General features: G+C 69.6%; 55 protein-coding genes and 1 tRNA gene. 22 read left to right on the forward strand and 34 right to left on the reverse strand.

The genetic code is table 11. The features are described 5' to 3' along the window. Positions 1-40: 40 nt before the first annotated feature. Positions 41-397, reverse strand: coding sequence for a hypothetical protein (locus ACFLIM_RS44880; RefSeq protein ID WP_393175995.1), 357 nt, complete (start codon positions 395-397; stop codon positions 41-43). Positions 398-574: 177 nt separating this feature from the next. Here ACFLIM_RS44880 and pdxR point away from each other — a divergent pair, with 177 nt between their 5' ends. Then, positions 575-2014 carry a MocR-like pyridoxine biosynthesis transcription factor PdxR gene (gene pdxR, locus ACFLIM_RS44885; protein ID WP_393175997.1) on the forward strand — a complete coding sequence of 480 codons (1440 nt, stop codon included), beginning with the start codon at positions 575-577 and terminating at the stop codon, positions 2012-2014. Positions 2015-2063: 49 nt separating this feature from the next. Here pdxR and ACFLIM_RS44890 read toward each other — a convergent pair whose 3' ends face one another. Beyond that, complete coding sequence (locus tag ACFLIM_RS44890; protein WP_393175999.1) at positions 2064-3419, reverse strand: FAD-binding oxidoreductase; 1356 nt, start codon at positions 3417-3419, stop codon at positions 2064-2066. A gap of 225 nt (positions 3420-3644) precedes the next feature. Here ACFLIM_RS44890 and ACFLIM_RS44895 point away from each other — a divergent pair, with 225 nt between their 5' ends. The 3 genes from ACFLIM_RS44895 to ACFLIM_RS44905 all read left to right on the forward strand — a co-directional run bounded on the left by ACFLIM_RS44895 (position 3645) and on the right by ACFLIM_RS44905 (position 5495). After that, positions 3645-4829: a DUF2786 domain-containing protein gene (locus ACFLIM_RS44895; RefSeq protein WP_393176001.1), complete on the forward strand. Its 1185-nt coding sequence runs from the start codon at positions 3645-3647 to the stop codon at positions 4827-4829. A gap of 142 nt (positions 4830-4971) precedes the next feature. Continuing rightward, positions 4972-5313, forward strand: a complete 342-nt coding sequence (locus ACFLIM_RS44900; protein WP_393176003.1) for a hypothetical protein — start codon at positions 4972-4974, stop codon at positions 5311-5313. 23 nt (positions 5314-5336) lie between these two features. Further along, positions 5337-5495, forward strand: coding sequence for a hypothetical protein (locus ACFLIM_RS44905; protein ID WP_393176005.1), 159 nt, complete (start codon positions 5337-5339; stop codon positions 5493-5495). Positions 5496-5721: 226 nt separating this feature from the next. Here the strand turns inward: ACFLIM_RS44905 and ACFLIM_RS44910 are convergent, their stop codons facing one another. The 4 genes from ACFLIM_RS44910 to ACFLIM_RS44925 form a co-directional block, all read right to left on the reverse strand. Then, positions 5722-11781 carry an RHS repeat domain-containing protein gene (locus ACFLIM_RS44910; protein ID WP_393176007.1) on the reverse strand — a complete coding sequence of 2020 codons (6060 nt, stop codon included), beginning with the start codon at positions 11779-11781 and terminating at the stop codon, positions 5722-5724. 178 nt (positions 11782-11959) lie between these two features. Then, positions 11960-15220 (reverse strand): LamG-like jellyroll fold domain-containing protein, encoded by a 3261-nt coding sequence (locus tag ACFLIM_RS44915; protein ID WP_393176009.1) that lies wholly within the window; start codon positions 15218-15220, stop codon positions 11960-11962. A 274-nt stretch (positions 15221-15494) separates the two neighbouring features. Beyond that, on the reverse strand, positions 15495-15794 hold the full coding sequence (locus ACFLIM_RS44920) for a LamG-like jellyroll fold domain-containing protein (protein WP_393176011.1): 300 nt from the start codon (positions 15792-15794) through the stop codon (positions 15495-15497). Further along, a complete protein-coding gene (locus ACFLIM_RS44925; protein ID WP_393176013.1) occupies positions 15781-16599 on the reverse strand; it encodes an exo-alpha-sialidase in 819 nt (272 codons plus the stop codon). The genes ACFLIM_RS44920 and ACFLIM_RS44925 overlap by 14 nt, the downstream gene beginning before the upstream one ends. A 538-nt stretch (positions 16600-17137) precedes the next feature. Here ACFLIM_RS44925 and ACFLIM_RS44930 point away from each other — a divergent pair. From ACFLIM_RS44930 to ACFLIM_RS44965, 8 genes are all read left to right on the forward strand, one after another. Beyond that, positions 17138-17326 carry a hypothetical protein gene (locus tag ACFLIM_RS44930; protein ID WP_393176101.1) on the forward strand — a complete coding sequence of 63 codons (189 nt, stop codon included), beginning with the start codon at positions 17138-17140 and terminating at the stop codon, positions 17324-17326. A gap of 56 nt (positions 17327-17382) precedes the next feature. Beyond that, entirely contained in the window at positions 17383-17673 is a 291-nt protein-coding gene (locus ACFLIM_RS44935; protein ID WP_393176095.1) for a hypothetical protein, read from the forward strand. A 158-nt stretch (positions 17674-17831) separates the two neighbouring features. Beyond that, positions 17832-18518 carry a hypothetical protein gene (locus tag ACFLIM_RS44940; RefSeq protein ID WP_393176015.1) on the forward strand — a complete coding sequence of 229 codons (687 nt, stop codon included), beginning with the start codon at positions 17832-17834 and terminating at the stop codon, positions 18516-18518. A gap of 3 nt (positions 18519-18521) precedes the next feature. Continuing rightward, positions 18522-19013, forward strand: a complete 492-nt coding sequence (locus tag ACFLIM_RS44945; protein WP_393176017.1) for a TlpA family protein disulfide reductase — start codon at positions 18522-18524, stop codon at positions 19011-19013. Further along, positions 19010-19501 carry a hypothetical protein gene (locus tag ACFLIM_RS44950; protein ID WP_393176019.1) on the forward strand — a complete coding sequence of 164 codons (492 nt, stop codon included), beginning with the start codon at positions 19010-19012 and terminating at the stop codon, positions 19499-19501. Before ACFLIM_RS44945 ends, ACFLIM_RS44950 begins: the two co-directional genes overlap by 4 nt. 3 nt (positions 19502-19504) lie before the next feature. Continuing rightward, positions 19505-19648, forward strand: coding sequence for a hypothetical protein (locus ACFLIM_RS44955; protein ID WP_393176021.1), 144 nt, complete (start codon positions 19505-19507; stop codon positions 19646-19648). An 18-nt stretch (positions 19649-19666) separates the two neighbouring features. Then, a complete protein-coding gene (locus tag ACFLIM_RS44960; protein ID WP_393176023.1) occupies positions 19667-20212 on the forward strand; it encodes a hypothetical protein in 546 nt (181 codons plus the stop codon). Continuing rightward, positions 20209-20574 carry a MauE/DoxX family redox-associated membrane protein gene (locus ACFLIM_RS44965; protein ID WP_393176025.1) on the forward strand — a complete coding sequence of 122 codons (366 nt, stop codon included), beginning with the start codon at positions 20209-20211 and terminating at the stop codon, positions 20572-20574. Before ACFLIM_RS44960 ends, ACFLIM_RS44965 begins: the two co-directional genes overlap by 4 nt. Positions 20575-20630: 56 nt before the next feature. On the opposite strand, the gene ACFLIM_RS44970 is transcribed toward ACFLIM_RS44965, so the two are convergent. The 6 genes from ACFLIM_RS44970 to ACFLIM_RS44995 form a co-directional block, all read right to left on the reverse strand. Further along, the gene (locus ACFLIM_RS44970) at positions 20631-21734 is read right to left on the reverse strand and encodes a hypothetical protein (protein WP_393176027.1); all 1104 of its coding nucleotides are present in this window, start codon (positions 21732-21734) and stop codon (positions 20631-20633) included. Positions 21735-21761: 27 nt separating this feature from the next. Beyond that, positions 21762-22271, reverse strand: coding sequence for a SigE family RNA polymerase sigma factor (locus ACFLIM_RS44975; RefSeq protein ID WP_393176029.1), 510 nt, complete (start codon positions 22269-22271; stop codon positions 21762-21764). Positions 22272-22607: 336 nt separating this feature from the next. Beyond that, positions 22608-23114, reverse strand: a complete 507-nt coding sequence (locus tag ACFLIM_RS44980) for a rhodanese-like domain-containing protein (RefSeq protein WP_393176031.1) — start codon at positions 23112-23114, stop codon at positions 22608-22610. After that, complete coding sequence (gene selB, locus ACFLIM_RS44985; protein WP_393176033.1) at positions 23053-24786, reverse strand: selenocysteine-specific translation elongation factor; 1734 nt, start codon at positions 24784-24786, stop codon at positions 23053-23055. The genes ACFLIM_RS44980 and selB overlap by 62 nt, the downstream gene beginning before the upstream one ends. Next, positions 24777-26057 (reverse strand): L-seryl-tRNA(Sec) selenium transferase, encoded by a 1281-nt coding sequence (selA, locus tag ACFLIM_RS44990; protein ID WP_393176035.1) that lies wholly within the window; start codon positions 26055-26057, stop codon positions 24777-24779. Before selA ends, selB begins: the two co-directional genes overlap by 10 nt. Positions 26058-26086: 29 nt before the next feature. Then, positions 26087-26180, reverse strand: a tRNA-Sec gene (locus ACFLIM_RS44995). Between the two features lie 18 nt (positions 26181-26198). On the opposite strand from ACFLIM_RS44995, the gene selD reads away from it, so the two are divergent. Further along, the gene (gene selD / locus ACFLIM_RS45000; protein WP_393176037.1) at positions 26199-27194 is read left to right on the forward strand and encodes a selenide, water dikinase SelD; all 996 of its coding nucleotides are present in this window, start codon (positions 26199-26201) and stop codon (positions 27192-27194) included. 92 nt (positions 27195-27286) lie between these two features. Here the strand turns inward: selD and ACFLIM_RS45005 are convergent, their stop codons facing one another. Genes ACFLIM_RS45005 through ACFLIM_RS45030 form a run of 6 tightly spaced genes read right to left on the reverse strand, consistent with a single transcriptional unit; the run spans position 27287 to position 32778 of the window. Then, positions 27287-28240 carry a nucleoside hydrolase gene (locus tag ACFLIM_RS45005; RefSeq protein ID WP_393176039.1) on the reverse strand — a complete coding sequence of 318 codons (954 nt, stop codon included), beginning with the start codon at positions 28238-28240 and terminating at the stop codon, positions 27287-27289. A 1-nt stretch (position 28241) separates the two neighbouring features. Then, complete coding sequence (locus ACFLIM_RS45010) at positions 28242-28991, reverse strand: glutamine amidotransferase (protein ID WP_393176041.1); 750 nt, start codon at positions 28989-28991, stop codon at positions 28242-28244. Between the two features lie 43 nt (positions 28992-29034). After that, positions 29035-30057: a phosphotriesterase family protein gene (locus ACFLIM_RS45015; RefSeq protein WP_393176043.1), complete on the reverse strand. Its 1023-nt coding sequence runs from the start codon at positions 30055-30057 to the stop codon at positions 29035-29037. Between the two features lie 5 nt (positions 30058-30062). Continuing rightward, positions 30063-31064, reverse strand: coding sequence for an ABC transporter permease (locus tag ACFLIM_RS45020; RefSeq protein WP_393176045.1), 1002 nt, complete (start codon positions 31062-31064; stop codon positions 30063-30065). Beyond that, positions 31061-31831, reverse strand: a complete 771-nt coding sequence (locus tag ACFLIM_RS45025; protein ID WP_393176047.1) for an ATP-binding cassette domain-containing protein — start codon at positions 31829-31831, stop codon at positions 31061-31063. The genes ACFLIM_RS45020 and ACFLIM_RS45025 overlap by 4 nt, the downstream gene beginning before the upstream one ends. Further along, entirely contained in the window at positions 31828-32778 is a 951-nt protein-coding gene (locus ACFLIM_RS45030) for a substrate-binding domain-containing protein (protein WP_393176049.1), read from the reverse strand. Before ACFLIM_RS45030 ends, ACFLIM_RS45025 begins: the two co-directional genes overlap by 4 nt. Before the next feature lie 235 nt (positions 32779-33013). Here ACFLIM_RS45030 and ACFLIM_RS45035 point away from each other — a divergent pair, with 235 nt between their 5' ends. The 3 genes from ACFLIM_RS45035 to ACFLIM_RS45045 all read left to right on the forward strand — a co-directional run bounded on the left by ACFLIM_RS45035 (position 33014) and on the right by ACFLIM_RS45045 (position 35787). Next, complete coding sequence (locus ACFLIM_RS45035; protein WP_393176051.1) at positions 33014-34018, forward strand: LacI family DNA-binding transcriptional regulator; 1005 nt, start codon at positions 33014-33016, stop codon at positions 34016-34018. 5 nt (positions 34019-34023) lie between these two features. Beyond that, positions 34024-35109, forward strand: coding sequence for a M20 family metallopeptidase (locus ACFLIM_RS45040; RefSeq protein ID WP_393176053.1), 1086 nt, complete (start codon positions 34024-34026; stop codon positions 35107-35109). Positions 35110-35298: 189 nt separating this feature from the next. After that, complete coding sequence (locus tag ACFLIM_RS45045; RefSeq protein WP_393176097.1) at positions 35299-35787, forward strand: tyrosine-type recombinase/integrase; 489 nt, start codon at positions 35299-35301, stop codon at positions 35785-35787. 204 nt (positions 35788-35991) lie between these two features. Here ACFLIM_RS45045 and ACFLIM_RS45050 read toward each other — a convergent pair whose 3' ends face one another. Continuing rightward, complete coding sequence (locus tag ACFLIM_RS45050) at positions 35992-36441, reverse strand: MarR family winged helix-turn-helix transcriptional regulator (protein WP_336205108.1); 450 nt, start codon at positions 36439-36441, stop codon at positions 35992-35994. A 100-nt stretch (positions 36442-36541) separates the two neighbouring features. Between ACFLIM_RS45050 and ACFLIM_RS45055 the strand changes: the two genes are divergently transcribed. Next, positions 36542-36979: a hypothetical protein gene (locus tag ACFLIM_RS45055; RefSeq protein WP_393176055.1), complete on the forward strand. Its 438-nt coding sequence runs from the start codon at positions 36542-36544 to the stop codon at positions 36977-36979. 702 nt (positions 36980-37681) lie between these two features. Here the strand turns inward: ACFLIM_RS45055 and ACFLIM_RS45060 are convergent. The 11 genes from ACFLIM_RS45060 to ACFLIM_RS45110 all read right to left on the reverse strand — a co-directional run bounded on the left by ACFLIM_RS45060 (position 37682) and on the right by ACFLIM_RS45110 (position 47796). Then, positions 37682-37861, reverse strand: a complete 180-nt coding sequence (locus tag ACFLIM_RS45060) for a hypothetical protein (protein ID WP_393176057.1) — start codon at positions 37859-37861, stop codon at positions 37682-37684. Between the two features lie 232 nt (positions 37862-38093). Continuing rightward, on the reverse strand, positions 38094-38735 hold the full coding sequence (locus ACFLIM_RS45065) for a hypothetical protein (protein WP_393176059.1): 642 nt from the start codon (positions 38733-38735) through the stop codon (positions 38094-38096). A gap of 221 nt (positions 38736-38956) precedes the next feature. After that, entirely contained in the window at positions 38957-39958 is a 1002-nt protein-coding gene (locus ACFLIM_RS45070; protein WP_393176061.1) for an ornithine cyclodeaminase family protein, read from the reverse strand. Then, complete coding sequence (locus ACFLIM_RS45075; RefSeq protein ID WP_393176063.1) at positions 39955-41163, reverse strand: M24 family metallopeptidase; 1209 nt, start codon at positions 41161-41163, stop codon at positions 39955-39957. Before ACFLIM_RS45075 ends, ACFLIM_RS45070 begins: the two co-directional genes overlap by 4 nt. Positions 41164-41193: 30 nt before the next feature. After that, entirely contained in the window at positions 41194-41883 is a 690-nt protein-coding gene (locus ACFLIM_RS45080; RefSeq protein WP_393176065.1) for an RraA family protein, read from the reverse strand. A gap of 16 nt (positions 41884-41899) precedes the next feature. Further along, positions 41900-42685 (reverse strand): SDR family oxidoreductase, encoded by a 786-nt coding sequence (locus ACFLIM_RS45085; protein WP_393176067.1) that lies wholly within the window; start codon positions 42683-42685, stop codon positions 41900-41902. Further along, entirely contained in the window at positions 42686-44287 is a 1602-nt protein-coding gene (locus tag ACFLIM_RS45090; protein ID WP_393176069.1) for a gamma-glutamyltransferase family protein, read from the reverse strand. It abuts the gene before it with no gap. Further along, a complete protein-coding gene (locus tag ACFLIM_RS45095) occupies positions 44284-45285 on the reverse strand; it encodes an ABC transporter substrate-binding protein (protein ID WP_393176071.1) in 1002 nt (333 codons plus the stop codon). Before ACFLIM_RS45095 ends, ACFLIM_RS45090 begins: the two co-directional genes overlap by 4 nt. A 13-nt stretch (positions 45286-45298) precedes the next feature. Then, positions 45299-46117 (reverse strand): ABC transporter permease, encoded by an 819-nt coding sequence (locus tag ACFLIM_RS45100; RefSeq protein WP_393176073.1) that lies wholly within the window; start codon positions 46115-46117, stop codon positions 45299-45301. Continuing rightward, entirely contained in the window at positions 46118-46990 is an 873-nt protein-coding gene (locus ACFLIM_RS45105) for an ABC transporter ATP-binding protein (protein WP_393176075.1), read from the reverse strand. Then, complete coding sequence (locus tag ACFLIM_RS45110) at positions 46987-47796, reverse strand: IclR family transcriptional regulator (protein WP_393176077.1); 810 nt, start codon at positions 47794-47796, stop codon at positions 46987-46989. The genes ACFLIM_RS45105 and ACFLIM_RS45110 overlap by 4 nt, the downstream gene beginning before the upstream one ends. A gap of 281 nt (positions 47797-48077) precedes the next feature. Here ACFLIM_RS45110 and ACFLIM_RS45115 point away from each other — a divergent pair, with 281 nt between their 5' ends. The 3 genes from ACFLIM_RS45115 to ACFLIM_RS45125 all read left to right on the forward strand — a co-directional run bounded on the left by ACFLIM_RS45115 (position 48078) and on the right by ACFLIM_RS45125 (position 48922). Further along, a complete protein-coding gene (locus ACFLIM_RS45115; protein ID WP_393176079.1) occupies positions 48078-48395 on the forward strand; it encodes a hypothetical protein in 318 nt (105 codons plus the stop codon). Between the two features lie 61 nt (positions 48396-48456). Then, a complete protein-coding gene (locus tag ACFLIM_RS45120; protein WP_393176081.1) occupies positions 48457-48687 on the forward strand; it encodes a hypothetical protein in 231 nt (76 codons plus the stop codon). A 76-nt stretch (positions 48688-48763) separates the two neighbouring features. Continuing rightward, positions 48764-48922 (forward strand): hypothetical protein, encoded by a 159-nt coding sequence (locus ACFLIM_RS45125; RefSeq protein WP_393176083.1) that lies wholly within the window; start codon positions 48764-48766, stop codon positions 48920-48922. Between the two features lie 15 nt (positions 48923-48937). Here ACFLIM_RS45125 and ACFLIM_RS45130 read toward each other — a convergent pair whose 3' ends face one another. Continuing rightward, positions 48938-49927, reverse strand: coding sequence for a TetR/AcrR family transcriptional regulator (locus ACFLIM_RS45130; RefSeq protein ID WP_393176085.1), 990 nt, complete (start codon positions 49925-49927; stop codon positions 48938-48940). A 192-nt stretch (positions 49928-50119) separates the two neighbouring features. Here ACFLIM_RS45130 and ACFLIM_RS45135 point away from each other — a divergent pair, with 192 nt between their 5' ends. Both ACFLIM_RS45135 and ACFLIM_RS45140 read left to right on the forward strand, forming a co-directional pair. Further along, the gene (locus tag ACFLIM_RS45135; RefSeq protein ID WP_393176087.1) at positions 50120-51481 is read left to right on the forward strand and encodes a carotenoid oxygenase family protein; all 1362 of its coding nucleotides are present in this window, start codon (positions 50120-50122) and stop codon (positions 51479-51481) included. A gap of 193 nt (positions 51482-51674) precedes the next feature. Then, a complete protein-coding gene (locus ACFLIM_RS45140) occupies positions 51675-52175 on the forward strand; it encodes an integrase core domain-containing protein (RefSeq protein WP_393176099.1) in 501 nt (166 codons plus the stop codon). Between the two features lie 430 nt (positions 52176-52605). Here the strand turns inward: ACFLIM_RS45140 and ACFLIM_RS45145 are convergent, their stop codons facing one another. From ACFLIM_RS45145 to ACFLIM_RS45155, 3 genes are all read right to left on the reverse strand, one after another. Beyond that, a complete protein-coding gene (locus ACFLIM_RS45145) occupies positions 52606-54039 on the reverse strand; it encodes a sensor histidine kinase (RefSeq protein ID WP_393176089.1) in 1434 nt (477 codons plus the stop codon). Next, positions 54036-54776 carry a response regulator transcription factor gene (locus ACFLIM_RS45150; protein ID WP_393176091.1) on the reverse strand — a complete coding sequence of 247 codons (741 nt, stop codon included), beginning with the start codon at positions 54774-54776 and terminating at the stop codon, positions 54036-54038. Before ACFLIM_RS45150 ends, ACFLIM_RS45145 begins: the two co-directional genes overlap by 4 nt. 145 nt (positions 54777-54921) lie before the next feature. Continuing rightward, a partial coding sequence (locus ACFLIM_RS45155) for a trypsin-like serine peptidase (protein ID WP_393176093.1) occupies positions 54922-56083 on the reverse strand: 1162 nt, incomplete at its 5' end.

A 56083-nucleotide genomic window follows, 5' to 3' on the forward strand; every position in this document is an offset into this window, starting at 1 on the left:
AACTCGCTCTCGTGGACCAGCACACCCTCCGCGACCTGCCTCAGCACGAGCTCGCCTCCTTTGCATCCCGGATGGCGTAGCGATGCATCGTGACGCCCTGCTCGAACGATCGCTGCTCGAGCAGGTCAAGCTCGATCGGCACGTCGTAGTCGTCGAACAGCGGCCTGCCGAAGCCGAGGATTGCCGGGTGGGTGCAGTCATTGTCGACGTCCCAGCCGTCTCGACCTCCCAGCACGGCGCCGGTGGTCTTGATGTACTCGTCTTCCAGGCCCGGACGGGCTGACATCCCGGTCATCCAGTCCATGGTGTGGTTCGGCCCGGCCACGAAGCCGTCCAGGGACATCGTGAAGTGCCAGTGCACCTTCCCGCCTGTGGTCTGCGGCTCGGTGTCGTTCATGCGTCGCCTCCTGAGATCTGCTTGCGGTTTGTGACTTGTCGAAGAGAGATGGCTCCACCTAATCCCCGTGCCTCCGGCCAGGACCTCATCTGGATGGTTCGCCACCGAGGAACCCGGCAGGTCACTCAGCCTGGCAGGAATTGGTACACGCCGGTAAGGTCCGATCCTGTGGGGCGATTGAGGACCAATTCAGGGCCGGCCGAGGATCTGCTCATCGAGCTGAATCGCGACGCCGGGGTGCCGCTGCACCGGCAGATCGAGGCGTCCATCCGCGCAAGCATCCGGGCCGGTCGGCTGCGATCAGGCGCGTCGCTGCCGCCCACCCGCACCCTCGCGGCCGGTCTCGGGGTTTCCCGCGGGGTGGTGGTGGAGGCCTACCAGCAGCTCGTGGCCGAGGGCTACCTCGTCAGCCGGTCGGGCGGTTACACCCAGGTCGCCGCGCCGATGCCGCCAGCCGCCACCGCTGCCGACGGCGCGGGCTCGGCGGCCTCGATGGCGCAGCCGGCCGCGCGCAGAGCCGACTTCCGGGTCGACTTCGGGTACGGGCGCACCGACGTGTCGCAGTTCCCGCGGGCCGCCTGGCTGCGCTCGGTTCGTACCGTGCTCACCACCACGCCCAACGACCGGTTCGCCTACCTCGACGGGCGCGGCGTGCCGGAGTTGCACCGGGCCCTGTGCGACTACCTCAACCGGGTGCGCGGCACGTCGTCCGTCCCCGGCAACGTGGTGATCTGCAACGGCTATGGGCAGGGCATCTCGCTGCTGATCCAGGTGCTCGCCCGGCACGGCGCCAGGCGGATCGCCCTGGAAGACCCGTCGCCCGACGACGACGCCCGGGTGCTGGCCGGCGGCGCCGGTCTGGACGTGGTCGGCATCCCGGTGGGTCCGGACGGCGTTCAGGTCGATGCCCTCGACCGGGCCGACGCCGATGCGGTCGTGCTCACGCCGTCGCACCAGTGGCCCACCGGCGCAGTGCTGCCGGCCGCGGCGAGGGCCGAGGTGATCCGCTGGGCCAAGCGCCGCGGCGCGATCGTGGTCGAGGACGACTACGACGCGGAGTACCGCTACGACCGGTCGCCGGTGGGGGCCATGCAGGGTCTGGCGCCCGATCACGTCGTCTACTGCGGCACGGCCAGCAAGACGCTCGCGCCGGGGTTGCGGCTCGGCTGGCTCATAGTGCCGCCCCACCTGGTCGCCGACGTCGCCGCGGCGAAGGTGCTCGCCGACCGCGGCTCGCCGGTCATCGACCAGTTGACGTTCGCCGACTTCCTCGCCCGCGGCGAGTTCGACCGCCACCTGCGCCGGATGCGGCCGGTGTACCGCCGCCGCCGCGACGCGCTGCTGGACGGCCTGCGCACCCACCTGCCCGATCTGGAACCGGCCGGGGTCGCCGCCGGGCAGCACGTGGTCGCCTGGCTCCCGCCCGACCTCGACGAGGCGGCGGTGGTGGCAGCCGCCGCCCGGCACGGGCTCGGCATCCACGGCGTCGGCCCGTACCGGATCGCCGGCCCCGGGCCGGGTGGCCTGATCTTCGGCTACGCCATCCTCGGCGAGAGCGCCATCGCCGAGGGGGTCGCGCTGCTGGCGACAGCCATCCGAGAGGTACGGGGGCCCTGATCTCCACACACGCGGGTCCATGTCCCGGTGCGGCAGCAGGACATGCCCATCAGCGTGCCGGGCGGATGTTCTGGTTCAGGTGGAACACGTTGGCCGGGTCGTACACGGTCTTCACCGCGGTCAGCCGGGCCAGCTTCGCGGCCGAATACGCACGCCGCACGCCGCGCTGCCCATCGGCCAGCTCGTCGGCCGTCAACGAGTTGACGTACACCCCGCTCGCGTACGGTTCGAGCGACGCACCGGCGGCACGGGCGGCACCCATCCTGGCGTCGTCCTCGGCTGGGTCGGTCCAGCGGGAGCCGGCCCCGAACTCGAACATCGTGCCGCGGTGGCTGAACGCCGCGTCGGCGTCCGGCACATCGGCGATCGCGCCGCCGTGCGCCTGCAGGCCGACGCCCGGCAAGTACCGGCTCCCACTCAGGTCGGTGCCGCCGCGCAGCAGGAACGCCTCGATCGCCGCAGTGGGAAACCGCCGCAAGTAGAGCCCCTTGGAGTAGCGGCGGTAGGCGTGGCCGCCGGTGGAGTCGTCGCGTTGCTGAAGTTCGAGGTACGACGGCGCGGTGACGCGCGACGCGAGCGGACGCCCGAGCGCCCGCATCGCGGGGAGCAGCCGGCGGCCCTCGGCCGGGTCGCCGACCCACACGAACCCCAGCGTGGCGATCGGGCCGGCGGGGCCGCTGCCGACGCTGGCGGTGAACGTCGCCTGCCGGGGCGCGACGGCGTTCAGGTCGCGCCAGCCCTCGATGACCGGCACGGCGTCCTCGGCGCGGAAGTCGAACTCGGCGACCAGCGTCCGCGTGCCGGTGCGATGCAACTGGAACTCGAACTCGGTGACGATGCCGAAGTTGCCGCCACCGCCGCGCAGGCCCCAGAACAGGTCGGGGTTCTCGGTGCGGCTCGCGGTCACCACGTCCCCCTCGGCGGTGACCATCGTGTAGGAGACGACGTTGTCGCAGGCCAGGCCGTACTGGCGGGCCAGCCAGCCCATGCCGCCGCCGAGCGTGAGCCCGCCAACGCCGGTGTGCGAGACGTTGCCGGCGGTAGTGGCCAGGCCGTACGCCTGGGACGCCCGGTCCAGCGCGCCGAGCAGCGCGCCGCCCTGCACCCGGGCCCGGCGCCGGGCCGGGTCGATCCGCACGCCGCCCATGGGCGTCAGGTCGATCATGAGACCACCGTCCGGCACGGCGAAGCCGGCGACGTTGTGGCCGCCGCAGCGCACGCCGATCTCCAGGCCCAGTCCGCGGGCCATCCGCACGGCGGCGACCACGTCGGCGACGCCCGCCGCGCGGACGATCATGCGTGGACGCCGGTCGACCATGGCGTTCCAGACAGTACGGGCGCTCTCGTAGCCATCGTCGCCGGGCGTGAGGAGCCGGCCCTCGAAGCGGGTCGCTTGCGTCGTCATGCCACTCAGCCTGGCAGGATTGGTACAGAGTATAAGGGCCGATTTTGTAGGCGAATCGAGGACCAATTCAGGGTCCCGAGGATCTGCTCATCGATTTAGTACCCAGTACCCAGGGTCAGCCGGGGTCGGTCAGGACCTCGCCGCCTTCCGCCGCGCCGGTGAGCAGGGGACGAGGCTCCGTCACGGTAGAGTTCGGGCGGACTTTCTTTAAGGTGGACGGCACGTGTGTGTAAGGCTAATGAGCTGATCGGCGCGGCGATGGAGGCGCTTGCCCGCGAGGATCAGGCGGCCTTCGACTCCGCCGCCGCCTTCCTGGCCGACCGGGACGACGCCGATCGCGTGCTGGTGGAGGTTGTGACCCGTGCGATCTCGGGGTTGTGGCGGAACGGCTGGCAGCCCGCCGACGTGGTCAGGATCGCGGCCAGGCGGCTGACCGACTGGCACGGGCGGGCGGCGGCTGACCTCATCGCCTGGGAGATGCGGGCCTACGCGCCGGCCACGGTGGATGAGCGCTGGCGCGACCAACTCGCCGGCCTGGAGGCCGCGGTGTGGTGGAAGGGCGGCTACCTGGCGGCGCGGCAGGCACGCGACCGGGCCAGCCGGCTGGTGACCGTCTCCGGTGTGCTGGAACTGCTGGGGTTGCTGACCGGGCTGCCGCGGCTGGAGTCGTTGAGCCCGCGGCCCGGGGCCGCTCGCTGTACGGTCCAGGCACGCTCGCACGCGGTCAGCGAGAAGACGCTCGCGCGGGTGCGGGCGCTGCTTGCCAAGGCGGAGTCAACGCCGTACGAGGCGGAGGCGGAGACGTTCACGTCGGCGGCGCAGAGCTTGATGGCGAAGTACAGCATCGACGCGGCGATGCTGGACGCGCAGCCAGGCGGAGGCGCGGCCCCGGCGGGCATCCGGGTCGGCATCGACGCGCCGTACGAGCAGCCCAAGGCCGTGCTGCTCGACCTCATCGCCGAGGCCAACAGGTGCCGGGTGATCTGGTCGAAGGAGCTGGGGTTCGCCACCGTGCTGGGGTTCTGGCCGGACCTGTCCTGGGTGGAGATGCTGTTCACCTCGCTGCTGGTGCAGGCGCAGACCGCGCTGGTGAACACGGGCACCAAGAAGCACGGCACCGGCCGATCGAGGAACAAGACGTTCCGCCAGTCGTTCCTATCGGCGTTCGCCTCCAGGATCGGGGAGCGGCTCACCGAGGCCACGGCGGGTGCGGTCTCGCAGGAGAGCGCCAGTCGGCGCACCGACCTGGTGCCGGTGCTGGCGGCCCGCGAACAGGAGGTGGAGCAGGCGGTCGAGCGCATGTTCCCGAACCTGGTCTCGCACGCGGTCCGCACGTCCTGGGACCGGGAGGGCTGGGCGGCCGGCCGTACCGCCGCCGATCAGGCCAGCCTCGGGGCGCGAGACCGATAGCGCCTGTATCCCTAATGCTGGGGATATCTTTTTCCTAGCGGTAGCCATCCAAGGACGCGACGACACGGATCCGACAAGACAAGGCTGAATGCTGAGCTTGAGAAGCTCTCGCGCCTGCTCCTGCCGTCGTTGACGGTGGGATGTGGAGGTGGCGCAGATGGCAATGGCTCATGTGCAGGTCAGCAGGAGATGCGGTTGTGTCGATCCCGAAACCGGACGTCAGCGAGGGACGCAGTGTTCGCGCCTGTCGGTGGATGACGAGCACGGCAGCTGGTATTTCGCGGTGCAGCTACGCAGCCTGGACGGGCAGCGGCAGCGCATCCGCCAGGGCGGTTACGCCGACCGCGAGGAAGCCGAGACCGCCGGCAAGGCGCTGGTCAGCGCTGACCGCGACGGCGAAGGGGCCGGATGCACCCTCGAGCTGGCCGGCCGGTGGCCTGGCGCGACACGCCGGGAGCACGCTGGCGCGGCTTTCGCACGGTAGCCATCGACGGCACCAGCCTGCACGTGCCCGACACCGCCGCGATGGCCCGGCGCTACCCCAAACGCAATGGCGAGCATCTGGAGTTCGGCTACCCGCTGCTGCGCCTGGTCGTGGGCGTCCTTGGCTCGGTAGGTGAACCTAGGGTGTTTCCTCCGGGAATCCACGTGATGGACGGCGGATAACGACCGTTTTGGGACGGCGCGGCAAGACCGCCCTGAACTTCTACCTCCTGGGCCAGACTTGACCAGCAGCGTGACCGCTCGGTGGACACCCGCCGTAGCGGGTGTCCACCGAGCTCAGTCAACCGGTGGACGCCCGGCATCTCCCGCGTTCCGCTGGACCGACTGAACGATCAGGGGGCCGCGATGCTCGCCCCAGGGGCGCCTGGCGATCGCGGCCCGGGCCGCATCACTCCGGTGGCCGCTTGAAGAAGCCTCGGATGAAACCGGCGACGAACGCCGCGCCCCGCCCCACGTCGTTGTAGTCGCCGACCTTCGGCAGCTGCCCTACACCGGTGCCGATGTGTGAGGAGTACTTGTCCTGATATTGAAGTCCAACTTCGAATCCCTTGTTCACACGGGGGTATCGGATCGCGGCCCGCTGGACAAAGCCCTGCCTGGCGACTCTCGCGGGCTGCGACCGCTGCTGGCTCGCCGGTGAGCGCTGCGCCCTGGGCGGCGATTGCCGTTGGGCTGCTCTGTGACTGGTCGGACGGTTGGCGGGCCGTTGCCTGACGTTGGTACGGGGCCTGCCGGCGCGCCTGGTCACCGCCCTTGCCGCAGCCTGGGCTCGTCGCCTGGCCGCCGCGGCTCGGCGCGCCGCCTCTGCCGCTCTTCGCCTGGCCGCCGCGGCGGCGGCCTTCTTCGCCTCCTCTGCGGCCTTCTTCTTGGCCAGTTCGGCGGCCTTCTTCTTCGCGAGTTCCGCGGCCTTCTTCTTGGCCAGTTCCGCGGCCTTCTTCTTCGCGAGCTCGGCGGCCTTCCGCTTGGCCAGTTCCGCGGCCCTCCGCTTGGCCGCCGCGATGGCCGCACGCCTGGCCGCGGCGAGCGCCGCCCGTCTGGCGGCGGCTATGGCCAGTCTTCTGGCGATGATCTGCGCGGCGATCCTGGCCGCGATGATGGCCGCGAACCAGATGAACTGCCCGTCGGGGTCGCTCATGGTGACGGGGCTGTTGTTGGCGTAGGCGTAGGCGTTGAGCTGCTGCGGGTCCTCCTCGTCGATGATCGGGTCGACCGAGACGAAGCGGCCGTTCTTGGCGTCGTACTCGCGGGCGCCGAGGTGGACGAGCCCGGTGGTCTCGTCCTTGGTTCCTCCGACGAACCCGCGTTGCCCCGGCCACCATGACGGTGGCGCCCCACGGTCCTCGCCGAACGGCGTCATCCTCCTGACCGCCAGGTCTCCCGAGGAGGCGTTCACCGCGGCCTGCGCCGTGCCCTGGTGGTCGTTGGCCAGGAAATACACCTGGTTGTCCGGAGTGCGTACCGCGATCGGCTCGCCACCGATGGTGTAGTAGCGGGTCTGCTCGACGACATCCTTGGCATAGTCGAAGCGCAGCTCCATATCGTCGATGTAGAGCGTGGCGTCGGCCGGGGTCTTGCGGATGAGCCGGTCGCCGTCGCCGTCGTAGACGAACGACGTGGTCTTGCCCGCCTCGGTGACCGACTCCAGGTTGCCTTCGGCGTCCCAGATCAGGGCCTGGTCGGAGGTGCCGACCTTGCGCCTGGTGGTGTTGCCCGCCTCGTCGTAGGCGAACAGGTCCGGCCCGACGGTCTGCAGCGCGTGCGGCTGCTTGCCGCCCGCCGCCGGGTAGGTGGAGGTGCGTACGGTCTCCGCCGCGCCGCCCCAGGCGTGCTTGGTCTCCTTGGTCCGGTTGCCGGTGACATCGTAGTCGTAGCTGACCGCGTACGGGGCCACGCCGCCGATCACGCCGGCCTGCGGCGAGCCGCTCGCGCAGTCGTCCGTGGCCGTCCACGCCGAGGTCAGGCGGCGCAGATGGTCATGGGTGAAGCACTGGGTGTCCTGGCCGCCGGCCTTCTCGGCGATCTTGGTGATGTTGCCGGACGCGTCGTAGGTGTAGTTGAGGTCGAGGTCGCTGGCCGCGGCGCCCGCCCGGTCCAGCCGCATGCTGGTCAGCCTGCGAGTGGCCTCGTCGTGGGTGTAGGTGAGCCAGGTCTTCTTGGTCCCCTCGCCCAGCTCGTGCTGGAGGGTCTCGCCCATCTTGGAGTAGCGGGTCGCGGTCACGTACGCCGACAGCCCGGCGACCTTGGTCGGCTGGCCGAGCGCGTCGTAGCTGTAGACGACCGACTCGTCCGCCAGCCCGCCGGCGGCCGGGAAGCTGACCGACTGGACCTGGTCATCGAGCGTGTAGCGGGTGTTGAGCACGTACGAGCCTGCCAGCTTGCCCTCTCGCTCGGGAACGGTGACGGTCTGGCGCAGGGCGCGATAGTCGGAGTCGATCGCGTTGATCTCCGCCTTGTACGCCTGCCCGCCCACGTAGCGGATGCTGGCGTTCAGCTCTCCCTTGGCCAGCGCGTCGTACTTCCACTCGGCCAGCAGCGTGCCGGTCGCAGAACCCTCGCGCATCTGCGTCTTGCGGCCCAGGGCGTCGTAGCCGTACCACAGCGTCTTGCCACGCGCGTCGGTGGTGGTGACGATCTCGTCGGCGTCGTTGTACGTCGTCGTGGTGACGCCCTTGTCGGGGTCCTCGGTCTTGATCTCCCGGCCGCGCAGGTCGTAGTGGTGGCGCCACACGTTGCCCGCCGGGTCGGTCACCGTGGATAACCGGTCGGCTTGATCGTAGGTGTATTTCGTGGAGTCGTACTCGCCTGTCGGGGTGGTCCCCTTGTACTGGCGCAGCTCGATGAGCCGGTCCTCGGCGTCGCCGATGCGGGTGGTCGTCGTGCCGCCCGGCGGCGGCGTCACGTGGGTCCGGTCGCCGTCCTGCGTGGCGGACACCCGGTACTTCTCCACGCCCTTCGCCTTGAGGATCTCGGCGTTGACCTCACCTGTGCCGTCGAAGAGCGACACGACCTGGTTGGGCACGTCGGTGTCGGCCACCGCGAGCAGGCTGGTGGCCGGCGTGCCGGTGGCGAAGTAGCCGGTGTTGGACTTGAACTGCTCGCCTTGCGAGTTGTAGAAGGTGTCGGTGATCGTCCGGCCGTCACGCAGCGCGGGATCGGTCGCCTGATCGTCCGGGGGCGCCGGCTCCTGGGTCTGGCGCTCGCGCATCAGGCCGTCGTGCAGCTCGTGGCTGGCGGTGTAGCCGCCGTCGGCGCGCAGCGTCTTGGTGGTCACGATGCTGGGACCGTCGGTGCGCACCGTGTAGGCGTACTCGGTGCTGGGCGACTGTGCGGCCGCCTTGCTGCGGTCGGGCTGCCAGACCTTGATCAGGCGGCCGAGCGGGTCGTACTCGAGGTCGACACGGCGGTTGTTCGCGTCGATCTCGGCGACGGGCTCGCCCCAGGCCGGTTCGAGCAGGGTGCGCTCGACGTGGCCGAGCTGGTTGGTCTCCGTGGTCTCCGTCGCCGGGGCGCCCGCGGCCGGGCTGTAGGTGGTGACGGACTTGGTGCCGACCGGGTCCGTCTCGCTGAGCTCACGGCCGTAGGCGTCGTAGGTGCGGATGCTGCCGATGATCGTCGAGCCGTCCGCCGCGACGAGCTCCTGGACGGTGGTCACGTCGCCCTTGGTCGGCGCCAAGCCATATGCCTGGCCGTCGTACTGGGCCTTCTCGTCGGAGATCACTTCACCGGTGGCCAGCGTGGAGACGGCGGTGCCGCAACCGGCGGCGACCTTCTGGATCCTGCTGGGGTAGTCGAGCATCCACGCCGTGTCGTTACGGGCGTAGGACAAGCGGGTGCACCGGTCATCGCCGGCGCTGGCCAGATCGCCCTTCTCGTCGACCTGCAGGAGCAGGCCCTTGGCGTCGTACGAGCGGTCCTCGCCGGTACGCCGCCACGTGCCGCCGGCCAGGGCGGTGCGGGTGACCATGGACTTGGGCTGGACCACGTGCGCGGCCTTGGTGACGCCGCCCTGCGTGGACTCGGCGGTCTTGACCGACCACGGCTCCTCGGCGGTCGCGGTCAGGATCGCCCCGCCGTCGCCGTTGAAGAGGATCTCCTCCCGCTCGAACCCGGCCAGCTGGTCCAGGTCGTCCAGCTTGACGCCCTCGGTGTCGGTGACCTGCGCGACGCGCTTGGAGCCGTCGGCCTGCTTGTCGCCGTGCATGCCGCTGAAGTACCGGAACTCCGTGAGCGTGCGCTTGGTGTCCTGGCCGTCGCCCTCGCGGACGCGTACCCGGCCGTAGCCGCGGTAGTCCGACCACGTGCGGTGCTCGGGCTTGACCAGGATGTTCTCGGCATAGCGCCAGCCGGCGCCGTCGAGATACTCGTAGTCGGTGACCACGTTCGGCGAGCCCGCGACCCGGTCGACCTCGATCATCTGAGTGACCAGGTACTTGTGGAACCAGTCGGTGACCTCGGCCTCGTTCGGCGGGGCCCAGCGCTGCGGGAAGCAACGCCTGGTGTTCTTGTCGGGCGCCGGCACGTCGCCTGGCTTGCAGTCGGCCGGCGAGTAATTGACCCGCAGCTCGCCGCCGGACTCGTTGTTGACCGCCTGGACGCGCCACTTGACCAGCGGCGCGCGGCCCTCCAGGGCGTCGACCCGGTTGGCCAGCTGGATGCCGGTGAACGTGATCGGGGGCAGTGAGAGCGTGCCGCCCACGTGACCGGTCTGCTGGATCGAGGCCAGCCACAGCGCCGGGCTCATGCCGTCGCCCGAGGCGGGGAACTGGTGCGTCAGCGCCCAGGAGTCCACCGCGCAGTACTGCGCCGCGGCGCACTTGGCGGTGTCGGTGTTGAGGATCTGGGTGGTGACCTTGGTCAGGCGCTTGCGGGTGAAGAACGTCGGGGACAGGCGATCGACGCACTTCACGCCGGAGTCACAGATCTGGTCGAAGGGGACGTCGGGCCAGGAGGCGGCGGTCTCCTTCTTGAGCTGGTCGGCGGCGCAGGTGATGGTCCCGCCTGGCAGGCAGCGCTCGGCCACGTCGAACACGACCCGGGAGGCCGGCGACTTGGTGAACAGCTCGTTCTTCAGATAGCCGTAGTCGATGCGAGTGAGGTAGCCGCCGCGCACGTACGGGGTGCCCAGCTCGGGCTTCATGTTGCGGCCGTAGTAGTTCGTCTCGCGCTCGTACCAGTACGTGGTGGCGTTGCCGTGGGTGTCCACCTCGTAGTCGAGGTTCCACCGGTAGGCCTGCTGGCACCAGGCGTTGGCCGGGGTGGTGGAGTAGCAGGGCTCGCCGCTGTTGTTGCCGAACACCGGCACGGTCTGCACCGACTTGGTCTCCGGCTTGCCGCTGACCCAGCCGGGCAGGCGGTTCAGGCCGAAGGTGAACTGCGTGCCGTCGGCGGTGGTGACGCGCCAGTACTCGCCGTTGTTGTCGCCGTTCGAGGCGCCGGTGAGGTATTCGATGCGGGTGCCGTCGTCACGCTTGGGCCGCCACTGCTTGCTCGTGGCGTCCTTGATCAGCTCGACGGCCGAGTCACCCAGGGAAAGAGTGGCGTTGTCCTGGTCCCAGCACAGGTCGCCGGTCTTCTTGCCGTCGATCATGCAGGACTTGTAGCGGCGCTCGACGTAGCCGCTGGGGTTCAGCTCGAAGCCCTCACCGGCCCAGGACGGCTGGTTGTTGGTGGAGGCGGTGCGCCCGTCCACGCTCTGCGAGGAGTAGCCCAGCGACACGCCAGGCTCCTCACCGCCCAGCGCGGGAGGCGTGCGGAGCTCGTAGCCCCAGGTGAAGTCACCGGACTGAGGGCCCACACTCCACTTGGCCGAAGCCGCCAGAGACGTGGCGGCGTGATCGCCCGACGGGCCGGACGCGGCCGCGGTGAGCGCGTACAGGCCGTCCGTCTCGACCTCGGCGGTCACCGTGCCGTTCTTCGCGTTGTTCTCGCTCTTGACCGGCTGCGGCGCGGGGCAGCCGGCCGCGCCGGTGAGCGCACACTCCTCCAGCTTGACCACGCGCAGGCGGGTTCCGTAGTCGCCGCCGTAGGCGTACCGGAAGCCGGAGTAGTCGATCTCCAGACGGGACTTGGAGGTCTTGGCCGCCGCGGTCGCCACCCCCTGGCCCGGCTTGACCCGCATGGCCAGGCCGAGCAGGTCGGTGCTGAGCAGCTCGACGCTGACCGGGTCCGAGGTCTGCGCCGCCTTCGCCGTCCCCGCCGCCAGCTTCACGGGGAAGCCAGCCGCCAGGGTGGTGGCGGAGCCGCCCAGCTCCGCCTTCTGGGGTTTGGGCCAGGTGACGCCGGGCGGTGCCTTCCACGCCTGTTTGGCGGCCGGATTCTCCAGCGGCGGCTGGACGGGAACCTTCCCGCCCTTGACCGGCGCCTCCTTCTGCACGGACGGAGCCGAGCGAGGAGCCGCGTAGGCGGGCAGGGCGTACGTGAGGGGGATCGCCATGATGATCGCGATCATCGGCGCGAGCCTGCGTGGCCAGTGCGATTCGGGCTTGGTTCCCTCGAACCGATTCCAGGAGGAATCTGGGCGATCCGGCGCTCGGGGTGTTGGTTGAAGGCCGTTCCATCGGGATTCGGGCAGCTCTAACTCACTCGGCAGGTCCATGAACCTTCTCCAGGGGGTGCTGGACGGGGACTTACTGTGCGGCTAGTTGAGCGATCTGTTCGGCGCTGAGCACGCCGTCGTACGTGCGGACGTCGTCCACGGTTCCCGGCCAGTAGCCGGTGAGGACTCCCGCGGTCTTGGTGCGGCCCACTTGCAGCGGGCCGGTGGCGTTCCAGGTGCTCAGGTGGCCGGTGACGGTGGTGGTGGACAGGCGGCCGTTGACGTAGACGCGGAGCTCTCCGGCCAGTGGGTCGTACACGCCTGCCAGGTGCGTCCATTCCAGCGGAACCGGAACGGCGTCGGAGCGGGTGCGTACGAGGGCGGCGGTGTCGGTGTCGGCGGCGGCCATGCCCAGGGCCCACCGTCCCTGTTCCTTGTCGTAGCCGAGCTGGAACCCGGCGGCGCGGGTCCCCGGCTGGGCCACGGCGGCGGTGTCGCGGGTGGGCAGGTAGTCGAGCTGGGTCCAGGCGGCGACGGTGAACCCCGTCCTGGTGTTCACGGCGGACGTGGCCGTCTGGGCGGCGCCGGTGACCCCGTCGAGCGCGAGCGCGCCGTCCAGCCAGCCGTCCGTCCACGAGGCGGCGCCGGTCAGCGTCGCGGCCGTCGCCCGGCCCGAGGAGTCGGCGGCCGACAGGCCGGACTCCTCATCCAGCCTCCAGTGCCCGACCAGCGTGGCGGCGCTGTTGACCAGGTCGGCGACCTCGTCGGCGAACATGGCCCGGCCGTAGGCGCGGACCTCGTCGATGTCGCCGGGCCAGGCCTCCGCCGGGACGCCGTTGACCTTTCCGCGGCCGATCGTCAGGGGTCCGGTGGCGTTCCACGGCTGGGTGCAGGCGACCGACGACTCGAGGCGGCCGTTGACGTACAGCGACAGCTGGCCCGCCGCCGAGTCGTAGACGCCGGTCAGGTGGGTCCACTCGTTCAGCCGCGGTGCCGCCACGGACAGGGCGCCCACGGAGGTCGCGGCGTCCGCGTCGGTGCCGGTGCGCATCAGCGCCCAGCGGTCGTGTGTCTTGGAGTATTGCAGGGAGAAGGCCCCGGTCCTGGCGCCTTCCTGGGTGACGACCGTGGCGGTGGCGTTCGTGCTGGTCAGGCGGGCCCAGGCGGTGACGGTGAAGTTCTTCGACGTGTCCACCACCGGGCCGGAGGTCTGCGCGTAGGCGTTGGCCAGGCGCAGCGCCGTACCGGTCCTGCCGCTCGTCCACGTGGCACCGTACAACGTCGCCGGGTGGGCACCGGCCGCGTCGGCGGCCACCGTGCCCTGGCCGTCGTCCATCGCCCAGTGGCCCTTCGCGACGCTTCCCGCGTTGACGTTGAAGACGTACGTGCGGATCGGGCCCATCTGCCCCGCGCGGTCCCTGCTGCGCACCGATAGCACGTTAGGGCCGTCGTGGCGCGGGCTGAGCCGGATCACGGCCGTGCCGTCAGTGCCGGAGGCGGCCTCCGCCTTGGGCGCGGTGTCCAGCCCGTAGAGGTAGGTGACGACGTCGGTGACCCCGTTGGGGGCGAACGCGAACGAACCCGCCAGGCCCACGCCGTCGCTCCAGGCGTTCTCCGCGTACTCGGGTGAGGACACCTCCGGCTCCCTGCCGGGGGCGGTCGCGTCCACGGTCGCCTCGCACCAGGGGCTCCACGCGCTGTTGGCCTGGCCGTCCTCCGCGCGCACCCGCCAGCGGATCAGCGAGCCGTCGGCGAACACGCTCAGCGGGATGGTCGCGGAGTAGGCGATGCCCGTCGATCCCACCGCGGTGAGGTACTCGCCCGACTTCACCCCGTCGGCCCGGTACCACTCGAACCGGCCCCTGACCGAGTTGTCGACGTCCTTGAGCTTGGCCCACAGCTTGGGCGTGGCGGTGCTGATGACCGGCCGCCCGTCGCCGGAGACGCAGGGGCCGCCCGGGTCCGACCACGCGTCGGCGGCCACCGGGTCGGCGGGCAGGGAGTTGTACTCGATGACCAGGCTCGGGTTGTTCTTGAACTTCTTCCAGGCGTACACGTCGCTCTCGCTGGTGGCGCGGATGCCGACGGTGATGTTGGCCCACTTCTTGGCCGCGGCGTCCACGACCTGCGAGGTGACGTCGAACTCGACGCCGCCGGGCAGGCAGGCCGAGCCCCAGCCCTTGGCCACGTTCACCGTGGACAGCTTCCTGACCCACGTGGGCTGGTTGTTCCAGGTGGTGCTCTTGCTGATCGTGTTGGTCGCCCAGGCTTCAACCCCACGGGCGCCGCACGAGTACGACCACGTCTCGTACGTGCGCAGCGTCCCCTTGATGATCTGCTTGCCGTGGATGGCCGAACCGGTGTTCATCTGGAAGAACGAGCGGTTGGTCTGCGAACTACTGATCTTCCCGACCCTGGCGACGTCGCTGGCGTTGAGGTAGTTGGAGCTGGGCCAGTTGCGCCAGACCGACGTCCACGCACCGCGCGCGGCGGAGAAGTACGGGTCCAGATAGACGGGGTAGCGGGTCTTCGGGTCCGCCATCATCTTCTTGTCCGGCCGGAGCCGCATCTGCCTGCCCGCCAGCGTCACGCCCATCATGGACTGCCTGACCTCCGGGGAGCGGCCTTCCTTGAGCGCCTGCGGACTCGTGATCCCCTCGGAGTCCCACATCATGGGGGCGGGCGCGATGAAGATGGTGCCGCCGTTCGCGTCGACGGCCTCCAGATTGCCCGCCTGGTCCGACTTCAGCGACAGGCCGCTGACGGACAGCGGGTACGCCAGTTCGGTCAGCTTGGCCCCGGCGACTCGCGACTTGACCACCAGGACGTGGGAGAAGCCGTCCACGTCCGCGGTGACCTGGAGGTCCACGCTGGGCATGACCTCGGGGTAGGTGGCGGTGTCACCGTTCAGGGTGGGCTTGGGCAGCGTGCCCGGCCAGCCGATCTCCAGGGACTTGCCGCCGCGCGACAGGCGGGCCAGCGGGGCTCCGCCGCCGCCGGAGAACGTCAGGCCGGCCGCCGTGGCGACGGGCTCGACCGCGCCGTCGGGGCGCAGGCGGAGCGTGGTGTCCACCGGCACCCAGCGGCCGGCCTGGCGCACGCGGACCGGGCGTACATGCTGTTCCATGGTGAGGGTGCCGCCGGGCTGCGCGAAGACCTGGCGCGTCTCGCTGCGCATCGACTCGACCTCGACCGGCCGGCCCGTGCGCCTGGCCACGGCCAGCGCGACCTCCTCGGGTCCCGTCCCGGCAGACGGCCGTGCCGCCGCGGGGCCCGCGCTCGCGGCCGATGACGCTGACGGTTCGGCCCCGCCGGACGTTGTCGCCGAGGTGGCGAGCACTACCGCTGCCATGACCAGCCCACTTAATACCCGCATCGGACCTCGCATGTCGAGCAGGGGTCCGCGTGGAGCCAGGAAGGGCCCAGGCAGCTCCATGATCTTTGGTTGATGTTCGGATTCTCACCCTGGCCACGACTCAGGTCCAGACCTTTTGTCATACTGATCAAAAATTCCTTCAGAGTTCTGATTTATCCGGAAAGTAAATGCCCGTCGTGATCTGACCACCGGGCCTCCGTCGCCCAGGCCACGGACATCGCGACGTTCGATACGCCCTTCCGGCGGCGGCTCACATGCGCCCGTAGCTCTCACTGGTGATCACGTCGAACGGTAGCCAGAGCACCGGGGTCGCTCCGGCAGGCACGGTGCCGCTCTGCAGCGAGCCCACGACGGTGGCACTGAGCGCCTGCTGGAACACCCGGACCTCGTCGAGTGAGCCCTTCAGCGGCTGAGTGCCATCCGGCTTACTTCCCAGGCGGAACCCCTGGACGGCGAACGTGTCGGTGGTGATCAGGGCACCGGCGCCCAGCGTCGTCGTGCCCTTCTGGACGGCATCCAGATAGAGGGTCAGCGATTCACCCGAGCGCACGAGAGTGACCTGGTGCCACTTGTCGTCCCCGAAGGCGGTCCGGCCCAGCACGGTGTCGTCGGCCAGGAGCCTGACATTCGCCGCGTTGTGCGCCGTGCCAGACCGCGGAACCGTCGGCTTGGGGATCCATGTAGAGGTAGCCGGCGTAGTCTCCGTCTTGTGTCTTCTGGTGGGCGCCCACGACGAGTCGATCGTGATGCGCTCCGCCCGTGAGCTGGATGCCGTGGCCGGGTCCGGTCGCGAACCAGTTCGAGCCGATGGCGCCCGAGGTCAATGTCACCTCCAGCTTCGTGGGCCGGCTCCAGGTGAGCCCGTAGTCGCGGCTCTCCTGCACCCACGGGATTCTGGGGTAGCTGTTGTTCACCGGATTCGAGGTGGACAACAGGTAGATGGTGCCGGACGTCAGGTCCGCCACCGCCGCCGAGTTGGTGCGCCCGACCGGCGAGCCGGCCTGCATCCCGGCAGGCACCGGGCCGGCACCGTAGGCTCTGGGTGCGACGTCACCGCTGGGAACGACCCTGATCGGACTCCACGTGCGACCGTCATTGGTGGATCGGCGTACGACGAGGTCGAAGTCGCCACGATCTCCACAGGACGGCGCTTTGCGTCCCTCGGCGAAGGCCAGGAGGGAGCCGTCCTTCGTGTGCACCAGTGTGGGGATCCGGTAGCACCCGTAGCCACCGGTGCCCGACTTGAAGAGGACCTGCTGCTGCCCCTCAGGGATCGAGGAGGCTACCTCGGTGCCGCTCGCCTCGGCCGGGGACGCGGCGCTCAGGCCCGCGGTGCACAAGGCGAGCAACGGCACCAGGGCGACGCGTAACCAGCGGCGCAGGCCTTTGCCCGTCTCCCCATTGCTTTTCGAAAGCCTTGTGGCGAGAACTCCTGCACGGACTGCCGAGCCCGAAGGAGAAGCCATCGGCGCGCAGACCTGTAGCGCAACACCTAGCGCCCGCCTTTCGCGTAGCCCTAATTCTCGTACCGATATCGCCGCACTCCACGCATGCCGTTGACAGCAGACACAAATGACCTGGGACACGAAGAGCCGACCCCGTCATCATGTGAACAGAGGCTTGTTCAATTACCAGAGAATTATCAATGAATTCGGCAAGGTCGAGAGATGATCATCATCTGTCGGCGTCAATTTAGGCGCTGTCAAAGTAGAGCGTCAATAACTCGCGACGCCTGGGTTATGAGCTTCTCCATGCTTTCCCACGCCGGGGCTTACACGGCTGAGAGTGATCCGGCGCCTCAGATGTGACATCGGCGGCCGAATGTGACCTATATCACTCTCCTTGACCACAGGCCGATCGCCGGCACCCCGCCGTCGTGAGCTCGTGGACGGCATGCGATCGTCTGCATGGCTCGAACCGCCGCCCGGCCCGGCCAGCGTCTTCGTGGAGAAGGAGAGCGTACGGCTGGCGCTGATCGCCGCCCTGAAGGAGCTGGAGGCGGCGGGAGAACGTCGCTCCCTCTCGCGGCCAGTCCGGCGATTCGACCGGCTCCCGGCCGGCCCGGGCCCGGTGCGACGCTGACCCAGAAGATCCAGCGGCATCACCAGGCCTCGGATGAGATCTACGGCGCGCCGCGTATCCACGCCGATTTGCGCGACCTCGATGGGGATCGGGTGGGCCGCAAGCGGGTGGGCCGGCTGATGCGCGTGACCGGGGTGAGCCGACGTAAGGGGTGCCGCACCACCATTACCGATAAGCGGACCGCACCCGATCTCTCAGCAGGTTACGGGCCTGCTGATTCATCAGCATCGCCGCCCTCCTGTCATGCGACGTGGCATCACCAGGCAGCGCCCACCATCCCTGGCCGATCACGATCGAAAACCCCGGGGGCTTCTGAAGGTCCCCTGCGCTTCTCCCTGCAAGCCTGACCATCATAGGAATGCGATCAAGGAAAATCCAGCGTTGACTTTCAAGATCGACCCTGCCAGCTTGAACGTGATCGTTTTGTCTGGAAAGGACGAAAATGGGACAACATTCAACTGTCCGTGCGGTAGACAATTCTTTAGTCACTCTCGACCTGGAAGGCGTGACTGCCGAGGAATTGCACTCCTGGACCGGACACGTCCGCTACACCCCGCGATACGGCGGCAAGGAGAACACCTCTGACGTCTGGGCGCTGGAGCTGGCGCCCAAGACCTCGCTGGCCTCCGGGGTCAACTCGATCCGCGGCACCGAGCGGGAACGCTTCGCCTACAACGGCGGGGAAGTCATCATCTACGCCTGCGGCGACATTCCCGATGGCAGGTGGGTGGCCTGGGTCGGGCCGTGGCACATGGTGCACGGCATGTTCTACGAGCCCGAATGGGAGGCCAACGACTTCATCAAGACGCTCGCCAGGGTTCAATGGACCGACACGCCCGAAGGCATGACCGCCGCTCCCGGCAGGCGCTTCAACCTCCAGCGGGCGACGTACTTCCTGCCCGTGGCAGGGGTGGGAAACCTGCAGGTCGAACCGAAGAACCTGGCCTTCGCTCAGGTGCCGAGCTGGCGGGGAATGAGCACCCCGGCCGGCGAGGTGTGGCGGGTGAGCAGCGTCGAAGGGCCGAAGCACGAATCGCTCATGCTGGTCACCGAGACCGCGGTGGTCACGCTCGACCCGTGCGACGTCCCGCGCAAGGGTCAGCCGGGCGTGGCGCCGCTGGCCGGGACCGACGCGATGGCGACCGGGGCCGACTTCCTGACCAAGGTCAAAAGCGTCACCTGGGGAGCATGACAGGTGGAACCGATCACCGCCGCTGTCATCATCCTCTTCGTCCTGTTCGCCTTGCTGCTGGCCGCCGGAGCCGGGCTGTATCGCCGGGTCAAGGAGCTGGAGCTGGCTGCCTACAGCGGCGTGGGTGTGAAGTTGGCCCAGGAGAGCCTGTCCATCGGCCGGCCGGGCGTCACCACGATCGTTGCCAAGATCAATCGCCGTTGTCCCGTCTGCGAGGAGGTGGTGGCGGCCATCGCCAAACTGGCCCCCGACCTGCCCGACAGCGTGAGCTTCACCGTCGTCTCCGACGATCCCGCCTTTGACAAGAAGCTCCCCGAGAGCGTCCAGCTCATCAAAGATCCCGAGATCTGGCGCTCGATCAGCGTCCCGTTCACGCCGGCGCTGCTCGTCGTCGACGAGCAGGGCGTAATCGTCTACACCACTCCCGCCGGGTCGGGAGACGTCGTGGCCGACATCGCCCGACGCGCGATCGCCAGAAAGGAAGTCTCGCTGTGACAGACATCTTGAGCCGGATCCCCAGCGCCAACGAGATGCCGGAAAACGCAGAACCCACTCAGGTCGCCCCGAAGGACAGCCGCTGGAGCCGCCGCAGGCTGTTCGGCACCATCGCGGGCGTGACCATCGCCGGAGGGCTGGGCGCGCTGGACCTGCTCCCATGGTCGAAGTCGAAGTCCGCTGAGGCGCTGACCGAATGGACAGACGGCTGTCACGGCTTCTTCAACTCCAGCTCGATCTGCGTTCCCAGTTCCGCCATCTACAGCGGCAACTGCGCGGGCAGCTGGCACAAGACCGATCTCTCCCACTGGAGCGGTTGCAACCGCTACCAATGGCAGCCGTACGCGAGCTCGTGCGCCGGGAGGAACGCCTGGCGCTGGACCTCGGGCACCAGGCGCAAATGTTCCGATGGCTACTACATGTATTACGACTGCGGCGGCACCAATACCAACATCACCCGGTTCTCCATCTGCAGGACCGCGATCTAACCGATGTCCACAGCCACTCGCCTGCTCGTCCCAGGGCTGACGGCCATCGTGGTGGCCGAGATCGCCGCCCTCTGGTACGGCCCCGGCGGCTTCGTCTGGCTCGCGGCCGCGCTCGTGGCGGGGTTCTCCCTGTCCGGCTCGGTTTGAAGCCTTAACAGCGCCTGGGTGCTGTCCTCGTCGGTCCGGCGGGGTTCTGATGCGGCCGGTTTCATCGTCGGCCTCTTTCTCGGGGCGTTCCCGACGGCGTTCGCTTTCATGATCGTCGGTTCGGTGGTCCGCTCTCCGCTGCCCGAACTCGTCTGCCAGATCCTGGCCGGGCTGGCCGTAGTGGTGTTCATCCTGCGGGAATTCGACGTGCTGAAGTTCCCGCTCCTGCAGAACGCCCGGCTGGTGCCACAGTTTGTGGCGATGACGCCTTTCTGGGGCTCAGTACAGTTCGGTGCGGAAATGGGCACCGGTATGCGTACCTACTCGCCGACCGGTCTGCCGCACATGATGGCAATCAGCCTTCTCCTGCTCGGCTCGTGGTCGGATGCGCTCCTGGCCGGTGCCGGGTTCGCGCTGGGCAGGGCTCTGATGCTGCTCACCTTCCTGCTCGCCCGGGACAAGATGACGGCGGACAAGGCCTTCAACTTCACCCTTCCGAAGCTGAAGCTCGCGTTCGTGCTCGCGTCGGCTCCCCTGCTGTTCATCCTGGTGGTCCTTCGGTGATTGTGCTCCTCGTCCGGTACGGCCTGGCCGTCATGCTCGCTCTCGCCGTACTGGGCAAGGCACGGCACTTCACCGCGTTCCGCCGAAGTCTGGCGCTGCCCTGGGCGGGCGCCTTCGCGATCCTGGTCGTGGAGGCGCTCGCCGTCGCGCTGGCGCTCTCGCCCGCGTCCCACCTGGTGGTCGGCATCGTGGCGACCGCCCTGGGCACGGCCTTCACCGTCGTGCAGACCTACCAGCTGGCCACCGGCGACCAGTCGGTCTGCCTGTGCTTCGGCGCCGCCGAGCGGGTCTCCGCGCGAAGCTGGTCCAGAGCCGCTGTGGTGCTTCTGGGGGGATTGATTCTGCTGGTGATTCAAGGTTGAGTGCGCCCGCACGGTCACGCCGTACCCACCGCCGGGAGGTCGTCATCGGAGACTCTTCAGTGCCGGGCCTGGCCAGGCAGCACCATCTGTACGTCCTTCGGCAGGTCGTACAGCGTTCGCGTGCCCGTATCCGTCCGCAGTTCCAGAGCCGATTCCGTCAGTACGCCGAAGCCGTCGCCGATGGGCGCGAGGGGCGTCTCGCCGGGGCTCAGCGGCAGGCGGTACAGCTCCCTGCCGTCGAGGTCGAACGCGATGACGACCGTGAGATCCGGTGCCACGGCGTAGACGCGCTCCCCGCGTACCTGGATCGCCGGACCGCCGTTCGCGGTGACGAGCGGGGTCGAGCCGGCGTCCAGCGTGATCCGTCGTCCGGTTCTCCCCACGGTCAGCTCGATCACGGCGGACCGCTTGCCATATCGGCTCTCGTCGAACAGCAGCGGTTCTCCTGAGGCCAGCATGCCGAGCGGCTCGGATCCAGAGGGAAGGCGGAGCGCTGTGACGGTGCCGTCGGCCGGATCCACTTGGGCATAGGCTCCCACGTCGCCGCTGGTGTGGTGGCCGAGTACGAGGCGGCGTCCATCGGCCGACCAGGCCCACGGGCTGTAGACCGCGCCCGGTGCGCTCTTCGGTGGCGCGTCGATCACATGGACGGCGTCGCCGATCAGGTCGCGCAGTTCGTATCCGGCCCCAATGGGCAGGCCGAGCCAGCGGCCGTCAGGCGAGAGGGTGATGTTGCCCGGCGGGAACACGGTCTGCTCGCCCAGCAGACGCTGACGGCCGTCGGCGAGCACCAGATAGGTCGGGCACCCGTACGTGCAGCTCGTGTAGACGAGCAGGCCGGAGGCTCCGGCAGTGCCCTCGGGGAGCGGGGACGCACTCGCCGGCGGCCTCACGGTGAGCGGCCCCGCCGTACCGGGCGCGGCCTCGGCCGTCGCAGAGGTCATGACCGCGGTGACCGGGCCGGCCTGGGACGATCTCCACGGACCGTAACCGACCACTCCCGCCACCGTCACCATGGCGAGAACCGCGGTCACCGTCGCGCGCCGAGCCCTGCGACGGCGGACCGTGGCGGCGACCGTCGCCGGGTCGGCGTAGTCGCGCGCCTCCAGCTCCAGCTCGCGGTAGGCGGCGCGCAGCATCTTCGTTTCCTTGCTCTCCATGGGAACGGCCCTTCTGTGGTCCGGCGTTCACGGGCGCGCCTCCTCGACGGCCCCGAGCAGATCGGGTGCGCTCTTGCGCAATCTCCCGAGCGCGTCGTGGATGTGCCGTTTGACCGTGCCGAGCGAGCAACCCAGCCGCGCGGCGATCTGATCCTGCGGGAGGTCCTCGTAAAAGCGCAGGTAGAGCACTGCTCGCTGCCGGGGTGTCAGTACGGCGAGCGCCCGGGCGAGCATGAGCCTCCGGTCGCTCTCGGCAGAGCCGTCGGCCATGGCCTGCTCGGGCACTTCGGCCGCGGCGAAGAACCTCAGGCGCCGTGGCCTACGCCAGGTTCGGAGTTGATTCAGCATGACGGTGCGGACATACGCCTCGGGGTTGCCGCCTGCCGAGACCCTCTGCCAGCGTACGGCGGTCTTGGCCAGTGCCTCCTGCAGCAGGTCCGCGGCCGTGTGGTGGTCGCCGGTCAGCAGGAACGCCGTCCGCGACAGTGCCGTGCCTCGGGCGACCACGAACTCGTGGAACCCCTCAGGATCTCTCACGGGCGCCTCTCACCTCACGAATACTTTCACTGAGGTAAACCGATCTCGGGCGTGAAAGGTTGAGGGCGGCGGAGCTGAAATTTTATTTGCGTTGAGCCTTAGCCGCGCCCATGAACCGACGCCCGCGCCAAACGAGGCCGACCGGACGGCGGCCCCCGCACGCGAGCGGCCGGCCCGGCATTGACCGGCGTCTGACGGAGCCGATCCGGCGGCCGACGTGATCGGAACCTCCTGCGCGTTACGGAGGTAGCCGTTACGCCGGGCTGGATCGTGGGCGCCGATCAGCGACGGCTCGCCACCATCGCGAGGAAGCAGCTCACGGGTTCAAATGGCCTCTCACCCGCGGCCGACAGGTCCACGGCGTCCGCCTTCAGCGCCTTCTCCCGGGCCGCGCGGCGCCGTGGGCCGAGCAGGGCGGAGTGTCGGCAGACCGGCCTCCACCCACGCGTCGAACCCGCCGATGACATCGGTGGCGTTGTACAGCCCGAGCTCCCGCAGCACCGCCGCGGCCAGCGAGGACGAGTACCCCTCGGCACAGATCACGATCCAGTGGATGTCGTGGGACGTGGCTTCGGGAATGCGGAACTCGCACGTGGGGTCGAGCCGCCATTCCAGATGGTTGCGCTCGATGACGACGGCCCCGGGTATCTCCCCCGCGGCCCGGCGCTGAGACTCGGGACGGGTGTCCGCGATCATCCCACCGCGGCGCACGGCGGCCCAGGCCTCGGCGGGATGCAGGCGGTGGAGCCCCGCGAGCGTCCGTGCGAGCAGCCGGTCGACTTCAGTCGCGGGGGCGGCATACTCGCAGGTCGTTGTCGGTCCGCCGGGTGATTCCACGGGCATCGAGGCACTCCAGGAGAGGTAGCGCGACGCGGCGGCTGGTGGCCAGGGCGGCCCGCGCATCGCTGACGGTGAACGGTGACGGAAGCCGCGACAGCGTGTCCGCCGCCCTGTCCAGCGCGTCGGGCAGCAGGACGACGTTCTTCCCGATCGACGTCACCACTCCCGAGCGGAGCGCGGCCGCCAATGCTTTGCCTGTCAGGCCGAGTTCGTCCAGACGCTCGGCGGTGGGGGCGTTGAAGGGATGCTCGGTGAGGTCGGCGGTCAGCTCCGCGACCGCCTTGGCGATCGCGGGAGGCAGCGACCCGCCAGCGGGGAGGATCCGCCCGGCATCGATCACCAGAGGCGGTACGACGAGCGCCTCGGCGAGTCGCCGATCGGGCAGGCCGAGGAGCTGGGCGGCGGCATCCACGGTGATGCCAGGATCGAGCGGCGGCCGTCGCGCGACGTGGTCGGTGAGACGGCGTCCCAGCGACGACCAGTGCCCGGGATCGGCGTACCAGTCGCCGGCCACGGGCGAACCGCCGGGCGGGCATCCCATTGCGGTGAGCTCACCTCCCGTCAGCAGGCCGTGCCAGCGCAGCAGGGCCGCGGAGTCGGGCAGGTCCACCTCGCCGAGCGCGACCGCCCTGGCGGCCGCGGCACCCCGGCGCCGCAGTGCCACGGGACGCACGTCCAGCACGCGGAGTCCGGCGACGATCTCCCGCCTGCCGGGGTCGCGGAGCAGGCCCCGGTCGCCGGTCCTGAGCGGCAGGGAGTGGCTGAGGGTGAGCCTGACGGTGTCGGCGCCCAGGACGCGTAACCTGACGGGAACGGCGGCCGATCCGATGTGGAGGACGGCGTCCCCCCGGTGGTTCATGCCGGAATCCAGCCGTACGTCGATGACCTGGGTGGGCATCCAGGCATCCGGTGTCACCAGCGCCATGCCGCGGGACAGGTCGTCACGGCCGACGCCGCGGAGGTTGACGGCGACGCGGGCGGTCGCGGAGACCTGCTCCGCCTTCTCGCCGAGTGTCTGGAGGGCGCGGACCCTGATCCGCTGCCCGCCCGCGTCCAGCTCGTCGCCGACGCGGAGAGTCCCCCTGGTCAGCGTTCCGGTGACGATGGTGCCTGCCCCTGTGACGGTGAAGACCCGGTCGATCCACAACCGGACGGCGCCCCCGGTGTCCGGCTCGGGGAGAGTGGCGGCGAGCCTGGCCAGGGCGTCTTCCAGCTCGGGCAGTCCCTGCCGGGTCCGCCCGCTGACGACGACGCCGCCGATCCCCGCCAGGCCGGTCCCTTCCAGGTGACCACGGGCCTCCTTCAGGGCACGCTCCGGGTTCGCGAGGTCGGCCCGGGTGATGACCACGAGGCCGTGCCGTACGCCCAGGACCTCCAGCGCGGCCAGGTGCTCGGCCGACTGGGCCTGCCAGCCTTCGTCGGCGGCGACGACGAACATCACCGCCGGACACGACCCCACTCCGGCCAGCATGTTGGTGACGAACCGCTCGTGCCCGGGGACGTCGACGAACGCGATCCGTTCACCCGATCGGAGCGTGGTCCAGGCGAACCCGAGATCGATGGTCATGCCGCGGCGGCGTTCCTCGGCCCAGCGGTCGGGCTCCATCCCGGTCAGCGCCCGGACCAGCGTCGACTTGCCGTGGTCCACATGCCCGGCCGTGGCGATCACCTGCACACGTGCTCCACCGCGGCGGCGATGATCTCGTCCTGACCGGGCTCCACCGCGCGCAAGTCGAGCACCAGCCATCCATCGGTCACCCGGCCGATCACCGGAGGATCGTAGGAACGCAGCCGCGCGGCCAGCTTCTCCTCCACGGCGATTCCCGCACTGGGCAGTTCGACTCCTGGCGCGCCCCCGCCACCGACCCTGGCGACGGTCGCAACCGCCTCCGCGCGGCCGCCGAGCCGGCGCGCGAGGCGTTCGGCGCGTTCCCTCAGCTCGGCGACGCTCGCGTGGAGCGAGCGGTACACCGGCGGCCGCGGGCCACGCAGGGTCGCTTCCAGCGCGGCCAGGGTGAGCTTGTCCACCCGCAGCGCGCGGGCGAGTGGATGGCGGCGCAGCCGTTCCACGAGGTCGGCGTCGCCGAGCAGGAGGCCCGCCTGCGGGCCGCCGAGCAGCTTGTCGCCGCTGGCGGTGACCAGCGCCGCTCCCTGGAGCAGCGCGCCGGCCGCGTCCGGTTCACCGGGCAGCAGCGGTTCCGGGCGCAGCAGGCCCGAGCCGATGTCGGCCACCACGGGCGGCCCGATCGTGGCGAGCTCCTTTATGGAGACCTCGGAGGTGAATCCCTCGATCCGGTAGTTGGACGGGTGCACCTTGAGGATGAAGCCGGTCTCCGGGCCACAGGCGTTCTGGTAGTCACGCAGGGCGGTCCTGTTGGTGGTGCCGACCTCGCGGAGCCGGCAACCGGTGGACTCCAGCAGCTCGGGCACGCGGAATCCGTCGCCGATCTCCACCAGCTCGCCCCGGCTGATGACGATCTCCTTGCCCCGCGCGAGCACCGTGGCGGCGAGCACGAGTGCGGCCGCGTTGTTGTTGACCACGTGCACGGCCCCCGCCTCCGGCACGGCCTGCGCCAGCGCGGCCAGAACCGTACGGCCGCGGCGGGCGCGGCGGCCGTCGGCGAGGTCGAACTCGACGTCGGTGTAGCCGCTGGCCGCGGTGACCGCCGCGACGGCGGCCGGCGAGAGCGGGGCGCGGCCCAGGTTGGTGTGCACGAGCACACCGGTGGCGTTGACGACCTGCCGGAGGCCGCCGGCGGTCGCCGGGAGGAGGGCGAGCGCGGCGTCCACGGCGCCGCCGGGGTCGGCGAGGCCCTCGCGGACCCGTTGCTGGGCGTTCGCCACCGCGGTCTTGACCAGGTGACGGCCGAGTGTCTGCTGCGCGGCGGCCAGCCGGAGATCGGCCAGCATGACATCGGTCCTCGGCACAGAACTTCGTCGATCCACTCGTGACCATCCCCGGAACTCGGTGATCAGCGGAGGCGGACGGGAATCGAACCCGCCGCGCCGAGATACTCGGCGCCACTGGTTTTGAAGACCAGGAGGGCCACCAGACACCTAAACGCCTCCAGAGTGGATCATAGTCCCATGAACAACATCAGGCTCACGCAGTACAGCACCGGAGGCGGCTGCAGCTGCAAGATCCCGCCGGGCGAGCTGGAGGATCTCGTCGCGGGACTCTCACCGGCCTCGGCCCCGTCGATCGGCCGGTTACTGCTGGGCATCGATCACGGCGACGACTCCGCGGTGCTCCATGTGGACGGCGACAGCCGGGCCATCGTCGCGACGACGGATTTCTTCACTCCTGTCGTCGACGATCCGTACGACTTCGGCCGGATCGCCGCCGCCAACGCGCTCTCCGACGTCTACGCCGTCGGCGGCGAACCCGTCATGGCCCTGAACCTGCTCGGCTGGCCCCGCGACGTCCTGCCCCTGGAGATCGCTCGCGAGGTGCTGCGCGGCGGATCCGCGATGGCGCAGGCGGCGGGCTGCCATCTGGCGGGGGGCCACAGCATCGACGACCCCCATCCCAAATACGGGCTGGCCGTCACCGGCCTCGCCGATCCCGGCCACCTGCTGCGCGTGGACGCGGGCAGGCCCGGCATCCCCCTCACCTTGACCAAACCCCTCGGCATCGGCGTGCTGAACACGCGGCACAAGGCCACCGGGGAGGTCTTTCCCGAAGCGGTCGCCGCGATGACGACGCTCAACCGCGACGCCTCCCGGATGGCGCTCGCCGCGGGGGTACGGTGTGCCACCGACGTCACAGGTTTCGGCCTTCTCGGCCATCTCTACAAGGTGGCCAGGGCGAGCGGCGTCTCCGCCGTCATCGACAGCGCCGCCGTGCCCTATTTGGAGGGAGCCCGAGAGGCCATCCGCGACGGATACATCAGCGGCGGATCCCGCCGGAACCTCGACTGGATCGCCCCCCATAGCGACTTCGGCGACCTCTCAGAGAACGAGCTGCTTCTCCTCGCCGACGCGCAGACCTCGGGCGGCCTGCTCGTCGCGGGCGAGATCCCGGGCTTTCCGGTGATCGGCGAGCTCATCCCCCGTGGCGAATACCTGCTGATCGCGAAGTAGACACGAGGCCGATACGCCGCGAGGCGGATCGCCGGCATGCGATCCCCTCGCGTGGACGGACGACCTTCGCCTGGAGAGCAGGGCGTGTGAGGTTACCGGTGCCCTCCTTGGCGCGACCCCAGGGTGTCGATGGCGCCGATCATCAGGTTCCAGAACCGGTCGCGGTCGAGGGTGAGACCGACGTTCGCGTTCGGCTCCCAATCCATGCGCCGGTGCAGGTCCGCCACGGTCGCGCCGCGCGTGTGCGCGCCGTCCAGCTCGACACGCAGGCCCACCCGGACGTGGCCGAGGACGGCGGGGTCGATCAGGTACGCGACCGTGATCGGGTCGTGCAGCGGCGGCGCCTCGAAGCCCCAGGTCCGCTGGTAACTGGTGCCGAAGAAGGTGAGCAACTCCACGCACAGGTCGGCCAGCGGGGTGCCGAGCGCCGAGATGCCATCGAGCACGTCAGTGGTGACCAGCGCCTGGTGGCTGACGTTCAGCCCGACCCAGGTGGTCGGCACGCCGCTGCCGAGTACCTCGGCGGCGGCTTCGGGGTCGGCGTAGATATTGAACTCGGCGTAGGGGGTGTGGTTGCCCCGTTCGGTGGAGCCGCCCATGATGACGATCTCGCGGATCTGGTCACTGGCGCCGGGATAGCGGCGCAGCAGCGTGGCGACATTGGTCAGCGGTCCGATCGCGACGATCGTCACCGGCTCGGCGGCGGCGGTGAGCGTGTCGTGCATGAGGTCCACGCCGTGCCGGGGGTCCAGCGGCACGGCGGGTTCGCCGAACGCGGGGCCGTCCAGGCCGCTCTCTCCGTGCACGTAGTCGCCGATCTCCAGCGCGCCGGACAGCGGCCGGTCGCACCCCGCCGCGACCGGCACCTGATACGCCCCGGCCAGGCTCAGCATCCGCCGCGCGTTGAGCGCGGTCTTCCCCACGGTCTGGTTGCCCGCGACGGCGGTGACCGCGCGCAACTCGATCGCCGGATTGGCCACCGCGAGCAGGATGGCCATCGCGTCGTCGTGTCCCGGGTCGCAGTCGAGGATCACCGGAATCGGCATGTCAGATCTCCTTCGCCAGCCAGCGGACCGCGCGGGTGAAGATCGCGGAGTAGCCGTCCCACATGGTGAACTCCTCCGGGCACCAGTGTGGGGCGATGTCGGACGCCCAGGCGAGCGTGCGTCCCGCCCCGACCTCCCGCACGGCCAGCAGCGGGTCCTCGCCGACGGCGGCCAGCAGCCGGGCGTCGTCTGGAAGGCTGAACCGGTTGTATCCGAGCAGGTCGGGCCAGCGTGCGGGCAGCCCGGCCACGATGGGGTGCGCGGCATCGGCCACCACGCCCGGGAGGCCTTGCGGGACCTCCACCCGGTCGTCGTAGCGGGAGATCACCGCGGGCAGCACCCGCTCCACGGCGGTGCCGCTGAACGCCGCCTTGGCCTCGATCCCCTGGAAGCTCAGGTACCCGCCCGCCATGGCCAGGCCGCCGCCATGCTGGACCCAGTCCGCCAGCAGGTCGAGCCGGTTGACCGACTTCTTGCTCTCCAGCCAGGTGTCCGGGTGCAGCAGGATGCTGTTGGCGCCGATGTCCGACAGCACCACGACGTCGTACGCCGCCAGCTCGCCGGGCGTGCCGGGGAACAACCTGGGCACGTCGTGCGCGGGAAGGTGGTCGACCTCCACGCCGTCGGCCACCAGGACGTCCCGCAGCGGCTCGAAACCGGTGTGGTACGTGGTCGTGGTGAACGAGTCGAAGCCCTTGTAGTGGGTCGACTCACTCACCCACGTCTCACCGGCAACCAGCACGTGCGTCATTGCAGCATCTCCTTGCTCGTCGAATGTGATGGGAAGTCCTGCGCTACCGCTGGGCGGCCACGAAGAGTCGGCGAGGGTTGTCCACCAGCATCCGCGTGGTGTCTTCCGCTGTGAGCCCGTGGCGGTGCAGGCGCGGGACGAAGTGGGTGAGGATGTGGGCGTAGCCGTTGCCGCCGTAGCGCACCAGCATGGTCTTGAGGAAGACGTCCTGGGAGAGCAGCACCCGGTGGCCCAGGCCGGCGCGGGTGAGCCAGGCGACGGCGGCGGCGTTCTCCTCGTCGCACGGCGACTGGCCCTCACCCGGATACAGGTAGTCCATGCCGCACATGTCGTAGCCCAGATAGGCGCCCCGCGTGGCGAGCGAGACCTGGTGGTCCCTGTCGGCGCCGCTGGGGTTGAGGTGTGACAGCACGGTGGCAGCGAGTAGCCCGCCCTCCTCGCCGATGACGTCGAGCACTTGGTGCCCGTGCCGTACCCAGCCGGGCAGGTGCACCGACAGCGGCACGCCGGTGCGGGACTGCGCCCGCGCGGCGGCCCTCAGGACCTTCTCCTCGGCGGGGGTGAAGGCCATGGAGACGCCGATCTCGCCGATCACCCCCGCGCGTACGCCCGCCACGCCCTCGGCGACGTCCCGCTCGATCTCCTCGGCGATACCCTCGAGGCTCATCCCGCCGATCCGGGCGGGATGGGTGCGCTCCAGGTAGAACCCGCAGCCCATGACGATGTTGAGCCCGGTGGCGCGGGCGATGCGCGCCAGCTCGGCGGGAGCGCGTCCGATGCCGTCCGGGGTCACCTCAAGCAGGGTGCGACCACCGCGCGCCGCGAACCTGGCCACCTCCTCGATGGCGGTGGCGGTGTCGTCCAGGGAGACGTTGTCCCGCGACAGGTAGGGGTCGTGGCGCAGCCTGCCGAGGAACTCCGGCCGCACCGGCGCGGAGGCGATCAGGTCGCCTTCCGCGTCGCCCGCCTCCGCCGGGTGCCACGCTGTCGCGCCATCGTTGCGCAGATGCTCGTGGCACAGGGTGATCCCCAGCTCGGCGGCGGGCACCGGGCCGAGGACCGTCATGACACTCATTTGCGTACCGCGCCGAATCTGGTCCACACCTTGCTGTTGGCGAAGATGGCCAGCAGCAGGATGGCGCCCTGCACGATCTGCACGTAGAACGGCGAGATGTGCAGCAGGACCAGGCCATTGGCGATGACCCCGAGGGTGAGCGCGCCGAAGATGGTGCCCAGCATGCTGCCCCGGCCGCCGAACAGGCTGGTGCCGCCGAGCACGACCGCCGTGATGACCTCCAACTCGAACCCGCTACCCGCGTTGGAGGAGCCCGAGCTGAGCCGGGTCGCGATCAGCACCCCGGCCAGCGCCGCCGCCACGCCGGTCAGGACGTACACGGCCAGCCCGACTTTCCGGATGTTCACCCCGGTCCTGCGGAGCGACTCGCCGTTGGAGCCCAGGCCGATGACGTAGCGGCCGAACGGCGTACGGGTGAGCACGACCCACCCGGCAAGCGCGATGAGCACCGCGAGGATGGCCGGAATCGGAACCCCGGCGATCCGGCCCTGGCCGAGCTGGACGATCCACAGCTCGGAGTCGATCGGGGTGGAGTAGCCCTCGGTGGCGCGCAGCGCGGTGCCCCGCATGATCGACAGCATCGCGAGCGTGACGATGAACGGCGGGATGCCGTGGTACGCCGAGAACCACCCGTTGACGAACCCGACGGCCGCGCCGAGCGCGAGCACCGCGATGAGGGCGAGGGTGGGATCCCAGCCCTGTTTCAGCACGATGGCCAACAGGGACCCGGACAACGCGACCGTCGAGCCGACCGACAGGTCGATGCCCGAGGTGCTGATGACGAACGTCATGGCGACGGCCACGATGAGCGTCGGGGCGATCTGCCGCATCAGGTTGAGCATGTTGCCCGCGGTGGCGAACCGGTCGGCGGACAGGGCGAAGAACACCAACAGGACCACGAGCATAACCGCGATCGCGATCGTCTGCCCGTGCCTGCCGATGTGCGCGCCCGCGCGGGCGGACCTGGTGGTCACGACCCGCTGGCTGGTGGCGGTCATGCTCGCGCTCCCGTCGTGTCGCCGGCCCTGCCCTGCCCGTCGTGCGCGACTATCTCGGACACCAGCTGCTGCAGGCTGGTCGTCCTGGCGTCCAGGTCGGCGCGCAGGGTTCCCTCGTACATCACGCACAGCCGGTCGCAGACCTCGAACAGGTCCTGCAGACGGTGGGTGATGAGGATCACCGACACGCCCTGGGAGGAGACGGTCCTGATCAGCTCCAGGACCGTCTCCACCTCCGCGACGGCCAGCGCGGCCGTGGGCTCGTCCAGGATGAGCAGCTTGGGGCCGAAGGTCACCGCCCGCGCGATGGCCACGGCCTGGCGCTGCCCTCCGGACAACCCGCCGACCGGGATGTCGGTGAGCGGGATGCGGATGTTGAGCGCATCCAGGTGCGTGCGCGCGTCCAGGTGCATCTTCGGCAGGTCGAGCAGCAGACCGCCGGCCCGGCGCGGTTCACGGCCGAGGAAGAGGTTGCCCGCCACGTCGATATCGTCGCAGAGCGCGAGGTCCTGGTAGACCATCTCGACGCCCAGCTCCCGCGCGTCGCGCGGGCTGGTGAAGGCGACGGGGCCGCCGTCGAAGACGATCTCGCCGGAGTCCGGCACGACCGCGCCCGCCAGCACCTTCATCAGCGTGGACTTGCCCGCGGCGTTGTCGCCCACCAGCCCGACCACCTCGCCCGAGCCGACCCGCAGCGTCACACCCCGCAGGGCGTCGACCATCCCGTATCGCTTGCGGATGTCACGCATGACGACCCTGTCGGTCATCGGAATGTCGCCCGGTACTTGTCGACGTTCTCCTTAGTGACGATCGTCACTGGGACGTCGATCTTCTTCTTGGCCTGCGCACCGCCGATGAGTGCCTTGGCCTCCTTGACCGCCTCGTAGCCCTCGGTCTTCGGGTCCTGCTGGACCACGCCCGCGACGAAGCCCTCGTCGATGCCGCTGACGGCCTCCTTGGTGAGGTCCCATCCGAAGACCTTGATCCGGTCGGCTGCGTTCTGCGACTTCACCGCGGCCACCGCGCCGAGCAGGGCGGGCTCACCGGTGGCGTAGACGACGTTCATGTCCGAGCGCGAGGTGAGCAGGTTCTCCGCCGCGCTCAGCGCGGCCTCCTGCTTGTTCTGCCCGTCCACGGTCTGCACGATCTTGGCGCCCGAGCCCTGGACGACCGTGTTGAACTCGTCCTTGCGGATGTTCTGGATGAAGGAGTTGAGCGCGCCGACCACGCCGATCTTGGGGGCGGCGAGCTTCTGCGTCTTCGCCCAGTCGTTGACGAACGTGCCGGCCTGCTTGGCGGCCGCGGCGTTGTCCACGCCCACCTGGGTGTCGACCGCCGGGGAGTCCACGATGGCGTCGACCGTCACGACCTTCAGCCCCGCGTCCTTGGCGATTTTCAGCGCGGGCTTGATGCCCTCGACATCGATGGAGACCACGATGACCGCGTCGAACTGCTGCTGGACGAAGTTGTCGATGGCCTCGTTCTGCTTGGCCGAGTCGTCATTGGCGTTGAAGATCGTCAGATCGACGTTCGCCTCTTTGGCCGCCTGTTGGGCACCCGCGTTCATCTCGTTGAAGAAGATCGCCTGCTGGTTGATCTGTACCAGGCCGACCTGCGGTCTGTCCCCGCCGCCTGCGGCCCCGGCGGAGGTGTCGTTGCCGCCACAGGCGGCGGCAAGGAGGCCGGTGGCGAGGATCGCCGTCGCGGCGGTCATACGGGTGAGTCGAAACGATCGCGCCATGGGTCAGCCTTTCAGGGGCGCTGGTGTCGAGGAAAGGGGGTAATCGATTACCAACCCTGCCGAGGCTAGCGAAATGCGGAAATGGCCGTCAAGATGAGCTTCGTCGGGCTTGGGGTCTATCATCAGCGCCAATGGACTGGTGAGGAGTTCACCCCCACCTGGGCTCGCCGGGTCATCACCCGCCTTAACGAAGGAAAACGATTGCCCCATGAGGGTGACCATCCATGACGTGGCCAGGGCCGCCGGTGTGTCGGTGGCCTCGGCCTCCCGGGCGCTGTCGGGCCGCCGCAAGGTGACCCCGGACGTGGCCGAGCGGGTGAACCGCGCCGCCACCGACCTGGGCTACCAGCCGAACGCGGTGGCCAAGGCGCTGCGGGACCAGACCACGGGGACGATCGGCATGGTCGTTCCCGGCATCGGGAATCCGTTCTTCACCACGATGGTCGAGGCCCTGGAGCGCCGTCTCCAGGAGAACGGGCGTGACCTGCTGCTGTGCTCGTCCCAGTACGACCCGCTGATCGAGGCTCGCAGACTGGAGACGCTGCTCAGCCGCCGCGTCGACGGTCTGATCATCAGCCCGTGCGACATCGAGGCCAGCGCGCCCGCCGTGCTGAGCGCCGCCGGCCGCGCACCTCTCGTGCAGGTTGACCGGTACATCGAGGCGGGCGGCACCGACTGGGTGGGGCTGGACGACGACGCGGCCCTAGCCCAGGCTGTCGAGCATGTGGCGGCCGGAGGTGCCAGGACGGTCGCCTTCATCGGCAGCCGCCTGATGAACTCCTCCGCCAGGCTGCGGCTGTCCGGCTTCCAACTCGCCGTGGACCGCGCCGGTCTGGAGACCGTCGCGCCGCTGCTCGGCGAGTTCACCCACGAGTGGGGTATGCAGGCGGGACGGCTGCTGCTCGGCGGCGACCGCATGCCCGACGCGGTGGTCTGCGGAAACGACGAGATCGCGATCGGCTTGCTCCGGGCGCTCCGCCTCGGAGGCGTGCGGGTCCCGCAGGAGGTGGCGGTGGTGGGCATCGACGACGTGGGACACGCCGCGATGTGCGACCCGCCGCTCACCACCGTGGCCCAGCCGGTGGACGAGATGGCGACCGAGGCCGTGCGCGTGCTGGAGCAGGTACGGCTGGGCGAGCGGCGGCCGGTGCAGCGCATCGCGATCGCCCCTCGGCTCGTGGTGCGCGAGACCAGCAGGCGTACGGAGGAGTGAGAGTCGTGAACGAGGCAGTGAAGCTCACACGCGAACTGGTCAGGATCGACTCGGTGGGCGGCAACGAAGCCGCGGTGGCCACCCCGCTCGCCCGCCGTCTGGAGGCCGCGGGCTTCGAGGTGCGCGAGCACGAGTACGCGCCAGGACGCGCCGGGCTGGTCGCCCGATGGGGATCGGGGCTGCCCGTCACCCTGACCGGCCATCTCGACACCGTGCCACTGGGTGCCCAGTCGTGGACGCGCGAGCCGCACAGCGCGGAGGTGGACGGCGACCGCCTGTACGGGCGGGGGACAAGCGACATGAAGGCGGGGTTGGCCGCCCTGGTGGTCGCCGCCGAGGAGCACGGCCGCGGGCAGGGACGCCGCGTCGCGCTCGAACTCGTCCTGACCGTTGGGGAGGAGTCCGGCTGCGAGGGCGCGATCGACATGGCCGCCCGGGGGCTGGTGGGCCCATCGCGGGGGCTGCTCGTGGCCGAGCCGACCGCGAACCGGGCACTGCTCGGGCACAAGGGCGCGCTCTGGCTGAAGGTGACCGCGCACGGCCGAACGGCCCACGGCTCGATGCCCCACTTGGGGGACAACGCCATCTACAAGCTGGCCCGCGCGATCTCCGCCGCCGAGCGCTTCGACCATGGAGTCCCCAAGCACCCCCGGCTCGGCGCGCCCACCACGAACGTCGGCACCGCGCACGGTGGGATCAACGTGAACTCCGTGCCCGACCTTGCTCAGGCAACGCTCGACCTGCGCACAGTCGCCGGGCAGGACCACGCCGTGCTGCGCGACAGGCTGCGGAAGGCGCTCGGCGGCGAGACCACGCTGGAGGTGCTGACCGACCTCCCGGCGCTCTGGACCGAGCAGGAGGATCCGTTCGTCCAGACCCTGCTCTCGGCGGGAGCGCACGCACCAGGCGACGGCCCGGCCGCCAGCTACTTCACCGACGCTTCGATCCTGGCCAGCGCCTGCGGCGGGGTGCCCGCCGTGATCTGTGGTCCCGGCGAGCCCGACCAGGCGCATGTCACCGACGAGTACTGCGAGATCCCGCGCATCGAGGAGGCCGTAGACATCTACCGCGCCGCCCTGGCCCGCCTGTGATGAAGGTGGGGTCAGGTTCAGAGCGGAGCCAGGGACAGGCTGCGCACCACGATCGAGATCGTGCGTAAGTCAGCTGACCAGCGGGGCTTCAACGTCATCTCCCGCAGGTGGGTGGTCGAGCGAACGCTCCCGGCTCACCTGTGGGTGCCGGGAACTCGGCGAGCAGATTGACCTGCGGGTTTGCGGCTCGTGTTCTGGCTGCAGCGGGTGCACGCCGACGGTCAGGTCGTGGTCGGCCCGCCGAAGAGCGCCGCGGGCTACCGGGTGGTGGCCCTGGACGCGGAGACCGTACGGGTGCTGACCCGGCACCGCCAGCGGCAGGAGGAGCTGAGCGCGGCAGCGGGCATACGCTGGCAGGACTCGGGATACGTGTTCACCACCGGGACGGGTGCGCCGCTGCGGCCGGACTACCTCACCGGCCGGTTCCGCCGGCTGGTGGCGGCCTCCGGACAACCGCCGATCCGGCTGCACGACCTGCGGCACGGCGCCGCCACCCTCGCGCTGGCCGCGCACACCGATCTGAAGGTGGGGCAGGCCATGCTGGGCCATGCCAGCATCGTGCTGACCGCCGACACCTACGTCTCGGTGCTGCCTGAGGTGGCCCACAAAGCCGCCCAGGAGACGGCGGGGCTGGTGCTGAGAACAGCGTCCAAGCTCAAGCGGGAGCTCAACGTGTGACTCAGCTTTGCCTCATATTTGCCCCATACCGCCGCCGAGCGCGACCGTGGCGCGAGTTTCCGCAGGTGGAGAAGCGCGCCCTGCAGGATTCGAACCTGCGACCGTCGGATTAGAAGGCGAGCCCCACCGCCTTGCGGAGCAGCGGTGCCGTTAGGCCTCGTCAGGCCCAGCCCATCTGAACCTGCGTGGTACGCACGACCCTGATTACGCACAATCAGGGTCGTGGGCGATGAACAGGCGGGCGACCATGTCGTTCAGCAGCGAGCGCTCGACGGGCGTCAGCGCGCCGAGGAAGTCGGCCTCCACTTTCGCCATATGCGCTAGCACCTCCTCCACCACGCGTGCGCCGTCCTCGGTGACCGTGACCAGATATTTGCGGCGGTCGGCGGTGTTGCGGACGCGGCGCACATACCCCAACCGCTCCAGCGTGTTGATGACCTCCGTCATGGTGGTGCGATCCATGCGGGCCAGCGCGGTCAGGTCGCGCTGCGACATGGCAGCGTCGTGCGCATAGGCCAGCACGCGCAGTTCCTTGCCGGTAAGGCCCCAGCCGCCGACCTCGACCTCGATGCGCTGCCGCGCGAAGTCGCCGAGGCGCGCCAGCATGTAGCCGGTGGCCATGGAGATCCGCTCTGCTGCACCGCGCGTGCTCATGCCGTCCAATGTAGAGCCCTTGAGCCCGGCGATAATCGTCAGCTAGACTGACGAAAAATCGTCAGCTAAGCTGACGGATGGTGCGCTAAAAGGAGCTCTCATGACGCTGTCTTCCCGTGGCGAGACCGCCCTGCGTGTCGCCCTCACCTTGATCGGCACGATTACCACACTGCCCGTCGTCGCCCTCGTGAACGTCGGCATCCTCGACTGGAACTACGGCGTGTCCGACCCCGCTCCAATGACGCAGGCCCTGCTGCAGCACCGGGGCATGCTGCAGCTTCTGCTCGGGGCCGCCATCGTGTGGGCCGCGTTCCACCCGCCGGTGCGCCTCGCGGCCGCCCTGGCAGCCGTGGTCGGCAAGACCACGTTTCTCGCCCTCATTCTGCCCAACGCGGCAATCCGCGGAGATCTGTCGCCGCTGAGCATCTGGTTCGATTTAACCTGCATTGTCGTGCTGGGACTGCTCGCCGCCCGGCTCGTCACGCGCAGACGGGAGCCTGAGGCTTCTCCGCGCGGATCAGACGTTCGCGCCGTCTGATCCACCTCCTGAAAGCCCCAAGGGGAGTTTGCGCCTTGGCGCACGAGCGATATCGGGATGTAGACGTGCGTGCGGGGCCGCGAGTTTCGACCCGGCACGCTCCGCGTGCGGTGCCAAAACTCGCCCATGACTGTCCCGTGTCAGGGGGTCGTCCTTGAGGTGCGTGTCCTGACCTGCGGTGAGGAATCTTGACTGGCGAACTGGTTCGGGTTCAGGGCTGGCAGTAGAGGGAGGGGTAGGGGGATTCCGCCAATAGATCTTGCTTGGTCGCGCGTGAGTTTGGGGCATGGAGTATCGCTGCGGCAAGGGTGATGGCATCTGGGTAGATCGCTGCGTGCATGTAGTCGTCCTGGTCGGTTGGGCTGCTGGTGCGGTGGTTGGCGGTCTGCAAGATCAGGAGCCGATGTCTCCAATGGAGGGGAATGGCGGCGGGAGAGGCCGGCCAGGGAGGGATCGCTCTGGCCGCGGCTTGGTGAGCGATCGTCAGTTGCTGGGGCGTGTTGCGGCGTAGGAGCCGCCGGGCCGAGTCTGGCCGCCGCCAGGATCCGGCGGATCGTGCCCTCCCCCGCCCGATGCCCCCAAGCCGATCAGCTCACCCTGAATCCTCCGATAGCCCCACCGGGGATTCTCCTCGGCCAACCGTACGACCAAGTCACGCACCTCCTCAGGGACGGGCGGACGGCCGGCGTTGCGCGGGCACGTTCAGTGCCGCTTGACCAGCCTGCGGTGCCAGGTCAGCAGATTGCCCGGCGTCACGATCCGATGCGCACGAAGCCAGCGCGGGAGGCGTCGTGTGAGCGCGGCCAGGATCGCCCGATCGGCCCAATCCGGCCGCGGATGAGCGACCTGGCGACGCAGCACCGCCACCTCATGCCGCAGCACGAGAATTTCTACTTCCTTGGAGGCATCGCTGCGAGACGCGCGGATTCGCCGTCCCGACCAACGACTCCTTCCGCCGCGAGGTCGGACCACACGGGGCGCTCTACGCCGGGTCACCGGAAACCGTCGCGCAGAAGATCGCGTCGAATCTCCGGCTTCTCGGTGCGAACCGCTTCGACCTGAAATACGGCATGGGAGGACTCTCCCATGAACAACTCATGACCAACATCGAGCTCTACGCCACGAAGGTCATCCCCCGTGTCCGCGAGCTCCTGGCGTGAGCAGGGGGGAGCGCCAACCAAGGAGTTGAGCCGGCACGAAGGCGTGTTCTCACCTGACGGGAAGTGCTCGGCGCCGGCGGAAGTTCGCCCAGCGCCGCCGGCTGGAACGGGGAGGCGCGGCCGTAGCTGTTCATCCCGATCGCGTAGTAGCCGGGCTCGGGGTGCGCCGGCTCGTCCACGCCGTGCGGGCGGACGGTGCCGCAGGAGTGGTCGTTCGGATCGATGAGCGGGGGAAGGAGCGGGGTGGTGCCGAGGATCTGAGGGAAATCAAGGCGCAGACCGAGGAGGGCGTGCGCGCCTTCGTGGACGAGCAGCGCATGGTGGAAGGCCGCACCACCGTGTCGCTGTATCAGTTCGACCACATCGGCGAGCTCGTCTTCGCGAACGTCGACGTCGCCGACGTGCCCGAGGTCGTGATGGAGCCCCGCGGAGGCACCGCGATGCTGGACGCGATCGGAAACACCATCGCGCGAGCCCGCCGCTGCCCGTTGCCGGGCGCTCGAAGTACGGCTCGACGCCCAGCAGTTCGACGTACCACCTCTTGGCGCCTCCAGGTCGTCGGCCCAGAAGTTGACGGTGGCCGGTCCTCGCAACATGTGCTGCCCTTCCCTCTCCTCGAACCTTGTAAGCCGTTGAGGAATCTACGTTTCCTCAACGCCTGGCAGACTGAGGAAAGCCACCGCGCCGTACGGCGTGCCGGGTCGGCACGCCGCACAGGCGGTGACATCCCTCGGCCCGTCGCCGAGGTCGCGGGACATGCTGCCGATCACACGCTGATCGTGGTGGCCTCCGCCGTGATCCGTGAGAGTCGTCCTGGCTACAGCGCGAGCACGTCCTTCGCGCCGAGGTCGACGATCGTGCCGGCGTCCTCCTCCCGTGCTGCGCGCCAGACGTACACCGCGCACGCGATGTCCTGGATCGCCACGCCCGAGGAGTCGAACATGGTGATCTCGGCCGTGTCCCGGCGCCCGGGACCACTGTCGAGGACGTCACCGAGGCCGGGCCCGAGATCCTCCGCACGCACGGCCCCGGCGGCGAGCGCGACCGAGAACTTCCCGTCCTGGAGCGTCTCCTCGCGGCCGTCGCCGATTACGCGGCACATCGCGACGGCGTCCGGCGACATCTCCGTACGGATTCCGATCGCGCCGACGTGCTGGCCCGGCTCGAGATGCTCCCGCAGCAGCACGGGCACGGGCGAGTTCGTCGCCGTGATGACGATGTCGGCTCCCGCGACCGCCTCGGCGACGGTGCCGACCGCGCGCGCCTCGACGCCGGTCTCCGCGGCCGCGCGCTCGGCGAACGCCTCGCGCCGCTCCGCGGAGCGCGAGTACACCGTCATCTCGCCGAGCGCCGGCAGGAGATGCCGGTGGGCGAGCAGCGAGTACCACGCCAGCGCGCCCGTGCCGATCATCGCGACCGACCGCGACTCCGGGCGCGCGAGCGCCTGCGTGGCGAGCGCCGCGCCCGCCGCCGTCCGCACCGCGGTGATGTACACGGAGTCCATGACCGCGAGGGGCGTGCCGGTCTCGTCGTCGAACAGCAGCAGCAGCGAGCCGAGGTTACGGCCCGGGGGGTTGCGGGGAAATCGCGCGAGCACCTTGACACCGAGCCCGCCCGATGTCTTGTCGTGCGCGGCGAGGAGCTTCAGCCAGCCGCGCTGATCGCCGGGGAGCCGCAGCCACGCGTTCGGCGCGGCGGTCACGTGGCCGTGAGCCAGCGCCAGGAACGCCTGGCGCTGCACCTCGATCGAGTCCTCGACGGTCAGCAGACGCCGGACGTCCGACATCCCGAGCACGCGGGTCTGCGGCAGGTCGCTCATGCGGGGATGACGTAGAGGCCGGGGTCGGCTTCCGACAGCATCTCGCAACCGGTCTCGGTGATGACGACGTCCTCCTCGGAACCGTATGTCATGCCGTTGTGCGGCAGGTAGGCCTCGCAGGAGAGCACCATGCCGGGGAGGAGGACGTCCTCGCTGTCGAGGCGCACGAACGGCGGCTCGCTCGACGCCAGGCCGATTCCGTGGCAGAGGTGCATGTAGGGAGGTCCGAGGTAGTTGAGGATCTTCTCGTCGGTGTAGCCCAGGTCGTGGTAGAAGCCCACCATCTGCTCGATGACGCGGCGGAACGTCTCGCCGGGCTTGAGCGCCTCCTCGATCGAGCGTCGGATGATCTCGCGAATGTGATCGTGGCGGAGCACCTGGTCGGCGCTCGGCTCGCCGACGACCGCCATCCGGTTGAACTCGCCCCAATAGCCCGCGAGCGTCACGCCGGAGTCGACGAACAGCAGCTCGCCGGGGTTGAGAAGCTGGTCGGGGAGCGGCCCGAGCATGCGCGAGGTGTGCCCGAGCGCCTTCGCCTTGGCCTCGGAGACGATGAGCGCCTGGGCGTACGGCGGGCGGTTCGCGCCGCCCCGGATCAGCGCGAGACCGACCTCGCGGGCGACGTCGACCTCCGAGTCGCCGGCCTTGAGCGCGCCGAACGCGTTCGCGAGCCCTTCGCCGTTGATCCGGTCGCACTCGCGGATGTACGCGACCTCGGCCTCGCTCTTGATCATCCGCATGTCCCACAGCAGTTTGCTCGCGTCGACGAACTCCGCGCGCGGGGTCGCGGCCTCCATGGCGCGCCATTCCGCGAGCGGCATGAACAGGCGCTGGTCGACGCCCATCTCGGCGCCGATCCTTCCCCGGTCGAGTCCACGCTCGGCGAGCGCGTGCGCGAGGTCCACGCCGTTGAACGGCGGCGCGTACGCGACGATGTCCTTGACCCACGATTGCATGCGGGCGTTGGCCTCGTTGATCCCGTACAGCCAGAGGAACGGCTCGCCCTCCCGCGGCAGCACCATCACGTGCGGGCGCGAGTAGTTGAGCTGGTAGTCCCGCGGCTGGTGGCCGCTGAGGTAGTAGTAGTTCATCCCGGCGCTGAAGTCGCCGGTGACGATCAGGGCGTCGAGGTTGTCGCGCTCCAGCAGGGCGCGGGCACGGTCCGCCCGGGCTGTGAGCTCGTCGATGTCGAACGGGGGCTTCATGGGTCTCCTTGCTGGTCTTTCAACGGTCTGTCAGACGTGGCCGAACTTCGCGAGGGCGTTGGCGAGCGTGAGCCCTGCCCCGAGTTCGCGGCGGATCTCGACCTCGACGCCGCCGAGCTCCTCCGCGCGCTTGAGCACGTGCTCGACGGCCGCCGCGGGGATCGCGATCGCGCCGTCCTCGTCGGCGAGGATGAAGTCGCCGGGGCGGACCTCGACGGTCGCGGTCGTCGCTCCGGGCATCGTCACCGGCACTCCGCTGTCGACGACCTTCCAGCGTCCGATCGACTGGACCGGCGTGCGATAGCGCGCGTACACGGGATAGCCGAGCTGCCCGATCCAGGCGACGTCGCGCACGCCGCCGTCGACCAGAGCGCCGACGCTGCCGCGCTCCTTCATCCCGATGGCGATGAGCTCGCCGAAAAAGCACACGCCCTCGCCGGGGCCAGCCCAGACCGAGACGGAGCCGGGGGTGAGCTCCGCGCAGGCCTTCATCTTGTCCGGGTCGCGGTCGCCCAGGGGATACTCGCGCATCTCCCCGAGGATCGGATGCGCCCAGCCCGCGAGCTTGCCCGCGCCGGACGGGTACGGCGCGAACGCCGGCGCCAGTCCTTGGTCGGGCAGATCGAGCTCGTCGAGGACGTCCGCGACGTTCGACGTGTCGACCTGCAGGTAGCGCTGCCGAATCTGCTCGGCGACGGTCGGTTCCAGGTGTATGGTCATCGGTTTCCGTGGTCTCTCAGATTGATGGGATCAGTCCGCCGTCGACGCGTAGCGTCGCGCCGGTGATGTATGAAGCGGCGGTGCTCGCGAGGAAAGCGACGGCGGTGCCGTACTCCTCGGGAGCGCCGTAGCGGCGCAGCGGGATGCTCGCGGTGCTGGCCGCCGCGACCTGCTCGGCGGTCGTGCCCTCCCGCTCCGCGCGCGCCTCGTCGAGCCGGGTGATCCGCCGTGTGGCGATCCGGCCGGGCAGCACGACGTTGACGGTCACGCCGTCCGGGCCGACCTCGCCCGCGAGGGTCTTCGACCAGCCGACCAGTGACGCGCGCAGCGTGTTGGACAGGCCGAGGTTCGGGATCGGGGCGACGACGCCCGACGACGTGCTCGTGATGACACGGCCCCAGCGACGCGAGCGCATCGACGGCAGCACCAGGTCGGTGAGGTGGATGACGCCGAGCACCATCGCGCGGAAGTGCTCGCTCCAGATCGCGGGGTCGACGCCGGCAGCGGGTGTCGGCGGCGGGCCGCCGGTGAGGTTGACGAGGATCTCGACGTCGCCGTGGCGCTCGCGGACGGTGCTCAGCCGGTCCTCGAACGACGTGAGGTCGCCGGTGTCGAGGGCGAACCCGAAGGCGTCGCCGCCGTCGCCGCGGATCTCGCTCGCGACCGCCTCGGCGCTGTCCTCGTGCAGGGCCGCCACGGCGACCCGGGCGCCCTCCGCGGCGAGCGTACGGGCGATGGCTCCGCCGAGCCCGCCGCCTCCGCCGACGACGAGAGCGCTTCTGCCCTTGATTCCCAGGTCCACCTAGTGCCTCCCGTCCGAATGGTCATGACCCGGCGCCAGGGCGCATCCGTCCTTGCGGGGGTCGGACGCGCCGACGAGCCCGCCGTCCCCGACCAGCACGGCCTGCGCGCCGCCTCCCGCGAAACGGCCGAGGGGCTCGATCTCGTGACCGCGTTCCTGGAGGCCGCGGCGGATCTCGGGGTCGAAGTCCTTCTCGACCGCGACCCGCCGCCCGTTCCAGTACCGCGCGCGGGGCGCGTCGATCGCCGCCTGCAAGCCCATCCCGTCGTCGAGCAGACGCCGGATGATCTGCGTCTGGCCCTGGGGCTGCATGAACCCGCCCACGACCCCAAGACAGCCCAGCAGGGCGTCGCCGCGCCCGAGCATGGCGGGAATGATCGTGTGGTACGGACGCTTACCGCCCGCGACGCGGTTGGGGTGCCCGGACTCCGTCGAGAAGTTCGAGCCGCGGTTCTGCAGGAGCAACCCGGTGCCGGGGACGGCGATGCCGGACCCGAACCCCTCGTACAGGCTCTGGATGAGCGAGCATCCCATGCCGTCGCCGTCGACGACCGCGACGTATACCGTGTCGCTGCCCGTCGCCACGGGCCCACGGGCCGCCGCCGGGTCGATCTTGGCCCGGCGCTCGGCGAGGAACCCGTCGGAGAGCAGACGCCCCACCGGGACGTCGGCGACGTCGGGATCGGCGACGTGCGCGGCGGCGTCCGCGAAGGCGAGCTTCAGCGCCTCGATCGCGGCGTGCTCGCTCTCGACGGGCCCGGACGCCTCGACGCCCTCGAAGATCCCGAGCGTCTCAAGGACCACGATGCCCTGGCCGGGCGGCGGCATCTCGTACACGTCGACGTCGCGGTAGGGGCGCCGGAGCGGCTCGACCCAGGTGGCGCCCTGCCACGCGGCGAGGTCGGTGGCGCGTAGCGGGCCACCGGCCGCCTCGACGGCCGCGCCGATGCGATCGGCGAGTTCGCCCTGGTAGAACGCGCGGGCGCCGCCGGAGGACAGCGTGCGCAGGACGGCCCCGAGCTCCGGGTTCGCCAGCTTGTCGCCCGCGCGCGGCGGGCGCCCGCCGGGGAGGAACAGGGCGCTCGCGGCCTTGTCGCCCCGCAGGCGGTCCTGGGATTCCTGCCACTCCCCCGCGATGATCGGCGCGACGTCGAAGCCCTGCTCGGCCAGCTCGATCGCGGGCCGCAGGACGCGTTCGAGGCCGAGCCGTCCGTACCGCTCCAGCAGCCGCTCCCAGAGCGAGACCGCGCCGGGGACCGTGACGGTCCACGGCCCGAGCCGGGGCATGCGGTCGTGGCCCGCCTCATTGACCGCGTCCGCCGTCATGGCCGCCGGGGATGGTCCGGCTCCTGCCAGGCCGACGGGACCGCTCTCCCCCGCCTGCCAGACGAGCGCGAACGCGTCGCCGCCGACGCTGGTCGAGCGCGGGTCCACGACGCACAGCACGGCCGCCGCGGCGACGGCGGCGTCCGCCGCGCTCCCACCGGCCTCAAGCATTTCTGCCCCGGCGGCGGCCGCGAGGGGGTGGCTGGTCGCCACCATCCCCCAGTCGCCGCGCACGCCGTCGGCGTCCCGCGTTCCCGTGGTGGTGGGGTGGCTCACTGGGTGCTGCCCGCGCCGGCTTTGACGAGGTCGAAGGCGACGATCGCGTCGCTCTGCTCGTCCTTCCAGCCGCCGAGGTCGCGGAAGAACTTCTCGGTCGTCTTGAACGACTCCGGGGTGATCGGCGGCTCGCCGGCCTTCGGATACATCCCCTCGCGGGTGTAGGTGTCGTACACGGCCGGCAGGAGGCTCTGGTCGACTTCGGGCACTGCCTTCTTCGCGGCCGCGAGCCAGGCGTTCTTGTCGGCGTAGGTCTTGTCGTAGCCCTTCTGCAGGCTCGTCACCAGCGTGGTCAGGGCTGTCTTGTCCGAGGCGTACTTCTGGTCCGTGGTGATCCACGCGGTGCCCCGGGCCTGCGACGCGTCGCCGGTCAGATCGGCCCAGGTGCCGAGCTCGTGGTAGTCGCCCTGCTGTTTGAGCGCGGCGAAATTGATCGCCTCAAGGACGGCGGCGTCGAGCTTGTTGGACGCCAGCGCCTGGGCGCGGCGCGAGGACTCCTCGAGCGCGAGGAACTTCACCTTGTCGTACTGCGCGGGGATCTTCTCCTTGAGGAGGCTGTGGACAAAGATGTCGGTCTGGCTGCCTGGCGCGTGGTAGCCGACGCGCTTGCCGGCGAGCTGGTCGAGCGAGGTGATCTCCGGGCGCGCGACCAGGTCGTACTCCGGCTTCATCTGCGCCACATAGATGATCTTGATCGGCACGCCGCTGGACTTCGCCTTGATCGCGGCGTCGAAGTCGACGTTGCCGACGTCCAGGCTGTCGCGCATGAGGCCCGCGACGACCGTGCTGTCGTCGGTCAGCGTCGTCACCTTCGCGCCCGCCATCTCCAGGCCGAGCTGGTCGGCGACGTCGTTCGGGTCGAGCGCCGACGCGTACCCGACGCGCATCTGCTTGGCGGCTGGGGCGCTAGCCGATTCGCCGCCGCTCGTGCCGCTGGAGCCACACCCTGCGGCTAGGAGGCCGATGGACACGGTGATGACCGCGAGTGCCTTCCTCACGTCTTCTCCCTTACTAGCGTTCCGTGTTGTCGCCGTGCCATGAGCGCGTCCACATCCGTTCGATGAGTTGCATGAGGCCGGCGAAGCCGACCCCGATCAGCGTGATGACGATCACGTAGACCATGACCTTGCCGGTCTGGTAGGCGTTGGCGGCATCCTGGATCGCCCCGCCGACACCGGTGGCCGCGAACAGGAGCTCCGCGACGACCATGCCCTTGACGGCGCGCGCGGCGCCCATCCGCAGACCGGCGAAGATGTACGGCAGCGCCGCGATGCAGATCACCTTGCGGAAGACCTGGGCCCGGCTGGCGCCGAACGACCGGGCCACCTGGGGCAGCACGGCGTCCACGTTCTTGACGCCCGCGTACGTGCTCAGGATGATCTCGAACACCGCGAACAGGACGACCGAGATGATTCGCGGTGTCGTGTCGAGGCCGAACCAGATGATCAGGAGCGGCACCATCGCCGCCTCGGGGATGACATAGCCGGCCGAGACGACGGGGTTGAGCGCCGTCGCGACGGAACGCGACGTGCCCATCAAGGTCCCGACCGCCACCCCGATGACGGCGGCGAGCACGAACCCGATCGCGATACCGGTCACCGTGCTGCTGACGGCTTCCCAGAGCTTGCCGCCGGACAGCACGTCGGCGAAGCTGCCAACGACCGACGTCGGCGGCGCGAGGATGAAGTCGCCCTCCCTCTTGCCGACGTACTGCCAGACGCCGAGGACGACGACGACCAGCGCGAGCTGCAGCGCGCGCTCTTTGGAGAAGAGTCTCCTGCGCAGCGCGGCCCTGCGGGACATCTGGTGGCGTTCCACCGCGATGGCCATCTACGCCTCCGACTCTCGGTCGTCGCCGGAATGCCCGATGAGCCGCTCAAGATCACGCATGAGCTCGAGCGTTCGGGGGTCGGCCAGCAGTGTGTGACGTGATCGGGGCCGCGGCAGGTCGATCGGGACGTCGGCCGCGATGACGCCGTTGCCCATCACGAGCACGCGGTCCGAGAGGACGACGGCCTCCTCGATCGAGTGCGTGATGAATAGGACGGTCTTCTTCGTCTGCTCCCAGATACGCAGCAACTCGTCCTGCATGCGCGTGCGGCTGAGCGCGTCGAGCGCGCCGAACGGCTCGTCCATGAGCAGGACGACCGGCTCGATCGCGAGCGCGCGGGCGATGCCGACGCGCTGCTGCATCCCGCCCGAGAGCTCCCCGGGGTGGTGCCGTTCGAACCCGTCGAGCCCGACGAGGCCGACGTACTCCTTCGCGCGCCGCCGACGTTCCCGCTTCGGCACTCCGGCGAACTCGAGGGCGAGCACGACGTTGTCGACGACCGTCTTCCAGGGCATGAGCCCGGGCGACTGGAAGACACAGCCCCGGTCGATGCCGGGGCCCTCCACCGGCCTGCCCGATACCTTCACCGAGCCGCTCGTCGGATCGAGCAGGCCCGCGAGAATCTTCATGATCGTGCTCTTGCCGCAGCCGGAGGGCCCGATCACGGAGACGAACTCCTGCGGCGCGACGGAGAAGCTCACATCGGCGAGTGCGGCCGTCAGGGAGATCTCACGGCCGACGACCCGCCGGTAGGTCTTCGAGAGGCCCGCGACCTCGATCCCCCCGGAGGGCGACGCAAGGCCTTCCGCCGACGACGCGGGATCACGGTCGTCGCCGATCGCGGCCCGCACGGGACTGTGCTCCATGGTCATCTCACGTCCCCATCTCCTCGCTTCGCCCCTCCGGCCGCGCCGCCCATCCGCGTCGAGGTCTCCACCGCCCGCTCGGTGAGCCGCCGCGCCAAGTCCTCGATGCCGTGCTCGCGGATCCGGAACGCGGGGCCCGAGATGGACACGGCGGCCACGGCCTGTCCGGTGTGGTCGGTGATGGGGGCGGCGATGCAGACCACGTGCGCGTTTCGCTCTTCGTCGTCGACGGAGTAGCCGCGTGACCGGATCGTCTCCAGTTCCTTCCGCATCGCGGCCTTGTCAACGATGGTCGTGGGAGTCAGCCGGGCCATCGGCTCGGCGTCGAGAATGGCCTCGGCCTCGTCCCAGGGCAGGTCGGCCAGGAAGACCTTGCCGAGCGCGGTGCAGTAGGCGGGATGCCGCGTTCCGGCCTGGGATTGGATCCCCAGCTCCCGCTGGCCTCGGGAGATCGCGATGTAGAGAACCTGCCCCTGGTCGAGCACTCCCACATTGGCGGTCTCGGACACGCTCTCGGCGAGTTGGTCGGCCAGGTCGCGTGCGTAGTCCCAGATCGAAACGCTGCGCAGGAAGGCGGTGCCCAGATCGACGACCCGGCTGTCGAGCTGATACCCGCTGCCGCCATCGGCCTGCCGGACGAACCCGCGCGTGCGCAGCGACTCCAGCAGCCGGAAGGCCGTGGACGAGTTGAGGCCGGTTGCCTTGGCCAAATCAGCCAAACTGACCGGGCCTTTCTGGGTGGACAGCACTAGGAGGATGTCCAGCGCTCGGACGACGGATCGGACGACATAACGATCACCATCGATAGTCACTTTCATACAGTAAAACCAGGTTGCATGTAGTGCAAGTGACTTGGAGTCTAAGAGGAGGAGACCGCCCCAGACAACGGCTTGCTGTTTCAGACAGGTAAAACCGCACGTTTCGCGGTTTCGGGTCTCGCCGGACACAAAGGACGATGATGCCCGGCAAGCAAAAGATCTCTACTTACCCGGATCCAGGCCGGGTCAACACGGCTCGCGGGCCAGGCGCCCTGGCGGCTCAACCCGCCGCGTCGGGCGGGACGGTCAGAGCGCCGTCCGGATGTGCCAGCGCAGTGCGCGAACGCGCCGCCGCCGAACGCGCCGGGCTGTCCCTCGGCGCCTACGCCGCACATGTGGTCACCGCAGTCGCCCGCCAGGAACTGCCCGTGCTGCCGGTCGACGACCGCCCGAGCTACGCGCCCGAACTGAACCCGACCGAGGGCATCTGGGCAAATCTCAAGAACCACATGACCAACCTGGCCGTCCGCGGCGGCATCGACCACCTCGCCACCATCATCAAGCACCATCTCAAGCGCCTGCAGTACCGGCCTGGCCTGCTCGACGCCATCATCGCCCAGACCGAACTGATCCTCGAGCCCGAACCGCCGTAACGCAAGAAGTCAGCCTTTCAGCCTCTGTACTCTGCTCGGCGAGCCGCTTGCGGTGGAGTTGATGAAAACGGTCGCGCTCGTCCGCTGCGGCGTGCGCGACGCGCTGGGCAACGACGCCGCCGTAGCGGTCTGGCCGCTGCCGTCGGCGATCGTGTTCACATCGAATCCGGCCGCGGCCCAGAACCCGGCCTGCTGGCAGGGCGGCGTTGCGCCGCCTCGCCGGCGCGGATCACCGCACGACGCCTCGTCCGGTCCCGAGCGTTCCCGGGCCGAAGAACGCTATTGGCGGTGAGATGGATCATGGTGCAGATGGTCACCGTGACCTGCGGAAACAGGCAAGATCGCGATATCTCGCCGGCCATCCCACCGTGTTGGAGCCGAAAGCTGACTCAACGCTTTTTGTCGCGCACCGCCCCGACCTGCTCAAACGGCCCGTACCGCCAATGGCTGTCCCCTCGTTCCTCGACGCCGGGTTCGGCGGCTTCCCGGTGGAGGACGACACCCTGGACGACGCGCTCCAGCACTGACCTGACCGCGACCGGCTACGGCCGGTGCTGCCGCCCGATCTGGACCGCGACCCCGTCCAGCAGGAGCCGCAGCCCGGCCTCGAAGAACGCGGTCAGGTCGAATTCCAGGCGGTCGTCGAGAGGCGCCGTGTGCGTTGAGAGCCTGGCATGAAACGTCGGGAGGTGGGCGGTGTACCACTGGTCGGGCGACAGCCCCGTGTGCCGCTCCGCGTCGTGCTGCACCTCCAGGTTCGTGGCCGTTCCTCTTACGTGGTTGGCCACCGCCCACCACACGACCCGGGCCGCCTCGGGGGCGAGGCCGAGCCCGAGCACGGCGTTCATGCCCCAGTTGCCGAACCTGAGCATGTTGGGCAGCGGCTGCGGATGGGTGAGCGACATGAGACGGGACAACCAGGGGTGGCGCAGATAAAGGCGCCACTGCAGGCGCGCCGCGAGTTCCAGATGGGCCCGCCAGCCCGCCGGAGGCTCCTGTGGTAGCTCCAGCTCGCCGAACACGGTGTCGGCCATGAGCGTGGCCAGTTCCTCCTTGCCGCGTACCAGGCCGTACAGCGACATGGTGGGCATGCCGAGCGTCGTCGCGACGCCGCGCATGGACACCGCCTCGAAGCCCTGCGCGTCCGCGATGGCGATCGCCGCGCGCACGATCCGCTCGCGCTCGGCGTTCTGGCTGGCCACCATCGGACGCCGCTCCCGGCTCGCGTGGCCCGCCCCATCCGCTCGATCCGCCCGGCCCGCCCCGGGACGGGGCGCGGGTGCGGGGGTGGATACGGGGACGGGTTCGGCCACGACGGTGCCGACGCGGGGGACGGCCACCACCCGCCCCTGCCGGCGCAGCGTGTCCAGCGCCTTGGTGGCGGTCGCGGTGGCCACTCCCCACTGTGCGGCGGCCTGCCTGATGGAGGGGACGCGGTCGCCGGGCTGCAACTTGCCCGTGTCGATGCGCCGCTCGATCTCCCGCACGATCCGCAGGTACGGCGGCGCGGAGCCGCTCCCAGCTCGCTGCATGGCCGATCGCCTCCCAACTCCTGTACTAGGGCAGTTGCGACCCGGCCGCAGCGGCCGGGCAGCCATCGTCCCGCCCCTGGTGAGCGGCCGATTCACTGGCCTAGCACATCGCGGGCGGCCGCACTGTACCGGTGTTTGCCCGGTGTACCGTCACCCTTCGTACACCGTACAACGGATCGACCTGAGGTGAGCATGGACCGCTACGACCGTTACCTGCACGGACCTTTCGCCCCAGTAAAGGAGGAGGTCACCGCCTACGACCTGCCCGTGACCGGACGCCTGCCCGCCGACCTGAACGGCCGCTACCTGCGGCTGGGCCCGAACCCGCTCGGCGTGGAGGACCCCATCACGCACTTCTGGGCCTTCGGCGCGGGAATGGTGCACGGCGTGCGCATCCGCGACGGCCGGGCCGAGTGGTATCGCAACCGCTGGGTCCGCTCGACGGAGGTCTCTGACGCACTGGACAGGATACGGCACGGGCTGCAGCCGCCCGCGTTCCTGCCGCCCTCCCCGAACATCCACGTGCTCCGTCACGCCGGGCGCACCCTGGCCCTGTCGGAGGCCGGTGGACTGCCGCACGAACTCGGCTACGAACTCGACACGATCGGGGAGTGCCCCATGGGCGCCACGCCCGAGGGTTCCAGCGCCAACGCACACTCGAAGGTCGATCCGCGCACCGGCGACCTACACTCGGTGGCGTACGTGCTGGGACGTCCGTTCGCGCAGCACATCGTCACCGATCCGGCGGGAACGGTCACCCGGGTCGCTTACATCCCGCTGCCCGGGGACCTCCCGTTCCTCCACGACTTCGCGCTGTCGGAGAACTTCGTGGTCGTCTTCGACATCCCGCTGACGTTCAGCATGGACGCGATGCGCTTCCGCTGGGACCCCGCGCACCAGGCCCACGTGGGCGTCCTGCCCCGGGCGGGAGGGCAGGTCCGCTGGTTCCCCGTCGATTCCTTCTACGTCAGCCACATCCTCAACGCCTACGACGACGGCTCGACGATCACCGTGGACCTGATCGTCGCCGAGGGACCCGTGGACGTCGCCGATCCCGGCGGCATCAAGCCCAGGCTCGACCGCTGGACCATCGACCTGCGCGCCGGGCGGCTGGAGCAGCGGTGCGTGGACGACCGGGCCCAGGACTTCCCGCGCGTGAACGACGCCTACGCCTCCCGTCCGCACCGCTACGGCTACTCCGCGGTGACCCCGGTGTACGGCATGCAGTTCACTCCCGAAGGCCCGCACCCTGACGACGCGTTCACCAACGCGCTGGTCAAGCACGACCTGGTGCGGGGCACGACGGAGGTGCACGGGTTCGCGCGGGACGCCGCCGTCGGTGAGGCTGCGTTCGCCGCAGACCCGAGCGGCGACCAGAACGAGGGCGCGGAGGACGCCGGTTACCTGATGGCCTACGTCGCCGACCCCGAGCGCGGCGCCTCGGACCTGGTGATCCTGTCCGCTCAGGACTTCACCGGGCCGCCCGTGGCCCGCGTCCACCTGCCGGTACGCGTGCCCCTCGGCTTCCATGGAAACTGGATCCCGGACGCCTGAAAGCCGTACGCGCTACTGATACTCGATCGCCGCGTCCACAGTATGGGAGATCCTGCACGCCGCCGGCATCGATCCCGCACCCCGCAGGGCCGGGCCGACCTGGCGGCAGTTCCTGACCGCCCAGGCGCACGCGATCACCGCCTGCGACTTCCTGGTCGTGGAGACGGTGCTACTCAAACGGTTGTACGTGCTGATGTTCATCGAGCACGGCACCCGCAGACTGCACCTGGCCGGGGTGACCGCGCACCCGACCGGGGCATGGGCGGTACAGCAGGCCCGCAATCTGGCCATGGACCTGGGCGAGCGCATCGACACGCTACGGTTCGTGATCCATGACCGCGATCCGCTGTTCACCATCGCGTTCGGGGAAGTGTTCAAGGCCGAAGGGCTGCGGATCATCACCACCCTGCCGCGGACGCCGAGGATGAACGCCATCTGCGAGCGCGTGATCGCAACCCTCCGCCGTGAACTCCTGGACCAGGTCCTGATCCTCGGCGAACGCCACCTGACCCTGATACTCCGCGAGTACTTGATCCACTACAACGGACACAGGCCGCACCAGTCCCGGCAACAACGTCCCCCGGACACCGAACCGCAGCCGATCCGGGACTTGGCCGAACTCGCCGACCTGCGATCCATCCGCCGAAAATCCGTCGTCGCGGGCGTTATCAGCCAGTATCACCACGCCGCATAGTCCCAGCTCAAACCACATAGCTCAATATTCGAGCGGTACACGCTCCGCGGCCCGATGCTCAGGTCTGGCAGCACCGCGCTCGGGTCCGCCCACGCTCGGGGGAATTCCTCCACAAAGTGCAAGGGTGGCGTCACAATCCGACATGGCGCCGTGTGTCGTATTGGCTCCCTCGATGCCGCCGCGCAACCAGTGGTGGCCACCTGCCCACGTCAATTCCGCAGGAGTGACCGATCATGGAGCACCGCACCGGAGCCCGACTGGCCTGGCCGTCCAGCCAAGCGGCTTCGTGGCACGGCGCTCGCAGGGCCACCGCGCAGTCGGAGTGCTCGCTCTGACCGCAGCTATCTGGCACAACGACAAGACCGGACAGCAATCAAGCGGTCACTGGTCGCCTACGACCACTGGCCGCGACCAGACCCCTTGGACTCTTTCATCTAGGCGACCCGGTTTCGCCGGGAGGGACCTGATCGCGTAAGGGCAGGCTGAGCGTGAACACCGTGTCCCCTGGCACGCTGGTCACCTCGACCCGCCCTCCGTGCGCGGCCGCGACCGCCGAGACGATGGCCAGGCCAAGTCCGCTGCCCCCGGCCAGGCGGGAGCGCGACCCGTCACCGCGCGCGAACCTACCGAACACGTGCGGCAGCGCATGTGCGGGAATCCCCGGCCCGTCGTCCGCGACCTCGACGCGCACCCGGTCCGACTCCAGCAGCACCGTCGCAGTGACGGTCGTGCCCGGTGGGGTGTGGGTGCGGGCGTTGGCCAGCAGGTTCGTCAGGACCTGGTGCAGCCGGTCGCCGTCCCCGACGACCAGGGCGGGCTCGTCGGGCAGGCTGATCAGCCAGCGGTGCCGGGGCGCGGCGGCGTGGGCGTCGCGGACCGCGTTCACCACGAGCGGCGACATGTCCAGCTCCAGCCGCTCCAGCGGCCGGCCCGCGTCCAGCCTCGCCAGCAGCAGCAGGTCCTCCACCAGCGTGGCCATCCGGCCCGCCTCGGAGCGGATGCGCCCGAGCGCGTGCGCCGTCTGCGGGCCCTGCCGCTCGCCGCTGCGCCTGGTCAGGTCTGCGTAGCCGACGATCGAGGCGAGCGGGGTGCGCAGTTCGTGGCTGGCGTCCGCGATGAACTGCCGCAACCTCGTCTCGCTCTCGCGCCGCACCGCAAAGGCCGTCTCGACGTGCCCGAGCATCCGGTTGAGCGCGCCGCCCACCTGCCCGGCCTCCGTACGCGGATCAGCGTCCACCTCGGGTACGCGGGCGAGCAGCACGGCATCCCCGCTGGCCAGCGGCAGCTCCGACACCCTGGCGGCGGTGGCGGCGAGCCGGCCGAGGGGGCGTACGGCACGACGTACGAGCAGGGTGCAGGCGACGGCCATCAGCGCGACGCCCGCCAGCGTGACCGCGGCCTCCACCACGACGAGCCTGCTCAGCATGGACTGCATACCGGTCACGGGCAGCCCCGTGACGGGCAGGTCGCCGTCGCGAGCCCAGGCGGCGACCATCCGGTAGTCGCCCAGCGGGCCGAGAGAGACCGTGACCGGCATGCTGGTGACGCGGGCCAGCGACGGCGGCGCCGCCACTTCGCGTACGGTGCCGGCCCCGGTCAGCACGGCTGCCCGCCGCACCATGCCTTGGTGTACCCGAGCCCCGAACGTGCCCTCTGCCTGCCCCGGGGACAGCAGGAACGCCACCTCGCCCGACTGCCCGACCGCGCCGGTGGAGCGGCGGACGGCCGAGCCGACCTGGCTGTCGAGCTGGTCGATAAGGAAGTCGTTGAACAGCAGCGTCGTCGCCGTGGCGATGACGACGGAGACGGTGGCCAGCAGGGCGATCGAGGAGACCACGAGCTTGGTCTCCAGCGACATCGTCATGCGGCGGGCCTGAGGGTGTAGCCGACGCCGCGCACGGTGTGGATCATCGGCCCGCCCTGCGCGTCGATCTTGCGGCGCAGGTAGGAGATGTACAGCTCGACCACGTTGCTCTGGCCGCCGAAGTCGTAGGCCCACACCCGGTCCAGGATCTGCGCCTTGCTGAGAACCCGCCCCGGATTGTGCATGAGGAAGCGCAGCAGCTCGAACTCGGTCGGCGTGAGCCTGATCTCCTTGCCGTCCCGCCGTACCTGGTGGCTCTCCTGGTCCAGGGTCAGATCGCCGACCACGAGCCCCGCGTCGGGCCGTGCCTGCACCACACCCGATCGGCGCAGCAGGCCGCGCATTCTGATGACGACCTCCTCCAGGTTGAACGGCTTCGTGACGTAGTCGTCCGCGCCCGCCCGCAGACCGATGAGCCGGTCCTGCACCGAGTCCTTCGCGGTCAGGAACAGGATCGGCACCCCCGGCAGCACGGCCCGCAACCTGGCCAGGAGCTCGATCCCGTCCATGTCGGGCAGCATGACGTCCAGGACGATCGCGTCGGGATGGAACCCGCGCGCCGCGCGGATGGCCTCGCCGCCGTTGTGCGCGCAGCGGACATCCCAGGACTCCTGGCGCATCACCATGGACAGGAGCTCGGTCAGCGGCGGCTCGTCATCCACGACGAGGATGTTGATCGAACTGCCGTCTGGGCGGAGCACGGACTCGGAATGGGAGTTCGGGCTGGTCGTGTGCATATTCGTGACGATGACGGTCCTGGATGAGTGTTTGATGATGCCTGCTTGTGAATCGCCTATGAGCAGCGGAAGGGCCCGGCGCGCGGCCGGGCCCTTCCTATCCCTTTAAGACGTGATCAGAGCTACCCAGAGTGACCCCCTTTCCCTAGAACAGCTTCCCGGACCAGACGGCCGCGGCCGCGGCGTAGACGGTGGAGGTCTCGCCGTCGAAGTACGGCGAGCTGATGTAGTCCACGCGGTCGTTCTCGTCCTGGTCGTAGAAGCTGCTGGTGACACCGTTGAGGTAGCCGAGCCGCTTGGCGCTGCTGTACTTCAGCAACCACGGTCCGCCGTCGGCGCCGGCGGTCATGGAGCACTTGAGTCCCACGTGCTCCTCGATCTTCTTGGCGGCCGAGCCGACCGTCTTGGCCGTGGTGGTGCCGTAGCACCACTTCGGCGTGACACCCGTGAACGGCTTGTTGCCGTCGGGCTGCGGCGCCTGCGGGTAGCCGAAGACATAGTGCGCCTTCTTCAGCGGCTGGTTCCAGGAGATGCCCTGCCCACCGACGTTGTCACCCAGCCGGCCCGCGTCCGCGGCCTCGACCACGTGGTACGTGTTCGACGACCGGTCGTAGTAGCCGAGGTCGCCCTTGGTGGTGTCGCTGCTCGGCTTGGCCCGGTCGGCGTTGTACTCGGTTTTGGTTACCGTCGAGTCCTTGACCGTCACGCCGTTGTAGACCGACACGAAGGCGTAGTCGCGGTCGTAGTCCTCGTAGACGCTGTAGTCGTAGTGCACGAACGCCTGCTTGCCGACGTAGATGCCCCACGGGGTCTTGCCCTGGTAGTAGCCGGGAACGAAGACCCAGTTGTCCATGAGTTGCTCGTCGTTGGCAGTGTCGTACACGCAGTGGCCGGCCGTGGCCACCACGTTGGCGTACTTGCCCTGGATGGAAGAGGCTGAGCACCAGCGCTTGTCACCCTTGGAGTCGACGAAGAAGACCTTGCCGATGGTCTTCGGCAGGTTGACGTTCTTCGACGTGGAGGTGGACGTGGTGGTAGCGGTCGGGGCGACCGAGCCCGCCTTGGTGTCAGTGGAGGCGGTGCCCGTGGTCGTGAGCTTGTCGACGTCGGTGGTGTCCTCCTCGACGTAGGTGGCGGCCTGCAGCGCGGCGCCGTTGTTCTGCAGCCAGAACGCGGCGATCCCCCGGGCGCTGGTGATGCTGACGCTCTCGGACGGCTTCACGTGCGAAGCGGCCTGCGCGGTGCCGACCAGCGAGGCGCCGAGGAGCGCCGCAGTGGCCAGGCCGCCGCCCAGGGGAACGAGGGTG

The organism is Nonomuraea marmarensis (assembly GCF_043197025.1).
GTDB lineage: Bacteria > Actinomycetota > Actinomycetes > Streptosporangiales > Streptosporangiaceae > Nonomuraea > Nonomuraea marmarensis.

Bases quoted from the DNA above. Each gene is read 5' to 3' on its own strand.
- ACFLIM_RS44880 (WP_393175995.1), bottom strand. From the start codon at position 397: ATGAACGACACCGAGCCGCAGACCACAGGCGGGAAGGTGCACTGGCAC.
- ACFLIM_RS44890 (WP_393175999.1), bottom strand. From the start codon at position 3,419: ATGACGACGCAAGCGACCCGCTTCGAGGGCCGGCTCCTCACGCCCGGC.
- ACFLIM_RS44910 (WP_393176007.1), bottom strand. From the start codon at position 11,781: ATGATCGCGATCATCATGGCGATCCCCCTCACGTACGCCCTGCCCGCC.
- ACFLIM_RS44915 (WP_393176009.1), bottom strand. From the start codon at position 15,220: ATGGCAGCGGTAGTGCTCGCCACCTCGGCGACAACGTCCGGCGGGGCC.
- ACFLIM_RS44930 (WP_393176101.1), top strand. From the start codon at position 17,138: ATGCGATCGTCTGCATGGCTCGAACCGCCGCCCGGCCCGGCCAGCGTC.
- ACFLIM_RS44955 (WP_393176021.1), top strand. From the start codon at position 19,505: ATGTCCACAGCCACTCGCCTGCTCGTCCCAGGGCTGACGGCCATCGTG.
- ACFLIM_RS44970 (WP_393176027.1), bottom strand. From the start codon at position 21,734: ATGGAGAGCAAGGAAACGAAGATGCTGCGCGCCGCCTACCGCGAGCTG.
- ACFLIM_RS44980 (WP_393176031.1), bottom strand. From the start codon at position 23,114: ATGCCCGTGGAATCACCCGGCGGACCGACAACGACCTGCGAGTATGCC.
- selD (WP_393176037.1), top strand. From the start codon at position 26,199: ATGAACAACATCAGGCTCACGCAGTACAGCACCGGAGGCGGCTGCAGC.
- ACFLIM_RS45005 (WP_393176039.1), bottom strand. From the start codon at position 28,240: ATGCCGATTCCGGTGATCCTCGACTGCGACCCGGGACACGACGACGCG.
- ACFLIM_RS45010 (WP_393176041.1), bottom strand. From the start codon at position 28,991: ATGACGCACGTGCTGGTTGCCGGTGAGACGTGGGTGAGTGAGTCGACC.
- ACFLIM_RS45015 (WP_393176043.1), bottom strand. From the start codon at position 30,057: ATGACGGTCCTCGGCCCGGTGCCCGCCGCCGAGCTGGGGATCACCCTG.
- ACFLIM_RS45020 (WP_393176045.1), bottom strand. From the start codon at position 31,064: ATGACCGCCACCAGCCAGCGGGTCGTGACCACCAGGTCCGCCCGCGCG.
- ACFLIM_RS45025 (WP_393176047.1), bottom strand. From the start codon at position 31,831: ATGACCGACAGGGTCGTCATGCGTGACATCCGCAAGCGATACGGGATG.
- ACFLIM_RS45030 (WP_393176049.1), bottom strand. From the start codon at position 32,778: ATGACCGCCGCGACGGCGATCCTCGCCACCGGCCTCCTTGCCGCCGCC.
- ACFLIM_RS45035 (WP_393176051.1), top strand. From the start codon at position 33,014: ATGAGGGTGACCATCCATGACGTGGCCAGGGCCGCCGGTGTGTCGGTG.
- ACFLIM_RS45050 (WP_336205108.1), bottom strand. From the start codon at position 36,441: ATGAGCACGCGCGGTGCAGCAGAGCGGATCTCCATGGCCACCGGCTAC.
- ACFLIM_RS45055 (WP_393176055.1), top strand. From the start codon at position 36,542: ATGACGCTGTCTTCCCGTGGCGAGACCGCCCTGCGTGTCGCCCTCACC.
- ACFLIM_RS45065 (WP_393176059.1), bottom strand. From the start codon at position 38,735: ATGTTGCGAGGACCGGCCACCGTCAACTTCTGGGCCGACGACCTGGAG.
- ACFLIM_RS45070 (WP_393176061.1), bottom strand. From the start codon at position 39,958: ATGAGCGACCTGCCGCAGACCCGCGTGCTCGGGATGTCGGACGTCCGG.
- ACFLIM_RS45075 (WP_393176063.1), bottom strand. From the start codon at position 41,163: ATGAAGCCCCCGTTCGACATCGACGAGCTCACAGCCCGGGCGGACCGT.
- ACFLIM_RS45080 (WP_393176065.1), bottom strand. From the start codon at position 41,883: ATGACCATACACCTGGAACCGACCGTCGCCGAGCAGATTCGGCAGCGC.
- ACFLIM_RS45100 (WP_393176073.1), bottom strand. From the start codon at position 46,117: ATGGCCATCGCGGTGGAACGCCACCAGATGTCCCGCAGGGCCGCGCTG.
- ACFLIM_RS45105 (WP_393176075.1), bottom strand. From the start codon at position 46,990: ATGACCATGGAGCACAGTCCCGTGCGGGCCGCGATCGGCGACGACCGT.
- ACFLIM_RS45120 (WP_393176081.1), top strand. From the start codon at position 48,457: ATGAAAACGGTCGCGCTCGTCCGCTGCGGCGTGCGCGACGCGCTGGGC.
- ACFLIM_RS45130 (WP_393176085.1), bottom strand. From the start codon at position 49,927: ATGCAGCGAGCTGGGAGCGGCTCCGCGCCGCCGTACCTGCGGATCGTG.
- ACFLIM_RS45135 (WP_393176087.1), top strand. From the start codon at position 50,120: ATGGACCGCTACGACCGTTACCTGCACGGACCTTTCGCCCCAGTAAAG.
- ACFLIM_RS45140 (WP_393176099.1), top strand. From the start codon at position 51,675: ATGTTCATCGAGCACGGCACCCGCAGACTGCACCTGGCCGGGGTGACC.
- ACFLIM_RS45145 (WP_393176089.1), bottom strand. From the start codon at position 54,039: ATGACGATGTCGCTGGAGACCAAGCTCGTGGTCTCCTCGATCGCCCTG.
- ACFLIM_RS45150 (WP_393176091.1), bottom strand. From the start codon at position 54,776: ATGCACACGACCAGCCCGAACTCCCATTCCGAGTCCGTGCTCCGCCCA.